Here is a 57,671-nt window from a genome sequence, read left to right as displayed (position 1 = left end):
ACCGTCTTCCCGGGCGCCCCGAGCCAGCGCTGGCAGTCGGCCAGCTCCTGCTCGCGGCCGACGAAGTCCGCGATGTCGGCCGGCGTCTGCCAGGGTCGACGTGGCTCCTCCGGCCAGGTCCCGGTCCGGTCCGGGTCAGCGACCCGCCGCGGACAGAACGATCCGGCAACTCGCCGTTGGGCGTCGTCGGCGGCCCCCGCGGACGCCGGGTGATCCGGCGGTTCGGGATCGCCCGGGTCATCGGCGAGGATGCTCTGGTGAACACGGCGCAGCTCCGGCCCCGGGTCGATGCCGAACTCGCCGACCAGTCGCTGCCGAGCGTGCAGGTACGCGTCGAGGGCCTCCGCCCGCCGGCCGTCGGCGTACAGCGCGCGCATCCACTGCGCCACTACGCGTTCCCGACCCGGATGCTCGGCCACCAGTTGCCGCAGTTCGCCAAGGATCTCGCGGTGCCGGCACAGGTGCAGGTCCGTCTCGATCCGGGCCTCCAGCGCGACTAGCCGGAGTTCCTCGAGACGCGCGGCGTAGGCCGACAGCGACGGGCTGCGGGGCGTGTCCGGCAGCGCTGGGCCGGCCCAGAGCCCGAGCGCCTCGGCCAGGACCTGCCGGGCCTGCCACAGCTCTCCGGCGCCCAGCGCCGCCCGCCCTTCGGCGCAGAGCCGTTCGAAGCGGTAGCTGTCGACCGCGTCCTGAGGCAGCGCGAAGCGGTAGCCGGTGCGGCGGCCGACCACGATCGCCGCGCCGTCGGGCCCGAAGGCCCGGCGCAGGGACATCACGTACCCCCGGACCAGGGACCGGGCCGAGGTCGGCACCGATCCGGTCGCCCACACCTCCGCCACCAACTGGTCAGGCGAGACGTCCGCGCCGGAGTGCAGTACCAGGGCGGCGAGCAGGGATCTCAGTCTCGGGCCGCGGACCGCGCGCCAACTGTCCCCGCCCCACACCTCCATGACGCCGAGACAGCGGCAGCGCAGGACCACCTCGGCTACATCATCGTTGACGATCAACGCGCACAGCGTAGCGGTGGGTCATACACGCCGACCACCGCCGCAACGTCGCTCGGTGCCACCTCCCACGGTTCGAGCTGGGTCGAACCGATTTACGGCAGAGATCTCTTCGCCTGACGCGGCCTTATCTTCGTGTCAGCCTCCTTCCTGCACCCGAACTTATGGGCTGCGTGCGAGTATCCGGCCGCCGCCGATGAGGACCCGGGGATTGCGAGGAGCCGGCGGCTCTCACGGCGGCGCAGGTCGCACGCGAGGTCGCGTTGAACCTGCCGATGAAGGAGACACTCGGCAAGCTGGTCGAATGGGCGGGCGTTGAAATTGTGTACCTGGGCGTTGCTGTTCGTGTTCCCGGTCGGGACGATCGTGGCCACGAACACCTTCGCGTTCCGGACCGGGTCGCGTGCAGTCTCCGGCGGACGCTGTCGCGGGGAGGCTTCCGGCCCGACCTACAACGCTGGGGCGTTCTGCCGGAATCCTCGGGTGATCCACCCGAGTTCCCGTCCGGAATAGCGAACGCACGGCGTCGCGTCGGGCATCGCGTGATTGGCGGGGTCTCCGGTGGTCGGATCCGTGCGTTGACGAACTCGCCGCCGGAGACGTCGCCGTTGTCGGTCGTGGTAGTCCCGCTTGGCTGTGTGACTGGGGTCTGGGTGGTCCGGTCAGGTGGTGGTGCAGGATCTGATCTGTGGTCGGGCGCCGGAGTTGCCGTTCATCATGGTGGTGAAGCCGAAGGTGTTGCCGCTGCCGTTGGCGCGCATCGTCAACACCGTGTTGTTGCTGCTGAGGGTGGCGCTGCCGCTCCAGGTGGTGCTGATCGACTGCGGTGAGGTGACGGCCAGCGTCACGGTCCAGTTGCTGGCGCCGCTGACCGTGACCGAGGTGTTGTAGCGGTCGCCCCACACCGTGCCGGAGGTCATCGTCGCGGTGCAGCTACCACCGGCGGGCGGGGTGGTCGGCGGCGGAGTGGTCGGGTTCGTCGTGGGCTGGCCGGTCGGCGGTGTGGTCGGGGCGGTGCCCTCAGTGACGGTGATGGTGGAGATGCTCCGCGCCGGAATGTTGACGGTCGCCTGTCCGGCGCTGAGGGTCACTGGCTGTGACGCGGCGCCCAGGCTCTGCGAGGTGACCGTGTACTCGGCGTTCGAGATGCTCTGCGGCGTCTGGATGACGGCATTGTTGACCGCGCTGTTCGAGCGGTTGAGGATCACCAGCGTAACCTTGCCCCTACCCTGGTAGGCCGTGACCTCCAGAGAAGAGGTCCTCGAGCTCTTCGAAAGGGCGACACGCCTGTCACCGGGGCGGACGTACTTGGAGTACTGCGAGAACGCCTGGCCGCGCCGCAGCACCGCGCCCTTCGTGGTCCCGTACTGCGAGTCGCCGTCACCGATGAAGGAGTAGAAGCGGCGGCCGTACCACCAGACGTATGCGTTCCAGTTGGCCTCCATCGACCGGTGCACGGTCCGCATGATGTCGTCCAGGGTCTCGTTCCAGACAGCCGCGTTGCTCGGGTTTCCCCAGATGTTCGCACCGTTCCCATCGGCCGCGTGCAGGTTCCACTCGGTCATCCACTGGTTCTTGCCGTACTGGCTCGCGAGCGGGTAGGGGGACAGGTTGCCACTGTTCTCGGCGTCGTACAGGTGCCCGCCGACGTAGCCGATATTGTTACGCGCGGTGGCGTCCTGCAACGTGGGGTCGGTGTACGCGCGGTTGAACCGCAGGGACTCGCCGACCATCAGCCGGGTGTCCCTGACCTTGGTGCCCTGGTCGCGGACCCAGTTCCGCATCTCGGCGCCGGTCCAGTCCATCGAATCGTAATCCGGATGCCAGTCCGGCTCGTTCTGCACCGAGGTCACGTCGATCGTGACGCCCTGGTTCTTCATGTACTGCACATAACTGTTCAGGTGTTCCGCATAGTCGTCGTAGTAGTCGCTCCTGAGCTTGCCACCGTTGATCCTGCTGTTGTTCGTCTTGAAGTTCGCGGGGGCGGTCCAGGGCGAAGCAAGGATCTTGACACCGGAGCCGTAGGACTTCGCCGTCCTCAGGCTGTTCGCGTAGAGGCCCCACTCGCCCGACACCGGCGACACCACGGTCCGAACGATCGACATACCGAGTTGCCCCTGGCCCATGCCGACGAGCGTCTGGGTCTCACTGTCCGTCCACGGGTCACCGGACCCGCCGAAAATCGGGGTCGCGGCCCCGAAACCGTCGATCGTCTGGTACGACGAAGCGGTGTTGACGGTGATGTCAGGCGTCGCGGCCAACAGCGGCGGCGCGGTCAGTACTCCCGCCACGGTGACCACCGCAGTCGCCGCAGCCACCAAGATAATCTGAGATCTTCTCATAATTCACTCCATCAACATGTGCGGCAACGGCCGTCCGACTGCACCAGCGACGGACAGGGTCTGCTCTCGACCGACCGGCGCTCCGCTCATCCGGTATCAGCCGGCGGTGCAGGATCGGACCTGCGGTCGGGCGCCGGAGTTGCCGTTCATCATCGTGGTGAAGCCGAACGTGTTGCCGCTGCCGTTGGAGCGCATCGTCAACACGGTGTCGTTACTGCTCAAACTGGCGCTGCCGCTCCACGTGGTGCTGATCGACTGCGGCGAGGTGACCGCCACCACCACGGTCCAACCACTGGCGCCGCTGACCGTCACCGACGTGTTGTACCGGTCGCCCCAGACGGTGCCGGCGGTCACCGAGGTGGTGCAGCCGCTGCCGCCCGGTGGGGTGGTCGGGGTGCCGCCGGGCGGGGTGGTCGGGTTGCCGCCGGGGGTGCCGTTGTTCAGTGCGGTGAGCACGGCGTCGTAGGCCGGCTTCTTCTGGCCGCTGCCGTTGAACAGCAGCGGGCTCTCGCCGGACCGCCACGAGTCCGAGTCGCGGATGCCCCACACCGTGATGCCCTTGCAGCGGGCCACCGCGAGACAGTCGTTGGTCACGTTGCGGTACGCGTCGGCCGGCGCGTTGCGGATGTCCAGCTCGGTGATGTGCACGTCGACGCCGAGGGCGCCGAAGCTGGACAGCGTGGTGCGGTAGTTGCTCGGGTAGTTCGAGCCGCCGGTGAAGTGCGACTGGAGGCCGACGCAGTCGATCGGCACACCGCGGGACTTGAAGTCCTGGACCATCCGGTAGACGGCCTGGGTCTTGGCGTCGTTCCAGTTGTCGATGTTGTAGTCGTTGTAGCAGAGCTGTGCGTTCGGGTCGGCCGCGTCCGCGGCGCGGAACGCGGCCTCGATCCAGTCGTTGCCGGTGCGCTGGAGGTTGGAGTCGCGCCGGGCGCCGCTGCTGCCGTCCGCGTACGCCTCGTTGACCACGTCCCACCAGGCGACCTGGCCCCGGAAGTGGGTGGCCACCTGGGTGACGTGGTTGAGCATGGCCTGCCGCAGCGCGCTGCCGGACATGTTCTGCATCCAGCCGGGCTGCTGCGAGTGCCAGGCCAGGGTGTGGCCGCGTACCTGCATGCCCCGGCTGCGGGCGTGCTGCACGATCCGGTCCGCGTTGCCGTACGAGAACTGGCCCTGCTGCGGCTCGGTCGCGTCGATCTTCATCTCGTTCTCGGGCGTGACCTGGTTGAACTCCCGGTTCAGGATCGTCGTGTACGCACTGTCGCTGAGCCTGCTCGCCGCCACGGCGGTACCGAAGTAGCGGCCTCGCTCCGCCGCAGACGCCCCGAGGGTAGTGGCGGCGGCGGCGGAGCCGTCCGTCACCATGAGCATTGCGGCTAGGACTGCAACGCTTCCCAACACGGCGGACCAGGTCGTGGCGATCCTCGTTCTATACCGCGGTCGGGTAATCGGCTTGTTCGTCATTGTTGCCTCCTCCAGGTACGTGGATCAGATGCTGCGGGGTGGCCGGCGCCCGAGGACACCGGTAACGGGCTGAAGCCCGTGCGTGGCGAGTGCCCGCTGTCGTACTGGTCGCCCGAATGGTGCTGGGATTCATCGCCGTCAGCGCGACGAGCGTGAAGCGAAGCCTGGAACGACAGGAGGGGATGGCCATTTACCCTCCTGGTTTCAGGCGTGGTGGAAAGGTGTGCGACCGCATCCCACGGAGCAGGGCGACCTACTCGGTATCCATATCGGCGCTTATCAATGTTGGCGCAAACATAGCTCCCGGGCCACACGCCCGCAACCCTCGTGATCCCGGACCCCGTGCCGTCGAAACACGCGAGCCGGCGCCCCTCGAGCCGAAGGCGGGCAAACCCGCCCAACAACGGCAGGGTCGTGCGTAGGTCGAACCCTGAGGACAAACAAGCGTTCCCGCTTTCCGACCAAGCCCGCTTTTCAGATCTTGGATCAAATGCGTTCCAGAGCAGGTAGACAGGATGACGCTACCGACAGTACGACGCCGATCGAGCGGAGCGTGGAGCGGCCCGAACTGATAATCACTTGGGCTCCTTGCTACTGATGGTGGTTACGACAACAGCGCGGGAGCGGCCCGCGCCACAAGCTCCTTTCATCGCGGGCACAGTCGCTGGGCACCGGCCGCCGCTCGGCGGTGGGGACGCACCAGCCGACGGCCCGCTGGGTAGGCGACCCAGCGCAGCTCAAGATTCTTGGCCCGGATTAGGGGCCAGCCGACTCGGTCCGGCCACAGCTGGGCCGGGCAGCAGGCTTTCGGATCGACGGTGACGGCGTCCGGCGCGACAGGAGAACGACCGTACGGATCGCGCACGTGAGGCTCCGGATGGCACAGCCGTAGGTCGAGTCGACGAGCATCGCCGCGGGCCCACAGCACCTGCAGCCGTCACCGTCTGATGCCCCACCGGGACCGGCCGGCGAGCGAGCTCTGTGCGCTATGCGAACGGACGTACCTATTGCGGTCACGGGCCGATTGTGGCAATACTCATCCGTCGACGTCAATCGATCCACGGCGGCAGATGTGCTCCTCGGCCAGAACCAGTCGTTGGACGCTCGCGTTGACCGCCGTCACGAGACCGTCCTACAGTACCCACGCAACGACGACTTTCGATCGGTGCGCGAGGAAGGCACCCGGATCCCCCGCCCAGGACCTCAACGCGCACTGCTTCGACCCACCACACACCCACCGACCATCACCGATGCAAGCAGTTGAGGGAGGGGCCATGCGCCTATCTCGGTTCCGTCTGTTCGTCGCGGCCACAGTGCCGCTGGCGGTCGCCGCCACCGTCGGCGTGGTCTCGATGACCGCGGCGTCGGCGGCCGCCGGCTGTCAGATCACCTACAGCGTCGGCTCACAATGGCCAGGGGGCTTCACCGGCAACGTCACCGTCACCAACCTGGGTGACCCACTGTCCAGTTGGACCCTGACCTGGTCCTTCGCCTCCGGCCAGCAGGTCACCCAGGCCTGGAGCTCCACGGTCAGCCAGAGCGGGGCGCAGGTCACCGCCCGCAACGTCAGCTGGAACGGCAACCTCGCCACCAACGGCAGCACGAGCTTCGGGTTCAACGGCTCCTGGAACAACAGCAGCAACCCGGCGCCGACAAACTTCACCCTCAACGGCACGGCCTGCAACGGCACCACCCAACCGACGACCGGGCCCACGACCGGACCGAACCCGACACCGACCACACCGCGCCCGACCACGCCACCTCCGACGACACCACCCGCCACCGGCGGCCCGAACACGATGGGCTTCATCGGCTGCTCGATGGCCGAGAACGTCTCCCAGGGCTACCGCGCCGTCGGCGGCCAGCGCATGTGGGGCCCCTACGGCACCGGCGGCGCCGTCGTGCAGTCCTGGACCAACACCAACTCCGCCTCCTGGCAGAGCTTCGACCGGCAGGCCGCCCAGTACGGCCGACCCGCGACCGTCTGGATCCAGATCTGCATCTTCGCCCAGAACGGAGTGACCTACAACGAGGTCAGGCAACTCATCACCAACGCCCGCCAGCACGCGGCGCCCGGTGCGAACATCATCATTTCCGGCCAGCCGCTCTACGACGCCGGCCAAACCTGCTTCCTCGCCGGCAGCGGCGGCCCGGAGCTGACCGACAGCATGGCCCGGCAGGCCGCCGCCGACGCTAGCCAGAACGTGACCTACCCCGGCGTCTTCCGCCTGCGCAGCGGCGAGGTCTCCGACGGCTGCCACGCCAACACCGCCGGCCAGCAGTCGCTCGGCCACCAGGCCATGGGCTACTGGGGCTAGACCGCCCGCCGATGGCGCCGCCCGCCCCGCTGGCCTCCGGTCGGGCGGCCCCATCGACACCCGAGGGTGCCCTCCCCGCCGCACCAGTCAATGAGCGGCGCGGAGGTCGCCCCTGTCGCATGCCCAGCGGCGCCGCTTCTCTCGACCCAGAAGCTCGTCGCGCCATCGGCCGATATGCATCGTTCGACAGATACGTTGACTTCCGAAATAGCACCCTCGCACAGTTAAATTGACGTCCTTCTATGTCGATCTTGGTGCTGTCGGTTCCGAGGCCGGCCGGGGACAGCGGCTCAGCTCCAGGGCAGCCCCACGTAGTTCTCCGCGAGGGTGGTCGCTGCGGCCGGCGACCCGACGACATACTCCAGTTGTGAGCGCTGCAGCCGCTGCTCGAACGCGTCGTGCCCGGGGAAGCGGTGCAGCATCGACGTCATCCACCAGGAGAAGTGCTGCACCCGCCAGACCCGACGCAGACACCTCGCCGAGTACGTGTCGAACGGCGTATCGCTTCCGGTCCGGTACCAGTCAGCCACTGCCTCGGCCAGCACGTATACGTCATGGACGGCGAGGTTGAGGCCCTTGGCGCCGGTCGGTGGCACGATGTGGGCGGCGTCCCCGGCGAGGAACAGCCGGCCGTGTCGCATGGGTTCGCAGACGAAGCTGCGCATCGGCGTGATGCTCTTCTCCAGAATCGGCCCCTCGGCGAGCGTCCAGCGGTCGTGCGCCAGCCGCGTGGCGAGTTCGTCCCAGATCCGCCGGTCCGACCAGTTGGCCAGGTCCTCGTGCGGGTCGACCTGGAGGTAGAGACGGCTGATCGTCGGCGAGCGGAGGCTCGCCAGCGCGAAACCCCGCTCGTGGTGGCCGTAGATCAGCTCGTCGGCCGAGGGTGGGACGGCGGCGAGGATCCCGAGCCAGCCGAACGGGTACTCGCGTTCCAGAAGATGGCGTCCTGACCCGGGCAGGACGTCTCGGCACACCCCGTGGAATCCGTCACATCCGGCGACGATGTCGCAGAGCAGTTCCTCTCGGCGGCCGTCAACGGTGAAGGTGACCCGTGGTGCCGCGGTGTCGACGCCCGACACGGCTACGTCGTCGGCCTCGAAGTAGATTTGGCCGCCTGCGGCGAGCCGAGCCTCGGTAAGGTCCCGCACGACGTGCTGCTGTCCATAGATGGTGATGGCCCGTCCGCCGGTCAGATCGCTCATCGGGATCCGGTGCGCCGTGCCGTCGAAGAGCAGCTCGATGCCCCGGTGCACCAGGCCCTCGCGGTCGAGGCCCTCGGAGACGCCGAGCTCGCGCAACAGGTCCACCGTGCCCTGCTCCAGTACCCCGGCACGGACTCGCTGCTCGACGTACTCGCGGCTGCGGCGTTCGACGACGACGGAGTCGATGCCGCTGCGGTGCAGGAGGTGGGAGAGCATCAGTCCGGCCGGTCCTGCCCCCACGATCGCGACCTGGGTACGCACGTGCTTCCTCGTTTCTGTTTCGTTCGGTTGTCGCCTCGTCTGGTGGTCGTTCCTGCCGGCCGGACAAACCGCTGGTGGCTCCGGCGGGCAGGTGCCCGCCGGAGCCGCCGTCCGTCGGCTATTTGTGGTAGCCGCTGGCGCAGGTGAAGTTCTTCGCCTCGGTTGTCGTACCGTGCCCCTTGTATCTGGCCACCAGGGGGTACTGGCAGACCGGCCGGGTGAGCAGCACGTCGCCCCCACCGTCGATCCGTCGCCCGACGAGGCTGCTGGGGGCCTTGCCCTGCTCGACCCACCGCACGACGCTGTTCAGCAGGTCGGTCGGCGCGGCGCCCTGGCCGCCGCCGCAGTGCCCGACGCCGGGGGCGACGAAGAAGCGGGCGAACTTCTGGGTCTGCTTGGCGCCGCCCATCGCCGCCTCGAGCCGCTGGTAGTAGTCGACCGTACCGCGGAAGAAGATCAGCGGATCGGCGGTGCCGTGCCAGAAGACGACCTTCCCGCCGGCGTCCCGGAACGCGGACAGGTCCGGATCGTCGGTCGCGATCACCGCCTGGTATTGCAGCACGGACTGCTGGAAGAGCAGCAGGTAACGGTCGTAGGTCATGGTCCGCCAGTCCCAGCCGGGGTTCTGCAGCAGGAAGTAGCGGAACCAGTCCAGGCCGACGCCGAAGGGCAACTGGTTCCCACCCGAGGTGTTGTTGAGCGCGCCCAGGCTGGCGTCGCGTTCCAGGCCGTACCAGAGGAATCCGCCGTCGGCGTCGCGCGGTCCCTCCCAGATCTTGTTGATCAGGTCCGCGTCGGCGGCCGTGACGGTGCCGCAGTCGGTCTCCGTACCGATCAGCCTGCGTGCGTCGAACCGGCACCCCTGCCAGTCGCCGACGATTCCGTCGGTGACCCCGTCTCTTCCGTCGCAGGCGGTGATGGCGGCCTGGGTGGCGGCGGCAAGCTTGCACTGCGGGATGACGTTGCCGGAGAGCATCATCTGCAGCTGGCCCCAGAACTGGGCCGGGTGGAACTTCGTCCAGTTCACCGCCGGTGACGCGGCGGCTATTCCGTCGTAGTCGCTCGGGTAGCGCTGCGCCTCCATCAGCCCCTGACGGCCGCCCGTGGAACAGCCGTTGAAGTAGCTGTGGAACGACGCAGGGCGGTAGAACCTCTCGACCAGCGCCTTGCCCGCCACCGTCATCTCATGGATGCCCAGGTAGCCGAAGTCCGCGATGAGTTGCCAGTTGAGGGTGCCGTCCGAGTTCAGCGCGAAGCTGCCGCTGCCGCCGGTGTGCCCTGCGTCCGTCGCCGCGGCGGCGTAGCCGTCCCGCAGCGCCGCGGCGGGGGTCGAAGTCGGCGAGCCGCCGGAGAACCCGCCGCCGCCGGTGCCCTGGAAGCGGCCGTTCCAGTTCTCGGTCGGCAACCACACGCCGACCCTGATCTGGTCGCCTGCCGGAGGATTGGTGACCACCAGTTGGACCGCGCAGTGCGCGGGCACCGATGCGGTGGCCGTCACGGCGGTGGCGCTCAGCATCGTGGTGTGGGGAAGGTTGGTCGAAGCCAGGCTCGCACACGAGCGGACCGGCCGGTTCGAGCCGGCGGCGCTCACGCTGGACCCGATCCACAGGACGAGGACGGCGCCGGTCAGCGCCGCCAAGCCGGTGAGCAAGCTACGTCTGTTTCTCATCATCGTCCTTCCGGTGGCGGTGGAGATCACCGTCGTCCGGCTGGGGCGGCGCCGCAACGACGTGCTTCCGGCAGATGGAAGGGTCACGGCGACGGACCCTTCCGCCCGGTGGAAGTCATCCGTGCGTCTTGCGTACAGTCGTCCGCTGGCCGTACCGGTAGCCGCGGGTTTCCGGTATGTTGCGGGACGACCGCGACCGGAGGGACGCCGCCGGAGAGGAGACGGCTCATGGCCGGCAGATCCGTCACGCTGCGTGCACTCTCGATCCTTGACGCGTTCGACTCGGTGCATCTGCGGTTGCGGCTGAGCGAGATCGCCCGACGGTCGAACCTGCCGCTGGCCACGGCCCACCGGCACGTGCAGGAACTGGTCGACTGGCACGCGCTGGAGCGCCGGGAGGACGGGACGTACCAGATCGGTGCCCGGCTCTGGCATCTCGGACTGCTCTCGGCCATGCACGTCGAGCTGCGCGAGGCGGCCCTGCCCCACCTGCAGGACCTCTGTGCCGCCACCGGGGACACGGTGCATCTCGCGGTCCGGGACGGCGGCAGCGCACTGTACGTCGAACGCCTCGGCGGAGCCCGGTCGGTCCGGGTCGTGTCCCGCCCCGGCGGTACCCTGCCGTTGCACGCCACCGCCGTGGGGAAGGTGCTTCTCGCGTGGGCGCCCGACGACGTGCGGCAGTCGGTGCTGAGCCGGCCGGAGCGGCTCACCCCGTACACCGTGGTGGAACCCGCCCGGCTGGCCGCGCAGCTCGCCGAGATCCGCCGCAGCGGAGTGGCCTGGACCCGGGAGGAGATGACGCTCGGCGCGTCGTCGGTGGCGGTCGGGGTCACCGGAGCGGCCGGTGAGGTCGTCGCTGCGGTTGGCCTGGTCGTACCCAGTCCCCGCCCGAACATCGGTACCGGACTACGTGCGCTGCGGGCGGCGGTGAACGCGATCAGCGCACGCCTGCGTGCCGGGGAGGTCAGGGAGGTCGCCTGATCGGTGTCGACCGCCGCTGGTCCCAGGGCACGGGCCGGGGCACTGCCCGCTACCCCGCCGCTGCCTCCTCGCGCAGCACTCGGGCGGCGACGCCGTACGCCGCGTTCGCGGCCGGCACCCCGCAGTAGATGGCGCACTGCAGCAACACCTCCTTGATCTCGCCGGGCGTGAGACCGTTGCGCAGCGCCGCTCGGACGTGCATCGCCAGCTCGTTGAGGTGGCCGTGGGCGACCAACGCGGTCAGTGTCACGCAGCTGCGGGTACGCCGGTCGAGGCCAGGACGGGTCCAGATCTCGCCCCAGGCGTACCGGGTGATCAGGTCCTGGAAGTCGGCGGTGAACCCATCGGTCTCGACCACCGCCCGGTCCACGTGCGCGTCGCCGAGCACCTCCCGCCGTACCGCCATCCCCCGCGTGTACCGCTCGTTCATCGCTCCTCCAGGAAGTGTTCGGCCAGCAGCGCGGTCACCCGCGCCGGTTGCTCGACGCTGGCCAGGTGCGCGGCCCGGTCCAGGACCGCCAGCCGTGCTTCGGGCACGGCCTCCGTGATGAGCTGGGCCTCCCGGGGCGGGGTGGCCGGGTCATCGGCGCCGGCGACCACCAGTGTGGGAGAAGCGATCTCCGGTAGCAGCGGCCGCAGGTCCATGGCGGCGATCGCCTCGCAGCAGGCCGCGTACCCCTCGGCTGGGCTGGCGGCCAGGTCGGTGACGAGGCGCGCCACCGTATCGGGGTGGCGGTCGGCATAGCCGGCGGTGAACCACCGGCCGAGCAGGGTGTCTGTCAGGCTCGCCGTCCCGTGCGCCCGGACCTGGGCGGCCCGGGAAAGCCAGGCGCCGGCCGGCGGCAGGTACGCGGCCGTGCAGAGCAACGCGAGCCGGTCGACCCGCTCGGCATGGCGGGCGGCCAGCCACATGCCCACCATGCCGCCGAGCGACAGGCCGGCGTAGTGCACCCGGTCCAGGTTCAGGTGGTCGAGAAGGTCGACGACATCGTTCCCGAGGTCGGCGATGTCGTACGGTCCGGGCGGCGCAGGTGACCGGCCGTGCCCACGGTGGTCGAACACCACCACCCGCATCCGCTGGGACAGGGCGGTCACCTGGGGTCGCCACATGGTCCGGGTGGTGCCGAGAGATCCGCCGAGGAGCAACGCGGGAGTGCCGGCCGGTCCGGTCACCTCATGGGCGAGTGGCACGGTACGCCTCCAGTGCCCGGTCGATGAGCGGTCCGGCCGCTTCCGGCACGCCCGGTGGTCCGGCGGTCGTCGATCCTGGCCCGAGCCCGGCGGCGGCCCGCATCCGTTCGGAGTCCACCTGTAGTGATTCGGCCGCCGACCTGGCATGCCAGGCCGCCGCGGCGGTCAGCCGCAGCAGTGTGGTGACCGTCGGCCACTCGGCCTGCCACCGGCCCGCCGAGCGTTGCAGTTCGACCGGCTGGCTGGCCAGGATGGTGGCGACCAGGGCCGGCGCCTGGTGCACGCAGGCGACGACCAGGGTGGAGCGGGCCGGGTTCCGCTTGTGCGGCATCGCCGAGGAGCCGCCGGGGGAACCCTCGGTCACCTCTGCGACCTCGTTCTGTGCGAGTAGCAGGACCCCGGTGGCGATCGTGCCGAGCGCGCCGCAGACCGCGCCGAGCGCGGCGGCGAGGCCGGCGACAGGCCCGCGTCGCGTGTGCCAGGGCAGGGCTGGCACCGTCAGTCCCAGGATCTCGCCGAGCGCCGCGGCCATCCGGGGACCGTCTATGCCGAGCGTGTCGTGGGCGCCGACCGCGCCGCCGTACTGGAGAGGCAGTCGGTCGGTTGCCCGGGCGAGTTCGTCCGCTGCTTCCGCCAGAGCGGCCAGCCAATTGGCGCAGACCAGGCCGAAGCTGGTCGGCACCGCCTGCTGGAGCAGCGTCCGGCCGATCTGGACGGTGTCGCGATGCCGGTCGGCCAGGTCGGCGAGCCGGTCGCCGACCGCCCACAGGTCGTCGAGGGTCGAACCGACGCACCGGCGGGCGACCAGCACCAGCGCGGTGTCCATGACGTCCTGACTGGTCGCGCCGAGATGCACGTACCGGCGGGCGTCGTCCGACACCCGGGCTCGCAGTTCCGCCACCATCGGTACGACCGGCGAGGCCGAGGGGACCGCCTGCCGGCTCAGCCCGGCGGCGTCGAACCGGTCCGGAACGCAGGCGGCCTCGATCTCGGCCGCGCACCCGGATGGAATCAGGCCGATGGCTGCGCCGGCCCGGGCCAGCGCGGCCTCGACCCGGAGCAGTTCCCGGAGCCACGCGGCGGTGTCGGTGGCCGCGACGCTCGCCGGGGTCGCGAACATCGATTCAAACATCGAAGAACACGGTCTCGGATTCGCCCCGCAGCACGATGTCGAACACATAACCGTCGGGTGCGGCGACGGCGATCAGAGTGTCCCGGCGGGCCGGATCGGGCAGGCCGGCGAGCACCGGGTCGGTGTCGTTGGCGGCCTCGTCGGGGAAGTACAGCCGGGTCACCAGGCGGTCGAGCAGGCCCCGGCCGAAAATGGAGAGATTGATGTGCGGGGCCTCGGTCCCGCCGTCCCGGGCGGGCAGCGGTCCGGGCTTGACGGTGCGGATTCGGTAGACGCCGTTCTCGTCGGTGGGGCAGCGTCCGAAGCCGCGGAAGCCGTACACCGGACCGCGCGGGTCGTCCGGGTGCGGAAAGCGTCCGTTCCGGTCCGCCTGCCAGGTCTCGACCAGGGCGTCTGGCACCGGCTCGCCGGCACCGTCGGTGATCCGGCCGCTGATCATGATGGCGCCGGGCGTGCCCGCCGGCACGACGTCCGGCCCGTCGGGCCAGGGCAGGCCGATGTGCAGGAACGGTCCGACGGTCTGGGACGGGGTCAGCTCAGTCCTCATGCGGTTCCTCCGTCGGCGTCGCCGCGCCGCCGCGCAGCACGATGTCGAACTCGTAGCCGAGGGCCCAGTGCGGCGTCGTGGCGTTCAGGTCGAACCGGGAGACCAGCCGCTGCCGCGCCTTCTCGTCCGGGATCGAGCCCGCGACCGGATCGTGTGGCAGGAGCGGGTCGTCCGGAAAGTACATCTGGGTGACGAGTCGCTGGGTGAAGGCCCGGCCGAAGAGAGAAAAGTGGATGTGTGCCGGTCGCCAGGCGTTGTGGTGGTTGCCCCATGGATAGGCGCCGGGCCGGATCGTCACGAAGCGGTAGCGGCCCAGGTCGTCGGTGAGTACCCGGCCGACGCCGGTGAAGTTCGGATCCAGCGGTGCCGGCCAGGTGTCCCGGGCGTGCCGGTAGCGCCCGGCGGCGTTCGCCTGCCAGATCTCGACCAGGGTGTGCGGCACCGGCCGGCCGTCACCGTCCAGAACCCGGCCGTGCACCATGATCCGCTGGCCCTGCGGCTCACCGCCGGGCGCGACGGTCAGGTCGGCGTCGGTCTCCGTCACCCGGCCCTCACCGAGCAGCGGGCCGGTCACCTCGGTCAGGTTCTGCGGCAGCAGCACCAGTGGCTGGGTGGGTGCGCGTAGCAGGGTGGAGCGGTAGCCCGGACTTTCCAGCGGCGGGTGCAGGCCGCGGGGGCGCTCGTACGTCGGCAGGTGCAGGGTGGTCATCAGGCGATTCCTTCCAACACGACGGCCAGTCCCTGGCCGACGCCGATGCAGATGGCGGCCAGGCCGTACCCGCCACCGCGGCGGTGCAGCCGCCAGGCCAGCGCACCGAGGATCCGGGCACCCGAGGCACCCAGTGGGTGGCCGACGGCGATCGCTCCGCCGTCCGGGTTGACCAGTTCCGGATCGAGTTCCGGCCATTGGGCGAGGCAGGCCAGCGACTGGGCGGCGAACGCCTCGTTCAGTTCCACGTCGACCAGGTCGGACCAGTCGATCCCGGCACGGCCCAGGGCCGTCTGCGCCGCCGGGACCGGCGCGATGCCGAACAGGTGCGGCTCCACCCCGGCGACCGCCCGGGACACGATCCGGGCCAGTGGCCGGGCGCCGGCACGCCGGGCGCCCTCCTCATCGCCGAGCAGGACCGCCCCGGCGCCGTCGTTGAGTGGCGACGAGTTGCCGGCGGTGACGGTGCCGTCCGGACGGAACGACGGACGCAACCGGGCCAGCGCGGCCGGCGAGGTGTCCGCCCGGATCGACTCGTCGGTGTCGAGCGCCACTCCGTCGACCGGTACGACATGGTCGGCGAACCGGCCGGCTGCCCAGGCCGCGGCGGCACGCTGGTGGCTGCGCAGCGCGAAGCTGTCCTGCGCCTCGCGGGAGATGTCGTACTTCTCGGCCAGGATCTCCGCGCTCTCCCCGAGGGCGACCGTCCACTGCTCAGGCATGCGAGGGTTGATCATGCGCCAGCCGAGCGTGGTGGACCACGCGGTGGTATGCCCGCGCGGATAGGCCGTCTCCGGCTTCGGCAGTACCCACGGGGCCCGGCTCATCGACTCGACGCCGCCGGCAACGACCAGGTGGGCGTCGCCGGCCATGATCGTCCGGGCGCCGTCCACCACGGCCTGCAGGCCGGAGCCGCAGAGTCGGTTGACCGTCGCGCCGGGCACCTGCGGCGGCAGCCCGGCCAGCAGGACCGCCATCCGGGCGACGTTCCGGTTGTCCTCGCCCGCGCCGTTGGCGCAGCCGAGCAGCACGTCCGCCACGTCGGCGGGGTCGAGATCCGGATGCCGGGCCAGCAGGTCGCGTAGCACGCCGGCGGCCAGGTCGTCCGGCCGGGAGTCGGCGAGCGCTCCGCCGTACCGTCCGATCGGGGTGCGGATGGCGTCGAGGACGTAGACGTCGGGGGCGGCCATGCCAGCCCTGCGCTCGCTCATGCCGGCGTCCGATCGAGCCCGGGCCGGGCGTCGCCGGGCACCTCGGTGTCCCGTGATCCTCCGGCTGGTGCTCCGGCGTTGCGTTTCGCGGCCTGGATCTGCTCGTAGACGTGGGTACGCAAGCTGGTGAAGCGTGGGTCGGCCCGGGTGTGCAGCTGGTCCCGCTCGTCCGGCAGGTCGATGGTGAGTTGCTCCTGCACGACCGTCGGCGAGGAGGACAGGATCAGCACCCGCTGGCCCAGGTAGACGGCCTCGTCGATGTCGTGGGTGACGAACAGGATCGTCACCCGCAGCTTGTGCCACAGGTCGCGGATCAGGTCCTCGAGGTCCGCGCGGGTCTGCGCGTCAACGGCGGCGAACGGCTCGTCCATCAGCAGCACGTTGGGTTCGTACGCGACGGCCCGGGCGATCGCGACCCGCTGCTGCATCCCACCGGACAACTGCCACGGATACGCCCGGTGTGCGTCGGCGAGCCCGACCGAGGCCAGGGCCTCGTGCACCAGTTCCCTGCGGCGTGCCCTGGGCAGCTTCTTCTGCCGCAGCGGCAGTTCCACATTGTCGTGAACGCTCATCCAGGGAAACAGGCTGCGGCCGTACTCCTGAAAGACGACGGCCATGCCCGGCGGCGGCCCGGTCACCGCGCGGCCGTCGAGCAGGACCTCCCCGGAGGTGGGGGCGAGCAGGCCGGCAACGCATTTGAGCAGGGTCGTCTTGCCGCAGCCGGAAGGGCCGACCAGGCACGCCAGTTCACCGGCGTCGAGCGAGAAGGTGAGATCGCGCACCGCCTCCACCCGGCGTTCGCGGCCCTCGTAGATCTTCTGTAATCCTCGAACGTCAAGCATGGGTTCCCTTTCCTGGCTGCGCGGCCCGGCCGGCGGCACAGCCGTTCACGACGACCGTTGCGTGCGTCGCAGCCCGTGGTACCAGGCCAACGCCCGGGCCTCCACCGCCCGGAACACGAGCGAGAGGACGAAGCCGAGCAGACCCAGCAGCAGGATGCCGCTCCACATCTCAGGAATGGCGAAGGTGCGCTGAAACTGCACGATGGCGAAGCCCAGGCCGTTGCTGGCGGCGAACATCTCGCTGATCACCATCAGGATGATGCCGATGGAGAGCGCCTGCCGGGCACCGGCGAAGATCTGCGGGCTCGCCGAACGCAGCACCAGGTGGCGCAGCCGCGCAGCGCCACGAATGCCGTACGACCGGGTCGCCTCCGCCAGCACCCCGTCGACCGCCCGTACCCCCTCTACGGTGTTCAACAGGATCGGCCAGACGCAGCCGGAGACGATGACCAGCACCTTCATCCCGTCGCCGATGCCGGCGAAGAGCATGATGACCGGCACCAGAACCGGTGGCGGGATGGCCCGGAGGAACTCCAGCACCGGCTCGGCCGCCGCGCGGACCCGGCGGTAGGAGCCGATCACCACGCCGGCGGCCACCCCGAACACCAGCGCGGCCAGGTAGCCGGCGGCGAGCCGGGCCAGGCTGGGCAGCACGTCGTCGGTAAGCCGCTGCCCGGTCCAGACCTCGCCGAAAGTGCCCAGAATGCTGCGCAGCGGCGGGAAGTAGAAACTCTCACTGCCGGCGGAGGCCGCCCACCAGGCGGCGAAGAGCACCGCCGGCAGCCCGACGGCCAGGCCGATCTGGCGAAGTGCGCGGATCACAGCACGACCTCCCCACGGACGGACTGGTGCCAGGACAGCAGGCGCCGCTCCACCAGCCGCGCACCGATGTTGATCAGAACGCCGAGTAGGCCGGTCACCACGACCAGGGCGTACATCGCCGGCACCGCGTTGGAGATCTGGGCGACGGCGATCCGGGACCCCAGCCCCGGCGAGCCGATGATCAGCTCGGCGGTGATGGCGAGTACGAGTGCCACGGCTGCGGCCAGCCGCACGCCGGTCATCACGTACGGCAGTGCGGTCGGCCACAGCACGAACCGGATCCGGGCCCACCGGCCCAGGCCATACGACCGGGCGGTCTCGTCCGCGACCGGGTCGACGTCCTGCACGCCGTAGAGCACCTGGATGAGCACCTGCCAGAACGCGGCGTAGACCACCAGCAGTAGCGTCGAACGCAGATCGGTGCCGTACAGCAGCACGGCCAACGGGATCAGCGCTACCGAGGGAATCGGGCGGAGGAACTCGATCGAGGAGGCGGTGATGGCGCGCAGGTGCGGAACCACCGAGATGAGCACTCCGACCGCGATTCCCGCCGCGGTGGCGATCGCCAGGCCGAGCATCCAGCTGGTGAGCGTGTCGACGACAGCGTCCCAGAACGCCGGTTCGGTGGCCTCGGCGGCGAGCGCCCCGGCGATCCGGCTGGTGGGTGGTAGGTAGTTCGCGGACACCAGTCCGATCCGGGGCAGCACCTCGAGCACGCCGAAGAAGACGACGAGACCGGCGAGGCCGTACCCGAGGGTGGCGCCGGACCGGCTGCGCCGTGGGCTGCCGCCGACGGTGGTGGGGACGGCGGCGGTCATGGCGCCGGGGACGGCGGCGGCCGGAGCCGTCCCGTCCCCGGCGGGGTCGGACATTGTCATGAGAACAGCTTGTCCAGGTCGGGCGCGGTGTCAAAGAGGCCGTCCTGCTGGCCGAGCCGGGCCAGCGCCTCCAGCGAGGCCCGGTTGTAGTCGGCCGGCCACTTCGGCAGCGTCAGGGCCGCCACGGTGGCCGCGTCGATCTGGGTGTAGGTACCGATGATCCGTCGTACCTCGTCCGGGTTGCTGTCGGCGTACGCCAGTGACTCCTGCATCGCCTCGACGAACCGCTTGACCAGGTCCGGGTTCTCCTGTGTCAGCTTCGTGGAGGTGAAGTACAGCGCGACGGTGAGATCGGGTGCCACGTCGACGAAGTTCGACGCGACGACCCGACCACCCTTGGCCTTGACTGCGGACAGTGACGGTTCCACCACCCAGGCCGCGTCCACCTGGCCGCCGTCGAGCGCGGCCGGCATCTGCGGGAAGCCGATCTCGACGAACTGCACCCCACTGGGGTCTCCGCCTGCCTTGCGGACCGACTCGCGTACCGAGGTGTCTCCGATGTTCTTGAGCGTGTTGACGGCGACCTTCTTGCCAGCGAGGTCCTTCGCCGACTGGATCGGGCTGTCGCCGCGGACCACGATCGCGCCGAAGTCGGCGCCCGCCTGCCCGGTGGAGGCCACTCCGTTGACCACGGCCTTGACCGGCACGTTCTCGGTCTGCGCCACCATCAGCGACGTCACGTTGCTGAAGCCGAACTGGAACTGACCGCTGAGCACGCCAGGCACGATCGCCGCTCCGCCCTGCCCGGTCTCCAGGGTGAGCTCGATGTTTCGGTTGCTGAAGAAGCCCTTGTCCTTGCCGAGGTAGATGGGGGCCACGTCGACGATGGGAATGACCCCGACCTTGACGCTGACCGGACCGTCGTTGCCTGCCGTACCGTCCGACGGGTCCGAGGACCCGCAGGCTGCGGTCGTGACCACGAGGGCCGTGGCGACCGCGAGCCCGGTGATGAGACGACGCATGAACCCTCCTAGATGAGCCCAGGGCCACCGTGCTTGATGCGCACGATCGTTCTCAGAGGGAACGTACGGGCCGCCTCGTGTTTGGTCAACGGCTCATGTCGAAGTCGTTACAGCGGCCCACGCAGCACTTCGACGCACCGAGGACGAGGGTTTGACGGTCGCCGACGCTTGCCCGTACTGTCGCTACCCAGCGAACTAATGTTCATATGGCGCACAAAGGAGCCCTGGATGGGGGAGATCGCGAGCCTGCGTGATGCCGTCGCGGCCCTGGTGCACGACGGCGACATGGTGGCGCTGGAAGGATTCACCCATCTCATCCCGGTGGCAGCTGGCCACGAGATCATCCGCCAGCGCCGCCGGGACCTCACCCTCGTGCGGATGACGCCGGACATCGTCTACGACCAGATGATCGGCGCCGGCTGCGCCCGAAAGTTGATCTTCTCCTGGGCCGGGAACCCCGGCGTGGGATCGCTGCACCGGTTCCGCGATGCCGTCCAGAACGGCTGGCCGGCGCCCCTGGAGATCGAGGAACACAGCCACGCCGGGATGGCCAACAGGTATGTGGCCGGGGCGTCCGGACTGCCGTTCGCCGTGCTACGGGGATACTCCGGCACCGACCTGGTCGAGCTCACCGACACGATCAAGCCGATCACCTGCCCGTTCACCGGAGAGACGCTGACCGCCGTACCCGCGCTGAACCCGGATGTCGGCATCGTGCACGCCCAACGGGCGGACCGGTCCGGGAACGTCCAGTTCTGGGGCATCACCGGAGTCCACAAGGAGGTACTCCTCGCCTCCGCCCGCTCACTGGTGACCGTCGAGAAGATCGTCGACCGGTTGGAGGACCGCCCAGGCGCCGTCGTCCTCCCGCACTGGGCGATCACCATGGTGGCCGAGGTGCCGGGCGGTGCCCACCCCTCGTACGCCCACGACCACAGCGACCGGGACAACAACTTCTACGTCGCCTGGGACACCGTCAGCCGCGACCGCGAAACGTTCCGCCGATGGCTCGACGAAACCGTGTTCGGGACGACCAACGCTGATGGAGGCATGCCACGATGACCCTGCACGTCTCCACCCAGTCCTCGTCACCAACCCCCGCCTGGACCAGCGAGGAGATGATGGTCGTCGCGGCGGCCCGGGCGCTACGCGACGGCGCCCGCTGCTTCGTCGGCATCGGCCGACCCAGCGTCGCGGCGAACCTGGCCCGCCGGATGCACGCACCCAACCTGGTGCTGGTCTACGAGTCCGGCACCATCGGCGCCAAGCCCACCCACCTGCCACTGTCGATCGGCGACGGCGTGCTGGCCGCGACCGCCGACACGGTGGTCTCGGTACCGGAGATGTTCAACTACTGGCTCCAGCCTGGCCGGATCGACGTCGGCTTCCTCGGTGCGGCGCAGATCGACCGCTACGGCAACATCAATACGACGGTCATCGGCTCCGACTACCACCGCCCCAAGGTCCGGCTGCCCGGTGCCGGGGGCGCACCCGAAATCGCCGCGTCGTGCCGGGAGGTGTTCGTCGTCGCCCGGCACAACCGGCGCACGTTCGTCGAGCGCGTCGACTTCGTCACCTCGGTCGGCTACGGCCAGGGTCCGGGCGACCGGGAACGGCTCAATCTCCGCGGCCGCGGGCCGGTCAGGATAATCACCGACCTCGGCGTGCTGGAGCCCGACCCGGTCAGCCGCGAACTGACCCTTACCCAAATCCATCAGGGCGCGAGCGTCGAGCAGGTGCGCGCGGAGACCGGCTGGTCACTGCGCGTGGCCGACACGTGCGACACCGTACCTCCCCCCACCCCCGCCGAACTCGCGACTCTGCGCGAGCTGCACGCGGCGGCCGGCCCCGGCGGCGACCAGGGCTGACGGCCGAGATACCCCGAGCCGTCGTCCAGCGGAGCGGCGAGGCATGCCGGCTACGCTGACCCGATTAGCAGGACCGCATGGAGGACCGATGACCGAACCAGCACGCGAGCCTCACTTCGTGCAGTCCCTGGAACGTGGGCTGGCGGTCATCCGCGCCTTCGACGCCGCACATCCCGAGTTGACGTTGAGTGAGGTAGCCCGGGCCTGTGCCATCACTCGCGCCGCCGCCCGGCGTTTCCTGCTCACCCTCGCCGATCTCGGCTACGTGCACAGCGACGGCCGCATGTTCCGGCTCAGCCCCCGGATCCTGGATCTGGGTTACGCATACCTGTCCAGCATCGGCCTGCCGGAGATCGCCCAGCCACACCTTCAGCACCTGGTCCAGGAGGTGCACGAGTCGTCCTCGGTCTGCGTACTCGACGGCGACGACATCCGCTACGTGGCCAGGGTCCCGACCAGCCGGATCATGACCGTGTCGATCACCGTCGGCACCCGGTTCCCGGCCTACCTCACATCGGTCGGCCGGGTCCTACTGGCCTACCTGCCGGAACAGGATGTCGAACTTCACCTCAAGCGCGTCCGGTTCGAGCGGCCCACCGCCCGCGCCATCGCCTCGGCAACACTGCTCCGCAACGAACTGGGGCGGGTACGCGACCAGGGTTATGCCATCGTCGACCAGGAACTTGAGGAGGGGCTGCGTTCAGTCGCCGCACCGATCCGGGACCGCAACGGCACCATTGTCGCGGCGGTCAACATCCCGGTGCACGCCAGCCGCAACTCCATCGAGTCGATCCGACGCGACCTGATACCGCCACTGCTGGCGACAGCCTCTCGCATCGAGGCTGACCTGAGCCTGCTGCCCCAGTACGTTAGCAACGCGCGCGCCTGACCCGTACCGACCAGCCAGCATGACATCGCCCCACCGGCCCGGCCCGTCACCGCTCCCCCGATGGCACCGACCCCTGCTTGTCGCCGGAATTGTCCTCGCCGCGCTCAACCTGCGTCCAGCCCTGGCCGGCGTCTCCCCACTGCTCGACCAGATCATGGCCGAGTTCCGGCTGAGCCCGGCCGCCGGCGGTCTCGTCACCACAGTCATGGTCGTCTGTCTCGGGGTCGCCGCGCCGTTCACCGCCCCGGTGGCACACCGGCTGGGGCACGAGCGCACCCTGCTGGCCTGCCTGGCGCTGCTCGCTGCGGGAACCCTGCTCCGCAGCGTCGGCGGCCAGGTCACGCTGTACTTGGGTGCGGCGGTCGCCGGATCCGCCATCGGAGTACTCAACGTGCTGATGCCAGCACTGGTACGACGACACTTCCCCAGCCGGGTCGGACTGCTCACCGGGGCCTACGTGAGTGCCCTCGTGCTCGGCGCGGCGCTCGCGGCCGGTCTCACCATACCGCTGCAACATGCCATCGGCGCCGGCTGGCGACCGGTCGCCGCAGCGGGCGCTCTGCTGGTGGTACCGGCCCTGCTGGTCTGGCTACCGTGGGCACACGGCCAAGTCAGCGAGCCGTCGATCCGCCGTCCGTTCCGAACCCTGCTCCGGACGCCGATCACCTGGTACGTCACCGGCTTCATGGGACTACAGTCGCTCACGTTCTACACCGCACTGGCCTGGCTACCGACTATCTACACCGACGCCGGACTCGCCCCCACCGAGGCGGGTTTCCTTCTCGGTCTGGCCAACCTGACACAGATCGCCACCACCCTCACCGTTCCGGTCTTCGCGGCGCGGGCCCGCACCCAGCGCGGATACGTGACAGCGGCGGCCGTACTCACCATCGCCGGATATCTGGGAACGCTCCTTGCCCCGGGCTCGGCGAGCTGGCTGTGGGCGATACTGCTCGGCCTCGGTCAAGGGGCGTCGATCGCGCTGGCCCTGCTACTCATCGCACTGCGCGCGCCCGACGCCGGCACGGTCACCGCGCTCTCCTCGATCGCCCAATCGATGGGGTACGTCCTAGCGGCAACCGGACCGGTGCTTGTCGGCGCACTGCATCAGGCGTCCGGAGAATGGGCAGTGCCGCTCGGCAGCGTACTCGTGCTCCTGGTCGCGCAGCTCGCCGTCGGGCTGAAGGCCGGGCGGCCAGGCACGGGGAGCACCGGTTAGCCGGTCGTTCGCATGTCGACCAACAATCGACAGGCGGTTGGCCGCCGGGCCCCACGGCGCCGGACCCTAGGCCACAGCACCGAGCCGCCGGCGGGTAGTCGCGAGGGGTCCTGTCGCATCGGGTGGAGGTGTAACCACTGCTGAGCGGACCCAGGTCGCAAAAGGCCGAGATTCGTCACAACCAAGGTCATCAGCGGCGCTGACGATGCCGACCAGGCACCCACCTCCGCCAATCAGCCCGCTGATTTGCCTCATCGCAACGCGCCAGCGGGATCCGATCACGCCGGTGCTACTCGAAGCCGTGGGGAGCATCACCCGACAGAGAACGAGGTACCTCCAGGCATAACGGTAAGAACCGCCGTCGGCGGTGGCAGCGATCACTGCGGTAACCACACTCACGTTCGTCGGCGCCGCGGTAGCTGGCGCGCGGCTGGTACCGGCGGCGGCGACGTTGCCGTCGCCGCGGCGCCTGCTGGCTGCGGCAAGGCGCCGACATTGACGAGCGGAACCCACTCTTTGCAGAGCGGCGGTACGCAACGCAGCTACATCCTGCGGCTGCCCGCCAACTACGACAGCAGCCATCCCCACCGTCTAATTTTTGGCATCCACTGGTTTGGCGGCAGCGCCAGCTACGTCGCCAACGGCAATATGATCCAGCCGTTCTACGGGCTCCAGGCTCTGGCCAACAACAGCACGCTCTTCGTCGCACCCCAGGGCCTGACCAGCGGTGGGCTCAGCGGCTGGCCCAACACCGGTGGCCAGGACGTGACCTTCATCGACAACATCATCCGGACGATCGAGGCGGATCTCTGCATCGACACGTCGCAACGGCGCGGCCTGCAGCGTCACCTGACCGGGGTCGAACTCCTGCGGCGGGCCCCACGTGGGGCCCGCCCTGCAGGGCGTCCCGGCCCAACGGGCGGTGCGGCCGTCACGGTCGGAGACCCTAACCCCGCAGGCCAAAAGGGCTTCGTCCTGATTCCAGAGGGGTCGCGTCGACCATCTGCAACACCCACCGGTACCGGTCCCACAGCGGCGACGACTCGACAAGCCGTCTGGCCGCATACCGGAGGTCGTCCAGTCCGCTGACTGTCGCTCCGCTGCCGAACCCGCCATGGCCGAGGACCGCCTCAATCGAGTGCGATATGTCCGCGCCCGACCCTACGAGACATCGTGGGCTGGCAATATAATCTCCGGATGCGCGCCGCTCCCGATCATCCGTTCATGGCCGACCGCCGGCCTGGGCATGGCTGAACCCGATACCGGCACCGCCTCTCCCAGCCCGACCGGCAATGCGTCGCGCGAAAGGTTCGTCCTTTCCCGCCGCTACGCAGCGGGCACCGGCGGGACACGCGGTCTGTTGATCACTGTGCTCGGCGACTACGTACGACCGGCCAGGCGGCCCGCCCCTACGTCGGCCTTCATCGACGTACTGGGTCGCCTCGGCGTTGCCGAGCCGGCCTGCCGACAGGCACTGTTCCGCGCGTCGGCCGACGGCTGGCTTGTCCCTATCAGGGACGGCCGTTACAGCTGGTGGCGGCTGAGCCCGGGATTCGAACACTTCCTGGACCTGGGCGCGAGTCGGATCCTCGGCTTCACCGCCACCCAGCCGGACTGGGACCGTCGCTGGTTGACCGTGCTGGCCCGGGTGCCGGAGAGCAACAGGGCGGCCCGGCACCTGCTGAACACCCGGCTCGGCTGGGCCGGCTTCGGCCGACCGGCCCCCGGGGTTTGGATCAGCACCCACACCGACCGGGTCAAGGAAGCCGAACTCATTCTTCAGGAGGCCGGGGCGCACGAGCAGGCGCAAATCTTCCTGGCCGAACACCTGGGCGGTGCCGACCTGTCCAGCCTGGTACGCCAGGCGTGGGACCTCGAGACCATCGAGCGGGCGTACGACTCGTTCATCGCCGATTTCAATCGCCAACCCTCCGCTGATCCCCTCGTTCGCTTCACCCGGCTGGTGCACGCGTGGCGACGCCTGCCGCTGATCGACCCTGCGCTCCCCAGTGAGTTGCTGCCCGACCGCTGGATCGGCGCCCGGGCGGCACGCCTCTTCCACCGTCAACACAGTCGCTGGCAACCGGCCGCGACCCGGGAGTGGGGACGCATCAGCCGACAGGCCGGCTGAGCCGAGGACATGCCCGCACTCTGGAACTCCTGATCCGGAGCGGCCCCGGCCGGGCTCGCACCGTCGCAGACCTGCCGGATGCGGCAAGCGTCCCAACTAACAGTGGTGGCGCCCGTCGCCACAGGCGAACAAACCCTACGTGCGACGTACGAGCAGGCGTGCAGCGCTGAGCGCCGTACCGGGCTGACCAGCCATCAGTCTCTCGCTGCCCTTACGGAACCTCGGCAACGACCAACGCCTTGTGCGCTATGCGAACGGACGTACCTACTGCAGCCATGGGTCGATTGTGGCAATACTCATCCGTGGACGTCGATTGCACCAGGACGGGGGATGTGCCGGTTGACGGACTGTCCGTCGGTGATCTGATCATGGCTCGACGGCAGTTACTCAACTTCAAGCAACTCGCCGAGCGTCAACAACGCCAGGGTACGGCCACGGATTGAAGACCAGACGCGCTTCTGACAGTTCCGCAAGCGGGCAATCCCGCTCACTCGGGAAGTGGCGGGCGCGAGAGGCTGGCGGGCATAAGGTCGGCTCGACGCGGTGACCTTCGCGAGACCAGGACGGGCAGGACATGGATCAAGGCATCCGCGACGAGGTGCTCGGCCGGCTGGCTGAGTGAGTGTTTGAGAAGGGGCACGTCGGACTCGGCGTGTGGCTGATGGTCGTGGATGCCTCGTTGCCCTCGGCATGCCCCGCAAGCGTCGGTACCCGTCCGATCTGACCACCGCCCGGTGGCGCCACATCACCGGCCTGCTCCCACCACCGCGCCCAGGCGGACGGCCGGAGAAGCACTCCCGCCAGGCGATCGTGGACGCCATCCTCTACGTCGTACGTACCGGCTGCTCCTGGCGGCAGCTCCCGGCCGACTTCCCGCCGTGGCAGACCGTCTACTGGTACTTCGTCCGCTGGGAACAGGACGAGGTAACCCAACGGATCCTGGACCACCTCCGCGAACAGGTCCGCCTCCAGCAGGGCCGCAACCGACAGCCGTCCGCCGGGATCATCGACTCCCAGAGCGTCAAGGCCGCCGACACCGTGGGTCGGGACAGCCGCGGCTACGACGCCGGCAAGAACATCAACGGCCGCAAACGGTTCATCGTCACCGACACCCTCGGCCTCATCCTCGTCGTCATGGTCTGCGCCGCCAGCGTCCAGGACCGCGACGGCGCCAAGACCACCCTGCTCAGCCTCTACCTGACCACACCGGTCGGGTTCGTCCTCGCCGACGCCGGCTTCGCCGGCCGCCTCGTCGACTGGGCCACCCGAATCCTGACCACCACCCTGCACATCATCCGCAAACCCGCAGGCCAGAAAGGGCTTTGTCCTGATCCCCAGACGGTGGCCGGTCGAGCGGACCTTCGCCTGGCTCACCGCACACCGCAGGCTGGCCCGCGACTACGAACGCGGCCCCGCCACCTCGGAGGCGATGATCCGCTGGGCCGCGATCAACACCATGGTCCGTCGCATCGCGCGTGGTGAGCCTGCTGCCCGCCAACAGCGTTGGCACTGGCCCGACAGCCCACGATCTCGCCGGGCAGGTGAACATGTGGTCCCGCGCACGAGCCACTGATCCCAATGGTGCAGTAAGGTCACGCCGCCATACCCTCACCCGGTGCGCCACCTCGAAATCATCACCGCGATTGCCGCGCCAGCCGAGCTCGTGTTCGACACCTCGCTTGCCGTCGATGTCCACACCGCCTCCATGGCAGCCAGCGGTGAACGGGCCATCGGCGGTGTGACCACCGGAGAGCTGAAGCTCGGCGACGAGGTGACCTGGCAAGCACGACACCTGGGCCGGTCTTGGAGGATGACCTCACGGATCACCGCCTACACCCGGCCAAGGTACTTCGTCGATGAACAGATCTCCGGACCGTTCGCCGTGTGGCAACATGCCCACTACTTCGAACCGCAGGCCAACGACGCAACGCTCATGCGCGACGTCATCGACTTCGCCGCACCGTACGGCCTACTCGGCCGGCTCACCGAAGCCCTGCTACTCGACCAATACATGACCAGGCTCATCACAGTCCGAAACCAGCACCTCGCAACGATCTGCCAAGCCAACCCATCGACATAGGCCTCCCTGCCGACACCCGAGATGACTTCTCAAACACGCTCTGGGGCAGTCGGGTCCGTCACAGTCGCACACCCGACGCGGGTTGCCATCGACGGACCGCCCGCCGCCGGCAAGACCACCCTCGCCGACGAGCTGGCCGTCGTGCGCACACAGGGCCGCGACGTCATCCGCGCGACGATCGACAACTTCCTCTTCCCCCGGGCACAGCGCTATCCGCGCGGCGAGAAGACCGTGGATCGTGCCGTGATCCGAGAGCGCCAGGTGTCAACTCGGGCCGAAGTCGAACGGCGCTGGCGCGAGCGTTACACCCCGCCAACAGTTCTACTTCGCTACGGTCCGCCCGACCCATCACGCCGACATCATCGTGCACAACGACGAGCCCAGCAGCCGGCCTGGGAGACCCGAACACACTGACCGTCAGCTCGGCAAGCAGAGCGTCCATGCTGTCGGAGGTGAACTACGGACGCTGACGGATGCCACCGCCCCTGCGACCGGGAGCGGTTGTTCGAGCTGTTCCGCTCGCGAGGCTGGCGGTGCGGGTAGAAGCCTCCGCGACGAGGTGCTTGGCCGGCCGGCGTCAGCAGCGAAGCTCACTGGCTTGCCCGTCCACGACAGGACTCCCGGCGCCGCGATCGTCGTCCAATGGCCAGGCGTGCCGGCCTGAGCGAGCACGCCGTGCACCGCTCTGCGGCCACTTCCGGGCAAGCGCCGATGAACAGGTACGCCTTGATCACGGTCGGGCGACGGTGGCTGTCTCGTCGTGGCCCGTGTCAACAGGCCCGGAGGCCCGATGCGTTCCTCCAATGACGCGAACGATAAGGAGGCGCCGTGTGACATTCGACGAGTTTGTGACGACGAGAGGCCCGAGCCTTGTCCGTCTTGCCCGGCTGCTGTCCGGTGACCGGCACCGGGCTGAGGATCTGGTCCAGGATGTTCTGGCCCGAGCGTACGTCCACTGGCGGCGGATATCCGCGACCGGTCGGCCAGATGTGTATGTACGGCAGATGCTGGTCAACGCGAACCGATCGTGGTGGCGGCTGCGCAGGAACCACGAGATGCCGTACGGGGACTCGACCCGTGAAGAGGCGGTCGCCAGTGGGGATTCCGTGGTGATCGAGCGAGACCGGCTATGGCGGATGGTCCTGACCCTGCCCTACCGGCAACGGGCCGTGTTGGTGCTGCGGTACTACGAGGATCTCGACGACGCCGCGATCGGAGAGATCCTCGACTGCTCCCTCCCCACGGTCCGTACCCACGCGATGCGGGCACTGGCCAAACTCCGTGACCTTGGCGCCCAAGAACTAGCCACCGAAGTCGGAGGAATACGATGAGCATCGATGAAGACCTGCGCCAGAGCATGGCCGTCCAGGCCGACGGTCTGGTCGACGTCGGGCACCTCCTGGGCCAGTCGACGAGCCGGGGCCGAACGCTGCGTCGACGTCGCCGTGCGGCGGTGACACTCGCCGTGGTGGCGGTACTCGGCGTCGGAATCGGTGGACCGGTGGTGCTCTGGTCCACATCTGGCCGGCCGGGCCAGGGCGTCGGCCCGGCCGGAATCGACGGGCAGGACGCTGCGGGAATGCCGATGCCACCGCCCGTCCCTGGCAGACCGACGGTTCTGGATGACCCGGGCGTGCTCGGCAGCGATCCGACGCTCCTGCATCTCTCGGTCGAGGCCATGCCGCCCGGCTTGGCCCTCCAGACGGCATCACCGGCGAACGACCCTGCTTCGACGGCTGCCTGGGCCAGCTTGGCCGGATCGGAGTACCTGAGCCTCGGCAGCCCGATCGCGGTGGACTTCTGGGCTGGTCCCAGGGCGCTCGAACAGAAGCGCGGCTTCACCAAGCAGGGTGAGGTTACCGTCAACGGCAAGCCGGCCGAGTCCTACGTCGCCACATGGCAGCGGTTGATCGTCTGGCAACCCGTGGCCGGCGTCTGGGTCGCGGCACGGGGCATCAACGGGACCACCGAGGAGGCGCTCATCGCCGCGGCCTCGATGCTCCGGTTCGATCGGGTCAGCTCATGCGCGGTGCGGTTCGCGGCCGCGGCCGCGCCACCCACAGCAGCGTTGTCGCGCTGCGACACGAACGTGACCGACGAGGGCATCGCGAGTGGTGGTCGGCTGGTCTACAGCCGGGCCGACGGCTCGGTCCTGGACATCCGTGACCGCGGCGGGGAGCCGTCCGGCGAGACTCCGAACGCCAGCGTGGCGGGACACCCGGCGCATTGGCAGACCGGAGATGTCCAGGGGGTCGAGGGCGACATCCTCACCGTCGACATTCCGGGCGGTCGGAACGTCCTGATTCTCGTCACGGGAAGTTTCACCCGCGCCGAGGCCGAGGCGTTCGTGGCTGGGCTGACTTGGCCCTAGCCAGCCACGACTCCGGGGGCCGGCCGCTGGCTGGTCCCCGGTGGCCAGACGCCGTGTCCACCGGAGTGGCGCATATGTCGGGTGGGCTTGACCTGGTTTGACGGACATCCCAGATCAGAGGGGCTGCATGTTCCTCGGGAGGATGTTCATCATGGAAGGCATAAGCCATACCGGCCGGTCCTTCACGTCCAGCGGGCCGCAGTATTTACATCAGCCACGGAGGCATCTAACGGCGGGGCGAACCCGCTGGACTGATCAAGAATGACACTGGAACGAACGGCTCTGGTGCACTTCCAGTGGTAGCAGATGATAGGGGCCGCCTCTGATCTCGGCCAGGCCCTTCATCCGGCCGATGAGCGAGTATCCCGGATGTGCTGTGCCCTCAGCTTTCCAGCGACGTCGGGGGCCGCAGCGGTCTCGTAGGCGACCCCGGCACCACGTCGGGGTTTGTCCCTGACGAACTGGTCGATGATCGGCTGGTTGCCGATCAGGTCCCCAATCCCGTCGAGGACGTTCAGCTCGATCGGCTGGGTCGGCCGACCGACCAGGGCCGGCGCCCCGTCTTTCCTTGCCGACGGCCACGAGTGGCAGTCGGACGGCAGCGAGACAAGGGAGAGGCACTGATCCGGCGTGGTCCGGGTTCCGCGCCAGGACATCGCGCCACCGCAGGCACCGGGCCGCCGGCGGTCCGACGCGGCGAGCGCGGGCCGGAGCCCGGCCGGTCAAGTGTGGCTGACCGACCGGGCTCCGGTGTGAGGTCGCCCTGTCGCGTCAGCGGCGCTCGAGCCCTGCGAGCGCCTCCTGCAGGTTCTGCACCGCGGCGTCGACCCGGGCCTGGTCGGCCGCGTCGTCGTCTGCGACGGGGACCGCCGCCGTGCGTGCGGCCACGAGTGCCGTCCACGACTCGGCCGTCCAGTCGTCCTGGTCGAGGTCGGCTGTCTCGTCCAGGTACAGGTCGAGCGCGGTCTTGTCGACGGTGCTGGTGACGAGCTGCACCTCGGCGATGTTGGTGTTGCCGGTCGTGGAAACCAGCCGCAGTGCGGTCGTGTCCGACGCCGACGTCAGGGCCAGCTGGTTCCACCCTTCCTTGGCGCCGGTGAACGTGGCCAGATCGTGCCAGCTTCCGCCGCCGTCCGCGGAGCCCTGCAGCCGCATGCCCTCGGCCCGGCCGGCGTAGCCGGAGCGCGGCAGGTAGCGGACGGCCTTCACGTGCAGGGTGGTGCCGTCCGGCGGCACGACGCTGACCCATCCTGCGGCCTGCTGGGTGTCGGTGAAGGTCGCTGGGTCGCCGTCGAACATCGCCCAGCCGTTGGCTGCGGCGTCCTTCGTGCCGTCCCACGACGGGGTGCTGGCGGTGACCCAGGACCGGTCGACGTCGGCCGTCTGGTACGGCGGCGGCGTCAACAGATCCCAGGCCGCCAGAACCCGGACGGCGAGCGCCCGGGTGTCGGCACCAGGTTCGGCTGCCGCGGCACGGACGGCGTCGATCTCGCGGATGAACAGGACGGCGGACGCCCGGGAGTAGTCGGACAGGTCCTGCGCCGTCGCCTCGTCGAGCAGGCCGTCCAGGTCGGCCTCGCGTCGGTCGCCGTCGATCCGCAGGTCAGCCATGGAGAAGATCACGCCGGTCGGCTCGTCGGCCTGCAGCTTGAGGTACCGGAACCACTGGTCGCGGGCCTGCGCCCGGACCGGGATCATCTCGATCTCCACGTCGCTCCCCTCCGTGGGGCGCTCGGTGAGCAGGGTCCACGTGGCACCGTCGTTCGAGCCGTAGGCGTTGGCGCCGTGGGAGCGGTCGGGGAAGGTGTCGCGAGCCAGCCAGCCGATCGCGTCGGCCCGGTAGCGGTAGCCGGCACCGAAGTCGAGCAGCACGCTCGGGCGGCGGATGTCGCCCCAGAACGTCTGGTTGTCGCCGTCGACGATCGCGGCGAGCGCGGCCGCCGAAAGGTCCGGCGACGTCACGATCCGCGAGTAGTCGAGCGTCCCGTCGGCCAGGCGCGGCTCGAGCAACTGGAGGCCGGCGACGGCGACCCGCAGGTCCTCCAGCAACGCGCCGAACTGCGCCGAGTCCGTGCCGGCGACGGCGGCCTCGGCCGCGGCGCGGGCCTCCGCGACCGGTTGCCAGGTCGTCGTGGTGTACACCTCGCGGTCCCGCAGGTCCTCCGTCAGGGCGTCGATCGCCGCCGGACGGTTGCGGGCGACGGTGACGCTCACCGGCAGGGTGCTGTCGGCCCTGTCATCGGACGCGACGACGAGGAACTCCGACGTCCCCCGCTCCTTGCCCTTGCCGCGCGGAAGCCACGTCAGCATCCCGTCCGGGGCGAGCCGGACGCCGTTCGGCGCTCCCTGCAGGCTGAGCTCGTACGTGCCGTCGGGGTCGCTGACGGCGATCTGTCGGCGGTAGGGCTCCCCGGCGACGGCGACGACGTCGAGTGCCGCGCCGTCGCCGAGCACCGGCGGGCTCAGGGTGCCGTTGGCGTCGGCGAGCAGGGCAGCGACGTCGATGTGGGCGTGGGACCCCTGGGCCGTGAGGTAGACGATGTTGTCGCCGATGCGCGGCACCTTCGCGGTGGAGACGTCCATCCAGACGTAGCGCCACCGCCCGTGGGTGTCCGGGACCTCGATCGTGGCAAACGGCTCGTCGCCCGAGGTGCGGGCTGCCTGGAGCGTGGCGACGCCGTTGGTCCGGACCTTCAGGCCGACCAGCGCGGTACGGGAGCGGTCCGGCCAGACGGCGCGGCGCACGGCGACCGTCGCGTCAGACTTCTGCGCCTTGAGCCGGACGAACCCCGTCCCGTCGCGGTCGGTGAGGTGCTTGGCGCCCTTGCCGAGCGTGTGACCGAACTGCTGCAGGCCCAGCTCGGGCCCGACCGCCGCCGGGACGGTGACGTCCTGCTCGGCGAGCTCGGGCGGGAACGCGACCCAGTACTCGGCACCGGTGAAGTCGGAGCCGGACTCGTTCCAGAAGTTGGCCAGGCCCGACCCGGAGTAGTACAGCGGGCCGTCGCGGTGGGCGTACGTCTCGGCGACGAACGGCGCCTCGCGCTCGACGTCGACGCCCGCCACGTACTCGTACTGGAGGTACAGCTCGGACATCGGCTCGCGCACGCGCCCGCGATAGCCCTGGGCGAGCTTGCCCTGCCCGCCGGACGTGTCGACCCAGGGCAGATCCTCGCCCATCATGAACGCGTAGAACACGTCGCCGCCGGCCAGGATCCGGTTCCCGAGGAACTCGTACGGGCTGACGGCGTCCGCTGCGGTCGACACGGTGCCGTGGACCGGGTGCAGCCGCGTGCCCTGGTTGTTCACCACGCGGGCGATCGCGGTCAGCAGGTCGATGTCGCCCTCGGCGTGCGCCTGGTCGCGCCCCATCTCCATCACCTGGACGAAGTCCCTGCCCGTGGTGTTGCCCGGGTCGTCGGCGTCGATGATTCGCACGAGGTCGGCCAGGGAGCCGCTGACGTCGCCGCCGTTGATCGGGATCTCCGGAGTGTACGTGGAGTTCACCGTGAACCACTCGACGCGCTCGGCGTACAGGTCGGCGTCGTCGGTGAAGATCGCGGCGGCGATCATGCCGATCACGCCGTACAGGTGCTGGTTCCACAGCCGGTTCTGCGAGAACAGGAACGTGTCCAGCACAGGGTGGATCAGGTTGTCCTCGATCCGCTGGGTGTCACGGTCGGTCCAGCGCAGGTCGTAGCCGTCCAGGGAGTCGTGGGCGGGTTCGGTCGACCGGAGGATCTCGGCGGCGACGAGCGTCTGGTACAGCGGCACGCCGGTGTGGATGTGCGCGTCGGTGAAGTACCGGTACCGAGTCGGGTCCAGGCTGCTCCAGGTGCGGACCACGTGCAGGGCGTTGGCCCGGTGGACCTCGTCCCCGGTCACCAGGTACAGCAGCGCCTGCGTCATCGCGCCGATGCCGTCGGTGTGCTGCCGCGAGCGCATGCTCGCGTTGTCGTACGCGGTGGCGGTCGGTGTCTCGTCGGTCGGGCCCTGGATGGAGGCGCGGAAGTCGACGGCGGCGTACCGCGTCTGCCGCATCGCGTCGTAGTAGCTCGCCCACGGCTGCACGCCCGCGAGCACCTGGGTCCGCATGTTCTCCAGGTTGTCGGCCGTCAGTCCGACCCCGGGGTGGGAGAACCCGGCCTCGCCGGTGGTCCGGTGAATCTCGACCAGATCTGCGGCAGCCGGGGCGACGGCGGCCGGCGGCGGTCCGGCGGCGGCCGGCGACGGCACCACCAGCCCTCCGAGGGTCACGACCGCCGCGGCGACCGCCGCGGCGACCGCCGCGGCGATCCGGGCCTTACTGGCTTGCTTCATCGCGCAGTCCTCTCTCGGCCGACGGCGAGTCCACGTCGTCGCGACGGCGGAACCGGTCCCTGCCATTCACCTCGCGGTGCTGTCCCGCCTCCGCACCGGTCGGTGACCCGCAGCCGCAGCAGCCGGGCCGACAGTGGGGCGGGGGTTTGACGAACGAACCGGCCGCCACTGCCAGCCCGGCCGAGGCCAGGAGCGTCCGACGGTTCAGCGTCGTGCTTGATTCCCTCTGAACTGGATGACCGGTTATTTGGCGTACATGAGAGTGCCGAAACCGAGCTCGTCGTAGCCGCCACTGTTTGGGCCGTAGTCACCGCCGCCGCCCTCGGGGGCGGCAAGGTCGTAATACATGGCGGAGATGTACCTGTCGTCGAGGTACAGCCGACGGTTGTAGTGGAAGTGCAGTCGCGCCCACACCGGCCGGACCTGTCCGCGCGATGCCGAGGAGATAACCCTCTGCGTCACCCCTTCACAGTTTGCGTACGTTGTGTAGGGCACGGTCATCCCCAGGTTGTACCTCGCGACGTACTGTGCGGCTTTCATGAAGCGGCGGCCGTCGTACGAGTAGAGATCGTCGCCCTGGTTCCAGGCCATCTCGCAGATGGCGCCCATCAGACCCATGCCCATGATGGAGTGAGCCTGATCGCGGCCAGACTCCTGCCACTGGCCGAGGTCGAGGCCGTCCACATTGGCATACAGGAACGGGACCGCGTGCCTGATCGCGCCGCTGCCCAGGCCCTGCTTGAAATAGGTCACGGCTTCGTCGTACCTGGCGCCGTCGTCGGTGAGGATTCCGATGGCCATGAGCGAGGCCATGTTGCACAGATCCCAGTTCGCCCAGTAGTGGGAGTCGCAGGTGTCGTTGTGGCGCACGAGGAAATCGTGGTTCCACACGGCGAAGACGTCCACCATCATGTCCTGGAAGCGCCCGAGGTCGAAGCCGTCGTAGCCACGCATCAGTTCGGCGACGTTCGCGAACTGCCAGCCGTAGATGCCGAGGGCCAGGTACCGGTTCGAGTCACCATCGATGTAGGTGAGCGTTTCTGACCAGGCGTTCAGGATGTCCCGCGCTGTGTCGCCGTTCGCTCGCGTCCCGGCGACCTTCCAGCGCAGGGCGTTCTGGTAGGCGGCGGCGATGTCGTTGTAGAGGATCCCGTAATTCCCGCCGGTCGCGCTGCGGACGATCGTCCCCTGCGGGTTCGGCCGCCAGCCGCTGGACGAATGGGAATTGGCGGTCAGCCGGTTCCAGCCGGACCGCCACGGATCGTCGCCCGCAGCCACCCGCGCCTTGGCCCGGTTGATGTCACCCCAGTTGTGCAGCATACCGGGATGGGTGAACGTGGGCGGTGCGGCGCTCGCTGTCTTCTCTCCGAGCACTCCGGCGGCGACTCCGGCTGCGGCGACACCAACCGCACCGTGCAGGACACTCCGGCGACTGATTCGGTTTCGGTCATGACTCATTGCATGCCTCCATTCGCGTATCGGCCGAACATGAGGTTGTACCCGTGCTCGTTCGCGTACAGGGAAGGAAATCCGACGTGAGATACCATTACGGTTTCTGCATGATTGAGCTCGCCGTTGATGACCAGGTTGTCGAAGGTGACGTCGGTGATCGTGCGGTCCTCGTCGTATCCGGCCAGGATCGACGGGTTGGCGTGCGTGCCGTCATAGCTCGGATTCTTGCCGTACCCATATACGTGGTTGAATGTTGCGACCGGATCGCCGTCGAACATCGCCCGGCCGTTGGCGCGGTGTCCTTCGTGCCGTCCCACGACGGGGCGCTGCCGGTGACCCAGGACCGGTCGACGTCGGCCGTCCGGTACGGCGGCGGCGCGAGCAGGTCCCAGCCCGCCAGGACGCGGACGGCGAGCGCCTGGGTGTCGGCACCGGGTTCGGCTGTCGCGGCACGGACGGCGTCGATCGCGCGGGTGAACAGGACGGCGGACGCCTGAGAGTAGTCGGACATGTCCTGTGCGGCGGCCTCGTCGAGCAGGCCGTCCAGGTCGGCCGCGATCCGGGCCTTACTGACTTCGCTTCATCTCACGCTCCTCTCTCGGCGCGGCGTCGAGACCACCTCGGCCCGACGGTGGAACCGGTCCATGCCATTCACCTCGCTGTGCTGTCCCACCTCCTCACCGGTCGGTGACCTGCAGCCGCAGCAGCCGGGCCGACAGCGGAGCGGGTAGCTTGACCTCCACCGCCGTCCCGCCGTCGACGACGGCTGCCGCCTGACTGCCCCAGGTCGGGAACAGGACCTCGACCCCGCCGGCCGCGCTCAGGCCGGGCAGCGGCACGCGTAGTGCCTCCTCCGTTTGCCCGCCGCCGACGGCCGGGCGCCGCCACACCGCGAGGTACAGGTCGGCATCGTCGCGGGCGCCCTGGACGATCCACGGGTCGCGCCATCCCGGCAGGCCGAGCGGCCACACCGGGACGGAGCGCGCCGTGGCCCGTCGCACGTCGCGGTGCGCCGCGAGGGCCTGGCGGACGATCTCGCGCTGCCCGGCGTCCAGGGTGTCGATCCGGCCTGCGAGGTGGACCCGCGAGAGCAGCGCGGTGACGAGCGAGAACGCGATCTCCTCAGCGGTCATCGCCCCGTCGACCGACGCCCACACCCCCGCCTGCTCGGGCGCGATCGCCAGCGGCGCGGCCGCCGCGACCGGCGGCATGAGGCGGAAGTCCTGCTGGTCGGTCAAGGACTGGATGGGGAACACCGCCCCGCCGGCAGCGTCGGTGCGGGACCCACCGGCCGCGCACCCCTCCACGACCAGGCCCGGGTGCCGGTCCATGACGGCAGCAACCCAGGAGAGCATCGCGCGGCCGTGCTCCAGCAGCCCGTTGCCGACCGGCTGCCCGGTTCCGGCGTCGGTGCCTGGCCCGATGTCGACGTTGTAGTCGAGCTTGAGGTAGGCGAGGCCGAAGTCTTCAACGAGGCGGTCGACGACCCCGTCGAGGTGGGCACGGGCTGCGGGGTGGCGCAGGTCGAGCTGATGGCGTCCCCACTCGGTGACCCGGTGCCCGTCGCGCTGGAAGAACGCCTCGGGCGGCAGGGTCCGGGCCACCGGGCTGCGCTCGCCGACGACCTCGGGCTCGAGCCACAGGCCCGGCTGCATGCCGAGGTCCCGGATGCGGTCGATCACCGTGCCGAGGCCACCGCCGGGGAACCGGTTGGTCGACGGCTGCCACGCGCCGACCGAGTCCCACCAGCCGCCGAACTCGTCGTCGTACCAGCCGGCGTCGATCACGTAGCACTCGGCGCCCAGGTCGGCCGCCGCCTCGACGAGAGGCAGGACACGGTCCGTCGTCGGGTCGGACATGAGTCCGTTGAGGAAGTCGTTGTAGACCACCGGCAGGCGGTCGTGGTCCGGGTGCGCCCGGCGCTGGCGACGCCGGTCCGCGGTCAGGGCAGCGCCGAGCGCGCCCAGCGTCGCCGTACGGCCGTGGGGGTGGCCGGGGACAACGGCGAGGCCGACCGGAACGGTGTCGAACGAGGTTCCGGGCCCCACCCGTCCGGCCCACTGGTGCTCGGCCGCCGTCGGGCCGGTCACGAGCAGGTAGACGTCCCCGTACCGGTCGCCGAGCTCGGCGTGCCAGGCGCCGTTGGTCTCCGCCTGCCAGGCCACCATCCGCCCGGTCCGGGTGTCCTCGACGATGCCCTGCGCCAGGTGCTCGGAGGTCGACCAGGCACCGGTGGAGGTCAGCGCGACCCGGTTCTTGGAGCCGATCTGCCCGTAGCGGACCATTCCGACGTCGACCAGGCCGCGCTCGGCGAGCGTGGCCCGGTGCCAGCGGAACTCCCCGCTCCACGGGTTGGCCGCCTGCCAGACGCCCAGGTCGTTCTCCCAGCGCGCCCCGTGCCCCAGCCCGCCCAGGGCGCTGGTGGTCGCGTGGTCCAGGACCGCCTCGCGGACGGCGGTGACCCGCGCCCGGGACCGCACCACCGGGATGCCGTCGGCGGCCTCGTAGGCGACCGTTGCCCGCAGCCCGGTCCCGTCCTCGGCGACGTCCAGCTCCAGGCGCGAGACGTTCCCGTCCCGCAGCTCCCGGTGCCCCGTCAGCCGTAGCCGCTGCGCCGCTGCGCCGTCGACGTGCCGTTTGCCGGCGGTGCCCGTCCTGCCGTCACCGAGGACGGCGACCTCCAGGACCGGCAGGGCGGAGCGGCGCAGGCCCGCCAGGTCGGGCCGGGCCTCGGACGTGTGCCAGAGCGCCACGAGCCGGGGCGCCGCGTCCGGGCCGTGTGCGACGGCGAGCCGGACGACGTCGTTGCCCCACTCCAGGTATTGCTCGTCGGCATCGGGGAGGCCGGGCAGAGTGACGGTCACGCGATCACCCCGGTGACCGGGTCGATCGTCCACCGATCGCGCCACACCAGCTCGGCCCGGCCCTCCTCGATCCGCAGGGGTAGCCATACCGGCGCCGAGTGGTACAGGTCGTCGGGATCCCACCGGTCGCCGACGTACACGTGGCTCGTCGTCTCGCTGCCGTGCACGGGCACGACGACGGAGACCTGGGAGTCGTACGTCGTCGACCCGGGCGGGGCGAAGTCCCGCCACTCGCCCCACGGTCCGGCCGGGGACGGTGCGGTGGCGTACTGGTTGTCGTTGCTGGCCCAGCCGGTCAGCTCGGACCCGAACAGGTAGTACCGGCCGCCGGCCTTGACCATCGTGGGCGACTCGTAGCCGTGGGGCCCGGCCGGGTGGTTGCCGGGAGCGGTCAGGGTCGTGGCGACGGTCTCCTGCACCGACAGCAGGTCCGGGGCGAGGCGGTAGACGTGCAGGCCGTGCTCACGGTCCTCGCTGAGCAGGTAGCCGGTGCCGTCGTCGTCGGCGAAGACGCCGATGTCACGGCTGAGGTTGCCCAGCGGTCGCTCCGAGCGCAGGTAGGTGTACGGACCCTGGGGCCGGTCGGCCACCGCCCACCCGAGGCGGGCGTCGGAGTAGTCCGCTGAGTCGACGTGGAGCAGCATCACGTATGCGCCAGCGGGGTTGCGCAGCACCTTGGGCCGTTCGACCACCCGCCCGGGTGCGAGGTCGCCGATCGTTTCGTCGACGTCGAGCGCGTGCCCGTGGGACGTCCAGGTCGCCAGGTCCGGCGAGGAGTAGCAGGCGACGCCACCGAACGTCCCGCCGTGGGTCTTGTCCTCGCCCCAGGCCCAGAAGACGCCGTCGTACCGCTGGATGCCGACACCGTGCAGCTGGGCGACCTCGCCGTGCTGGTCGACGAAGAGCCTGCCGGGCGCGACAACCCCGCGCGGGGCGTACGAGGGCACGGTCAAGGGAAGCCTCCGGGAGAGGGTGGGAGCCGATGACGGGTGGGGCGTCACTTGAGGGAGCCGATGGTCACGCCCGAGCGCCAGTACCGCTGCATGGCGATCATCAGCAGGACCATCGGGATGGTGGAGACCAGAGAGCCTGTGATGACGAGGCCCGTGAGGTCGTACTGGCTGTCGATCCCGCGCCGCAGCCACGAGTACAGGCCCAGCATCACGGGCCACTTGTCGGCGCCCTTGAGGAACACCAGAGGCCACATGAACGTGTTCCAGGTGGCGACGAAGTGCAGCAGGAAGATCGTCGCGCCCGCGGTTGACATCATCCGGGCTCCCATAAGGAAGAAGATCCGGTACTCCCCCGCCCCGTCGATCCGCGCGGCCTCCATGAGCTCGCTTGGGACGGCGCCCTCGGCGTAGACCTTCGCGAGGTAGACCGAGAACGGCCCGAACATGCCCGGCAGGATCATCGCCCAGATGGTGTCGTAGAAGCCGATCCTGGTGAACAGGATGAAGGTGGGAACGATGAGCAGGCTGCCGGGAATCAGGAACGAGCCGATGATGAGACCCATCGTCAACCCGCGCCCGCGATAGCGGTACTTCGCGATGCCGTACCCGGCAGCGAGCGCGACAGCCGTCAGGCCGAGTGAACTGAGTCCCGAGTAGACCACCGTGTTCCACAGCCACCGCGTGAAGATGCCGTCCTGGTAGGTGAACAGCGCCTGCAAATTCTCGACGAGGTGGAACTCGGTGAACCACATGCCATTGCTGCGGTAGAGGTCGCCCCGGCTCTTGGTCGCCGAGACGAGGAGCCACCACAGCGGTGCCACGGCGTACAGGGCAAGTAGCACCAGGACTCCGAGCACGACCCACCGGGAGGAACCGCGGGCCACAGCGGCGGACGAGCCGTCGGTACGACGGCGACGGCGCCTCGTCGGCACCGCGACACCCCCGTCGTGCGCGGCGGGCACAGTCGCGTCGGTGAGGGTCGCGTCGCTCATGGTTGCTCCTTGTTCATCACGCGGTAGATCACGGCCGACGCCGCACCGACCACGAGGGCAAAAATGATCGACAGTGCTGTGGCGTAGTTGAGGTTGCCCACCTGGAACGCCTGGTTGTAGATCATCATCGCGGGGGTCAGGTCTTTGCTGATCGCCTCCGGCGCCACCGCGCGGAAGAGCAGGGGTTCGTTGAACATCTGGAGTGTTGCGATGATCGACAGCAGCGAGGTCAGGACGAGCGATCCACGCACGAAGGGCACCTTGATCGACAACGCCAGTCGAAGCTCGGACGCGCCGTCGAGGCGCGCGGCCTCGAAGATCTCGTGCGGCACGGACTGCAGCGCGCCGTAGAGGATCAGCATGTTGAACCCGAACGCACCCCACAGCGCAAGGTTGCCGATCGAGACCCAGAACAGGTCGGCGGAATAGAAGTTCAGGTGAAGACCGAACAGGTCGAAGAACTGGGTCAGCGGCCCTACCGCCGGACTGTACTGGTAGATCCAGATCAGCGTCGCGATGATCCCGGGGACCATGTACGGCAGCAGAAGCACGACGCGGAACCGTGCCGCTGTCCGCCTCCGCGCAGCGTCCAGCAGCAAGGCGGCGCCCAGACTGAGGAACTGGGTCACTGGTACAGCGATCAGCGCATAGAGGAACACGCGCAGCATCCCGTTCCAGAACACCGGGTCCTGGACGCCGGCCACGAAGTTGTCCAGCCCCACGAAGGAGATGGTCTGGCCCCCGAAGCCCAGTCCCGACGACTTCGTGGCGAACACGCTCTCGCGTAGCGCCATGACGACGGGCACCAGCACGAAGAGCGCAAACCCGGCGAGGAACGGGAACGTCAGCGATGCCCCCTTCAACGCCTCGGCAGTGCGCCAGCGCAGGCGTGGCCCGCGGAGGGAGACACCGGGACCGCCCTCGTTCCGGCTGATGGTCCCGGACGCGGTCCGGTCGGTGATGGCGGTCATCGGCGTCCTCGCCTCGCGATCGTGATCAGCTGGCCTTGTGGGCGATGCCCTTGGCGTCGAGGTCGGCGATCACGAAGTCCTGGACTGCCCGGAGCGCCTGCTCAACGGTGATCTCCCTGGCCACGGCCTTGCCCCACTGGTCCTGCATCTCCGGGAACCATGCGTCGTAGTTCGGGCCGAGCTCGAACTTGCCGATGACCCGCGCCTGCGCCTCGACGATGACGTTGCCGGCCTGCGCATTGTCGACGAAGAGGCCATCGGGGATGATGTCCTTGACGTAGGGCGAGGGGTCGGAGATCTGTGTCGGGAAGCTGACCGCGCCGGTCTCCTTGTTGCGGCCCGCCTTGATGCCCTCCGGGGACGCCGCCCAGGCGACATAGGCCAGCACGGCGTCGGGGTGCTCGCAGCCCACCGGAACGAACGACGGCTGCGTACGGCCGGGAGCGACCGGCTTGCTGGCACCGGCGAACTGCGGGATCGAGGTCGCTGCCCAGTCCCCGGCCGATGCGGTGAGGTTGGTCTTGAGCCCGGTCAGGGACCACCACTGCGTCGGTGTGGAGGCCATTTTGCCGGAGTCGAAGTACGCGTACAGCGCCGGGCGGTCCTGGTATGTCTGGTTCGACACCAGATCGTCGTTGATCAGCTGCTGGATGATGTTGGCCGCCTTGAGCGTGCCTTCGTCGCGGAAGTTCACGACCCACCGGTCGCCGTCGATCGCGAACCACTCGGCGCCCGCCATCTGGGAGAGATTGATGAGCGTGGTCGGGTCCTCGCCCGCGAGGTTGGTGACGTCGATGCCCTTGACCTTGAGCATGTGGCCCGTCTCGACGAACTCCTCCCACGTCGTCGGGACCGACACGCCGGCCGCGTCGAAGGTGGCCTTGTTGTAGATCAGGAACTGGCCGTCGGAGCCGGTCGGGGTGCCGTAGTAGCGGTCGTTGACCTTCGCCGATGCGAGCGCGCCGTCGCTGAAGACGTCCTTCAGGGGCGTGACCGCGTCGGTGATGTCCTGCGCCCAGCCGTTGACCACCGCCGTGGTGAGCGGTCCGAAGCCCTGGACCAGGCACGGCAACTGCTGGCGGGCCTCGAAGGCGTTGCGGAAGTTCGTCTGGGTCGCGACGTTGTCGGCCTGTAGCACGTAGGTGGCCTTGACCTCGTCCTGAGACGCGTTGAACGCATCGACCATCTGCTTACCGACCTCGGCGTCCCAGCCCCAGATCTCGACGGACACGAGGCCTTGCGGCTTGGATTCCGCGCCGGAACAGGCAGCCAGGCTCAAGGCCGCCGCCGCGGCGATCACCGCCGAGACCCAGCGGGTGCGGTTGATCCTCATCAGCTCTCTCCTTCGAGACCGCCTGTGCGCCTCCCCGTCACTCCGTCGAACGGGGAGTCGTTCTCACCGGCATACGACACCCCTGCCGACGCCGCCGGCAGGGGTAGTTCCGACCTCCCCGCCGTACCGTTCACCAATGAGCATCCGCTCGGGATATCGTTATCCTAGGCAATCGCGGGAGAGTGTAAAGAGCTTGTTACCAACTCGTTGCCAGCGGGCAAGCGACGCCTGACGCGACGTGGGAAAACGATGCTCCGCGCGAGCCCGCTATCCTCGATCCATGAGGACGCAGAAGGGCTATCGCGCACCGGTGCTGGCCGACGTCGCCCGCGAGGCTGAGGTGTCCGTGCCGACCGTCTCGCGCGTCCTCAACGGGACCAAGTACGTCGCCCCCGAGCTCGCTCAACGGGTCCACCGTGCGATCGCGACGCTCGGCTACCGGCCGAACGAGGCCGCCCGCTCCATGCGGTCGGGCCGGCGCACCCTAGTCTCGGTGCTGTCGGGAGCCACGGCCAACTACGGGTACGCGCGCACCCTGCAAGGCATCGAGACGGCCGCCCGACGCGCCGGGATGTCGGTGACGATCACCGTGGTGGCGTCTGGCGGCGACGACGACCTCAAGCGGTCGGTCGACCTCGCGCTCGCACAACCCACCGCCGGTGCGATCGTCCTGGAGTTCGACAGGGCCGGGATCAATGCTCGTCACCTGCTCCCGGACGACCTGCCCGTCGTGGTGGCCGGAGGCGGGTCCCGCCGCCCGGGCGGGGTCCCGGCGGCGCTCATCGACGAGCGCACCGCGGCCCGGGAGGCGACCGCGTACCTGCTGCGGCTCGGGCACCGCACGGTCCACCACGTCGCCGGGCCGACCGCGGGGAAGCACTCGGGCCGCACCGACGGCTGGCGTGCCGCGCTGACGGCGGCGGGCGCGAGCGTGCCGACGGTGATGAACGCCGAGTGGGACGCCGCATCCGGCTACCGCTGGGGCGAACGGATCGCCGGACGCGACGACGTGACCGCCGTGCTCTGCGGCAACGACGAGATCGCCATCGGGCTCATACGTGCCCTGTCTGACCGCGGGGTCCGCGTCCCCCAGGACGTCTCCGTCGTCGGGTTCGACGACCAGCCCCTGGTCGCCATGTGGCGACCGTCCCTGACCACTGTCGACCAGGACTTCGAGGATCTCGGAGAACGGGCGTTCGGCCTGTTGGAACGACTCATCGACGGTGATGGCGACACGACCTCCAGCGTCGTCGTGCCCCAGCTCGTCGTGCGTGAGTCGACCGCGGCCCCCCGCGGGTGAACCGCGTCCGTACCGGTGGCCCCGACCCTCTTGCGCAACCGTCACTCTCCCGGGATAACGTTATCCCAACCGATTGCCCGAACCCTCGGAGCTTCCGATGACGGACCGGCTGCGCGTGTCGATGACGATGCGCCCCGCCTCGCTCGCCGACCATCTCTTCGACGTCACGCTGCGGCACCGTGTGCGGGCCGTCGCGGACCTCCACCACGTGGTCCTCGACGAGCTCGACTCCGCGGCCGCGCGGGACGCGCTCGCGACCACCGACGTGCTCGTCGCCGGGTGGGGCGCGCCACGGCTGACCGACGAGATCCTTCAGGCCGCGCCCCGGCTGCGGGCCGTGCTCGCTGCGACCGGCAGCGCCGGACACATGCTGGGCCGCGCAGCCCGGGACCGCGGGCTGCTGCTGACGAACGCCAGGAGGGCCAACTCGCGGCCAGTCGCAGAGTTCGCCACCGCGGCGATCCTGCTCGCGGGCAAGCGCGCCCTGCCCGCGGCACGCCTGTACGACCGCCGTCGCGACCTCATCGACCGCGAGGCCGAGCTGGCGACGGCCGGCAACAACGGCGCCCGGGTCGGGATCGTGGGCGCCTCGGCCACCGGCCGCCTGACGATCGACCTGCTGCGGCCCTTCGACCTGAAGGTCGTCGTCCACGACCCGTACCTGAGCGACGCCGAAGCTCGGTCGCTCGGGGTCGAGGTCGCGGGGCTGGACGAGCTGATGCGGACCTGTCCGGTGGTATCCGTCCAGGCGCCCGAGCTTCCCGAGACGCGCGGGATGATCGGCGCCGCCCAGCTCGCCGCGATGCCGGACGGCGCGACCCTGATCAACACCGCCCGCGGTTCCCTGGTCGACAGCGACGCCCTCGTCGCCGAGCTGCGCACGGGCCGCATCGACGCCGTCCTCGACGTCACCGACCCCGAGCCGCTCCCGCCGAACCACCCGCTCTGGGACCTGCCGAACGTGCTGCTCACTCCGCACGTGGCCGGCTCGATCGGCAACGAGCTGCTGAGACTTGGCGAACGTGTGGTCGTCGAGCTCGAACGGCTGGCCGCCGGCCTGCCGCCCCTCGACCCCGAACCTCTGCCCGCCGCACCGGAAGCCTGAGAATGCGCGCGAGGATCGCCTCCGGTCGCGGGCGCTACTCGGACCCGTGGCACCCCTATGAGCTCACCTCCACACGGCTCGCCGACATCCTGGCCGAGACCGGGTTCGAGATCGCCGTCGACGGTGTGGACGAGACCATGACGCGTCTGGACGGTGTGGACCTGCTGCTGGTCGATGCCGGGGACCCGTGGCGCGGTGCCCAGGCCGAGGCGCTGCCCGCCGAGGCCTCGGTGGACGGCCTGGACAGAGCGCTGGAGCGAGGCATCGGCGTGCTCGCGCTGCACGCAGCCGTCTCCTCCCTGCGGGACTACCCCGCCTGGGCACCGGCGACAGGTGCGATGTGGATACCTGGCCTGTCGTGGCATCCGCCCGCCGGGACGACGACGGTCCACGTCCTCGCGTCGCCGGCCGGACCGGACCCGCTGGCCGGCCTCAGCGACTTCGACGTCGTGGACGAGCGGTACCTGCGCCTGCAACGACTCGGCCGCTCGACTGTCGTGGCCGAGTTCGCCCACGACGGTGTGCGATACCCGGCCGCCTGGGTGCGCACGCACGGGCGCTCACGGATCGCGGTCGACGTCCTCGGGCACGGCTTGCCCTCCTATGCCGCCCCGGGCCACCGGACGCTGGTCCAGCGCCTGGCGCGTTGGGCCGCCGGCGCGCACTGACACCCCGCCCTAACCCCTGAACACAGAGAAAGGCCTCGTCGTGCCCACGACTGCTCCCACCGCCGTGATCGACCTCGACCTGCCCGGTCCCGTCGTCTCCCGCCATGTCTACGGCCACTTCGCCGAACACCTGGGCCGGTGCATCTACGGCGGATTCTGGGTCGGCGAGGACTCGCCAGTCCCGAACGTGCGCGGCATCCGGACCGACGTCGTGCAGGCGCTGCGGGCAATGCACATCCCGAACCTGCGCTGGCCCGGCGGCTGCTTCGCCGACGGCTACCACTGGCGCGACGGCATCGGCCCGCGCGACCAGCGGCCGCGGATGGTCAACTCCCACTGGGGCGACGTGGTCGAGGACAACTCCTTCGGCACCCACGAGTTCATGGACCTGTGCGAGCTGCTCGGGGCCGACCCGTACGTCTCTGGCAACATCGGGTCCGGGTCGGTCCGCGAGATGTCCGAGTGGATTGAGTACCTCACCCGAGGCGACGACTCCCCGATGGCGGCGCTGCGCCGCAGCAACGGCCGCGACGAGCCCTGGCGCGTCCCGTTCTGGGGCCTGGGCAACGAGGCATGGGGGTGCGGCGGGCACCTGCGCGCCGAGCAGTTCGCCTCACTGGCCCGCCAGTACGGTACCTACGTGCGCAACCACGGTGATAATACCGTCTATCGCATCGCCGCGGGCGCCGCCGAGGATGACTACCACTGGACCGAGACGCTGATGCGCTCGTTCGACGACCTGACCGGACCCGACTCACGACCCGGGCCGTTCCAGGCTGTCTCGTTCCACTACTACACGATGACCGGGTCCTGGGGGGACAAGGGCTCGGCCACCCGGTTCACGACCGACGAGTGGTACCTCGCCCTGTCCCGGGCGGCACACGTCGAGGAGCTGCTCACCCGCCACTCGACGGTGATGGACCGCTACGACCCTCACCAGAAGGTGGGGCTCGTGCTCGACGAGTGGGGCACCTGGTGGAACGTCGAGCCGGGCAGCAACCCTGGGTTCCTGTACCAGCAGAACGGCCTACGCGACGCCCTGGTCGCTGCGGTCCACTTCGACGCCTTCCATCGCCATGCCGACCGCCTGGTGATGGCCAACATCGCCCAGACCGTCAACGTGTTGCAAGCCATGATCCTCACCGACCCCGACACCGGTGCCCTGGTGCTGACCCCGACCTACCACGTATTCGAGATGAACACCGCCCACCACGACGCGCACGCGCTGACCGTGCACCTGCGTGACGTCCCGACCACCCCCGCCGGGGACCGTCCGTTCCCCACGATCTCTGCGTCGGCGACAGTCAAGGACGACGCGGCCCTGGTATCCCTGTCCAATCTCCACGCCCAGGACGCGACCACGCTCGTGCTGGACCTGCGCGGCCGCGACGTCACCGGCCACACCGCCCGCATCCTCACCGCCCCGAGCCTCGAGTCCCACAACACCCCTACTGCGCCCACCGCCGTGGCGCCCACCACCCACGACGGAGTCCGCCCGCACCCACGCGGCCTCCAGGTCAACCTGCCCGCCCACGCCTACGTCACCGTCTCGCTCGATCTGGCCTGATGAATCGGACAGTCCCCAGCGGGAGGCGTGAAGCCGCTCGAGCCGGACCAGATCAGGGCACTGGCGACCACGGCCCCACCTACCCGGTCCTGGTCAACATGCACAGTCCGGTCCGGCGGCCTACCTGCACCGCCACCCCCTCTCTGTCAAGGTCAACTTGGAACACCGGGACACGCCGAGGAACCAACAGCAGCGGCACGCAGAGCCGGGCTCCCTCGGCGGCGCGCGCATCCGCCTCCGCACGGGCCTCGCCCTCACCCGGAGCGCGCACCCCTGGCTTCCGGAGCGACGTCACGTGACGAGCACGGCGGTGAGCATCGAGACATACGACTCGTGGGCGAGATGCAGGCTGTTAGCTGACCTGCCGGAACCGCACCTCGACGGGTCCTCCGTCCCAGCGCGCCGCCCGCGCCTCGGCTGGTTCGGTCACCGGCGGGGGTGCGTCGAGCAGTGCGAAGATGCCCCCGAGAACCCTTCGTACCAGTAGTTCTGCAGCTCCAGTTGGAATGGCCCCCACACCCTCACCGACCAACGCGCCCACCAACAGTTGTGGCCGGAACGCCTCGGCCGCCAGCAGCAGCACCAGCAGCACGGCCGCCGCGTCCACCGCTCCGTCGGCGTGCCGCAGTCCGGCGACGGCGACCGCCAACGCCGTCCCCGCCGTGGTGATCAGCGCGGTGGCGACGTACACCGTCACCGGAAGACCGCGACACCGACGACCACCGCACTGACCGGATCAACGACGGCCAGGACCGCCACGACCAGCGCCGGTCCGACGACGCTCACCACCGCCTGCGGCAGGTAGAAGCCGACGTACGCGTCGAGAGCCTCCACACCGTCGGCGACGGCGGTGTGGATGGTGCCGACCGGGCGGCCCGCCGTCCCACCGGGACCGAGTTCCAGCAGCCGGCGGGTCAGCCTGTCACGCAGGCGCAGTTTCACCACAGCGGCCGTCCTGGTCGCCGCGAGGTCCCGTACCCACAGCAGCGTGCTGCGGGCGGCGACCGCGACCACCGCGGCCGCCAACGGTGCGGCGAGTTGCCCGACCGCCTGGCCGTCCGCCGCCCGGCGCAACGCCTCGGCGAGAGCGACGGCCATCGCGATGCCCGCACCGGTGGCGCCCAATGCACATGCGACGGTGACGGCGACCGGTCCAGGCGCCTCGGCCACCAGTCAACGGCCTCCTGCTGCAGGCGGTGGGCGGCCTGGCCGGCGCGGCGGCGGTGACCCTGATCGGCTGGCGGTTGGCCTTCGTCATCAACGCCGCGTCGTTCGCCGTCTCCACCCTGTGCACCCTGCGCGCCCGAGGCGGCCAGCGTCACGGCGGCACCGGGAGCGCCCGGAAGGATGGCATGCGTCGAAGAGGCGTCGACGCATCGTGTCGAACTCCCCGGACATGTCCTGGGCCATTCGATCGAGATCATCGGCGACGCGGGCGGCATCGGCCGCAGCAGACGGCGCACCGGTAGGGTCGCCCGCATCGGCGGCCCGGGCAAGCTCCTGTCCCACCTGAACGCGCAGATCCTCATGTGCGTGGCGCAGCGCCTCCAGGATCGATGCGCTCAGTGCCGCAGGTGCCTGCCGCATCGCCTCACCGTCGATGCTGAGTTCGCGCGGGATGCCGCCACCGTCGATGGCGGCCCGTTCCAGCCCGTCCTCGGACCGCCCATGTCCGCTGACCCGGTCCAGAGTGGCCAGCACCGAATCGGCGACGGGGTCCCGCTCGGGCTCGCCGCTCATTACCATGGGTCCACCTCTCGACCACCCAGCGATGCCTCACCATACCGTCGATGCGAGTTCGATCGGAGGCCGCGAATGGATGTATCGCCCGAGGCTCGATCAACGGTCCGGACTCGCTCTGCCGGTGGAGCGTCCCGCTCGGCGCTCGGCCAGGGTATGGAATTCGCGGGCGGTGCGCTGCTGGCCGTCTCGACCGTCGTGGCGATCGTCGCCGTCGTGCTGCTCGGCATCCGGTGGGCGTCCGGGGACGATCTACGGTTCGCCACCGGTCTGTTCCTCTGGGCCGGCCGGGGGATCTGCGTCGCCGCGCCGCTGATGTTCGTCGGCCGGTACCTCCGCCGCCAGGCGGCGCTGCTCAGGGACTTCACATTGGTGCTCGACGACGCCGGGGCGCACTGGTCCGGCGCCGTCACCGGATCCGTCGCCTGGACGGAACTGGACCACGTCGTCGTCACGGCCCGACCACGCCGGTCGCGTCGACTGATCTTCGCAAGGCGGGCACCCGGACAGGCCGGCCCGACCGACGCGACCGTCCGGGCCTCCCCCGTGACACACCTAGCCCAACGTCTGGTCAACCCGTCCCGCTGGATCCTCGACGTACCCCTCGACCGCTTCGAGCAACCACCCGAGGCGCTTGTGCGGGTCATACGTTCGGCATCCGGCGGCCGATTCCCCGATCTCTACCCGACCGAACAGTTTCCCCCGGCCGAGGAGACTTCATGAGCGACATATCGGCCGACCCGGATTATCTGCGCAGCATCGCGTCCAGGCTGGCAGAGCTGGCGGGACGGGTCGACGTCCTGTCCCGCAGCGTCAGCGACGTACGGGGAGCCGGTCACCGCCACCGGGACCTACCCGGCCAACCCGCTGCGGTTCCACGGCCAGTACCTTGACCAGCTCACCGGCCTCTACGACATGCGAGCCCGCGACTACGAGCCGACCAGTGGCCGGTTCACCAGCCCGGACCCGCTGCCGGCCGCGATGGGCACTCCGTTCACCCAGACCTATCACTACGGCTACAACCGGCCGACCGTCCTCACCGACCCCACAGGGCTGTGCCCGATCGTCTGCACCGCCATCATCGGCGGCGTCGCTGGTGGAGTCGTCGGCGGCATCGACTGCTGGCTCAGCGGCGACGACCGCAACACCTGCATCAAGAAGGTGGCCATCGGAGCGGCGGCGGGCGCGCTCACCGGCGCCACCATGGGCGCGGCCGGCAGCGCCGGCGCGGGAGCCTACGCCGGCATCACCGGAGCCGGGGCCGGAGCCACCCAGCTCGCCGGTACGGTCGTCGGCGGCGGCGCAGGCAGCGCCCTCTACGGATCCGGGGTCGCCGCCGCCACCGGCCAGGACTACACCTGGGGCGACGCCGCCAACGACTTCGCCTGGGGGGCGCCACCGCAGGTGGTGGCGGGCTGGCCGGGCCCCTGGCACAGCGTGCCGCCGCCCGGGGCGCCGGGATCGTCTGCCCCTCGCCAGCAGGGGGTCTGCTCTGGACGAGTTGGAACAACTACCCGAAGGTCGTTGCCAACGGCCAGACGTACGCGAAGATCGGCAACCGGCTCTACAGCCGGCATGCCGTCGACCGGATGCAGCCGAGCGGGCTCCGCTACTCGCCGAGGCCCGGCCCGGACGAGGGTGGGACGACGGGAGGCATGCCACAGATCCGGCAGGCCGGAGGAGGCTACGACCACGGTCGGGGAGTCTCGCCGGCCTGGGTCGAGTACGTGATCCGCAATGTTCGCGGCGTTCGGCAGGACAACGGGAACTACTCGCATATGCTGGGAATGCTTCAGGTAATCGTGAGCCGGGAGGGCCGGGTCGTGACGGTGATAACCCATTGAGCGGCGAGCAGGCGCGGAACGGCTGACGGAGCTGCGCGAGGCGCTCAGCCGGGGTGACATCGACCTCGACGAGTTCAGCATCTCCTTCGAGAGCACGCTGTACGAGGTCGTGCCGTACGAGGGCAGGGAGCCGCCGCGGCGGTTCACCGACCTGGTCAACCATCTGGAACTCATCCGCTTCACCAAGCGACCGGAGAACCAGCGTGGAGATGCCGCGCGGCTGGTGGACGAGGCGATCCGCCTGCTCGAAACGTGAGTGCGGGATCGCTTCGGAATGGATCGTGACGGGTGCCGTCGGCAGCTTCGAGGTGAGCGCACCTGTTCCTGTTGCGGCGGCGGCCTGAGACATCGGTAAAGATGATCACCGGCATGACGTGACCGGGGCGCGCTCGTCGTGTTTGCGTCCCCGCACGGTTTGGGGGACCGCTGAGGATCAGGCCACTGATCGTCGCGCTACTGCTCACCGCGGCCGGAGGTCTGGTCGGTACGCCGACCGCGACCGCGGCGCCACCGGCCGTCCCGCAGCCGTCCGCCCGTGCTGCGGGCACGCTCGACCTGGTTGCCGGACAGTTCAACATGGCCGTCAATCATCCGCAGCACGGCGTCAAGGGCGAATCTACAACGAGGGCGTCCTGCCCGACCCGCAGCCGCGGCGCATGACCTGCACGCGCAGAAGGGGCGCTGAGAAGCGCGAGATGCTGTGCCTGCGATCCGTCGCCAGGATGCTGGTGGTCTGCACCGCGCACCTCGCCTCGGGTGAGGGCAGCAAGCACGCGCCCGGGACTACACCACCGACGAGATGTCGGTCCTCCTAACTGCGAGTCCACTCGCAAAGTGCGACCTCGTGTCGCAACGGCAGAAGCGGATGCCGGATCTTGACCGAGTGCTCGGGCGGCGGCTCACGGCGCTGTGTGCTCCTAGGGGTTTGACGGAGGTGGTGTTGAATCATTCGGTGATCGGTTGGCGCTCGACGTGGGATGTGCGGGGCGACTCTGGTATCAGCGTCGGCGTGCTGCTCGATCGGCTCGCGCGCCAGTCCGATACCAGCGCGTGGGACGAACTCGAAGACCGGCTCGTTGTAGAGGGGAAGACCGGCTCGTTGTAGAGGGAGAGTGTTGCTGCTCGGCGGGGTTCGCCGCGCTGCCTGAACTCGCCCGGCTCGCGCAGTCCGGCACCAACGAGCATCGCGACCGGGCGCTGGACCTCGCCGCGGCGCCTGGTCGTACGAACTCTGCACCGGTACGACGAGCACGACGACCTGGTGCGGGCCAACCCGCAGGCCCTCACGGTGCTGCACCGTCTCGCCCAGGCGCGCCTGCGGGGATGTGCCGGTCCTGAGTTGGTCGGGCGGCTACAGGACACGCTCGCCTTTGCCGGGTACACGTTCTGGGCCTCGATCAGCTTGGATTTCACCGATGAGCACTACCACCTGCACTGCCCACACTGCGCTACCCGTCTCGCGATCGTGATCGGCGACTACGGCCGGTACTCGGCGGTCCGCGACCACAACGACGGCGACATCCACCGGGTTTCGCTTGCCCCTGCCGCGCCGGAGGATTTGACGGGCATCGGTAGGTGGGTGCACGGTGTCGCCGCCGAGGGCGGCGACACGACTCTGGCGGACGGTCTCACGTACCTGTTCGGCCGGGCCGCCTGCGGCATGTGTGGCAGCGGGTTCGATCTCGCCGACTGGCTCGAGGTCGAGCATAGTCCCGGCCAGCCCATCGACCCGATCGTGCCCCGAACCGACCGCTCAACCTGACACGGCAACGTCCCGGAGGATCGGCTGCCGGCCTGGACGCCCTGCTGTCTGCGACACCGGCCGCGCACGAACGGTGGCAGATGAGGAAGGCGCGTTAGAGGGCGTTTTAGATGTGGGTCAGTCGGGTGTGTTGAAGGTTCGGCGGGCTTGTCGGGTGGCGGGGCGTCCTCGGGTGAGGCGGTTGAGCATGCCGATCATCGCGGTCCAGCGGATCATGTATTCGGCGGTGGTGGGGTCGGTCTCGTAGTCGCGGGCCAGGCGGCGGTGCGCGGTCAACCAGGCCAGGGTCCTTTCCACCACCCACCGTCTGGGTTGGACGGAGAAACCTCGCTGCTCTGGGGGTTTACGCACGATCTCCAGAGTGGTGTTCAGGCGGGTCCGGGCCCATTCCACGAGCCGGCCGGCGAAGCCCTGGTCGGCGAGGATGTGCCGGATCGGGGTCGTCGCGTACGTGGCGAGGAGGGCGCCTTTGCCGCCGTCGCGGTCCTGCCAGCAGGCGGCCAGGACCCAGACGGTGACCAGGAGCCCGAGGGTGTCGGTGACGATGAACCGCACCCGGCCGTTGATCTTCTTGCCCGCGTCGTAGCCACGACTGTCCCCGTGAACGGTGTCGGCGGCCTTGACCGACTGCGAGTCGATGATCCCGCCGTCGGTTCCGGCTCACGGTCGTGGGCGAGGCGGACCTGCTCGCGCAGCTCGGTGAGGATCCGTTCGACCACACCCCGCTTGTTCAGGCGCTTGAAGTGCCCGTACACCGTCCGCCAGGGCGGGAAGTCCACCGGCAGGTACCGCCACGGGCAGCCGGTACGCAGCACGTACAGGATCGCGTCGATGATCGCCCGACGGGGATGTTTCTCCGGTCTACCCATCCACTTCTGGCCGGGCAGTATCACCTCGATGATCTCCCACTGGGCGTCGGTCAGGTCAGACGGGTACCGCCGCACTCGCTCCATACCTGGCTACCGAGCCATGGCCCCTCATCGATCGGACCCGCAGTACGACACACCCGACTGACCCACATCTGAAACGCGCTCTTATACCTGCCGCTTCATGATTGGACCGTATGATTAGCATTGCAAATGCCGGACCCGCCGTCCCTCCACCCCAACGCCGGTTCTACATTGGCCCAGTTCCTGAGAAGTTCGACGTCGACCGTGACCGTAGCCATGGTGAGACGTTCACGGTCAATACGATCCATCCGTCTCCCAGACGCGCTACACGCTCTCACCCGATCCCACAGGGCGTCGATCGTACCGGCGTCCGCACGCCCGCACCGCGGTCCACCGCGGTGCGAGCGCGGCTGGCGGCGCTATCCGGCCGAAATCCGTCAGGACACGACGTCGACCGGCAGCATGTCCACCTTTGGCCCGCACATGCCCGCGCTGTCACCCGTGAACCAAGAGATCCGCTTGGCGGGACCGTTCTCCGGGTGCGGGTTCTGCACCGTCGGTGGCAGCCGGACCTCGAGCGTCTTGGGGACCGGCGTGCATAGCACCGGCGGCGGTTCGCTCTTGTAACGCTGCCAGCCGAGCCCGACGATGCCCCGGCCTCCGGCCGCGATGGCCACGGTGTGCGGGGTTTGCGGGTCGGGTCGCTTGTTCACGCTCACCGCAATCACTGCGCCGTTGGCGTCACGCCAGGTCAGAAGCAGGTAGCCCGACAACGCGCAGCGGCGCACGGACGTGTTGGTCATAAGCAGCGAACCGGGAATACCCACGCCGCCGCCACTGCCCAGACTCAACGAGAAGCGCAGGTCCGCCAGCATGCACCAGGGCGGCGCCGACCCCGTCGCGGCGGACGTCGTTCGCCTGGGCGCAGGCGACCGGCCCGGCGACTTCGCGGGCTTGCGCGGCGTCGGCGAAGACGCGGCCGTCGCCGTCGGCGCGACGGTCGCCGACGGCTCCTGCGCCGGTGCGCCACTCGTCGCCGACGCCGCGACCGACACCGACCGGCCACCCTCCGACGATCCGCACCCGGCCGTCACGAACGAAGCGCCACCGGCCAGCACGGCCACCGCCAATGCCATCTTCCGCATGCGTACGCCACCCTCCCCGTTGATAACCGCGGCAGTCTAACGAACCGCCACCGGCGATGGGGACCCGGCGAGAGTCTCTCCGGCACGCCGGCGTCCTCCCATCGGTGGAAGTACCAGTACAACGTCTGCCTATTAGTAGCGCTTACGTGTCGGTTAGTCGACGCTGACAGTGCGGCCGGCGCCTAATGGGACTTTGTTAGGTCGGTACGGGTTGGTGGCAGCGTGGGCAGAAGCCGAGCCAGGTGGCGAGTTGGTATTGCAGGTGCCGGAGGACGGCATAGAGGCTCAGGACTGCCCTGCTGCTTTTGGGTGGGTGAGCCGGAGCTGGGTGAGGAACAGTTGGGCGGCTGTGGCGAGGGTGACGTGGCGGTGCCAGCCGATCCAGGAGCGGCCTTCGAAGTGGTCGAGTCCGAGGCCGGTTTCGAGTTCGCGGTAGTCGTGTTCGATGCGCCAGCGGCTCTTCGCGAGGTGGACCAGATCGGTCAGGCTGGTGTCGGCGGGCAGGTCGGACAGCCAGTAGTCGGTGGGTTCGTCGTGGCCGGGTGGCCATTGCACGAGCAGCCAGCAGTCGGGCAGGACGCCGTCTTCCTGCTGTGGTGTGCCGCGTCGGACGGTTCTCCCGGCAGGGCGAATTCGCAGGGCGAAGAAGTACCCGGACAGTGTGCCGGTGGGTCGGTCGCTGGTGCTGTCAGCTGTGGCCAGCCGTTCACGCCAGTGCACGAGCGTGGCGTGGTGAGCGCCGTGGTCGAGGGCGAGGTCTTTGACGCTGCGGGCTGGGTGCGGATATCGCGGGACGGGATGTTTTCCGACTCCGGCGTAGGCAACGTCGACGGGTTCGGCGTGACCACGCTGGGCGGTGGTGCTTGAGGTGGTCGCCACGATATAGGTGATGCCGCGGTCGGTCAGGCCTTGCCGGAACTCGGCGACCTGGCCGTAACCGGCATCCGCGGTCAGCAGCGGCGGCCGCAGGTTCCAATCGGCCAGTTCGTCGATCATCTCCAACGCCATCAGCCATTTCGGCCGGTAACGCTGGTCGTCCGGGATCTTCGACGCTGTCCGCCGCCGGACGATCTGTGTGACCTGCTCCTCGCGCGGCACCTCCTTGCGCGCGTGAGGTTTCTTCCTCCCAGCCTCGTCCAGGGTGACTGGCTGGCGACGCAGGCGGCGGGCGTGACCGTTCACGACTTTCCCGGCCTCGTCGGGCACGCAGGTCTCGTCCCAGGACTCCGGGACGAACAACCGCCAGTCGAGCACCGCAGAAGCGACGTCGGTCGCGGCGTGAACGCTGACGGCGATCTGGCAGTTGCCGACCTTGCCGAGTGTCCCGGAATACTGCCGGGCCACACACGCCGACGCGGGACCGTCCTTGACGAAACCAGTGTCGTCAACCACCCACACCCGCGGCGTCACCACCTCGACCGCGGTCGTCGCGAGTCGCCGCCGCACCCCGGTCACGTCCCACGTCGACGAGGTCAGGAACTGCTGCAACTGCTGATGATCCACCCCGAGACGAGCAGCCATCGGCTGCATCGACTTACGACGCCCATCAAGCATCAACCCACGCAGGTACCGCACACCCGTCTCACGCTGATCCACCCGAGGTAGCCCCGCGAACACCTCCGCCGCGAACCCCTCGAGCTGCCGCCGAAGCTGCGCCAGCCGGGCCTCATCCACACGCAGCAGCCAAGCACCGCCATCAAACGCCTACAAGCAACACGCCGTAACAACTTAACAAAGTCCTACTAGAGCTCGAACGGATGCAATTGGACATCCTTGTGAGGGACATAGATCTGCACCCAGCTGGCGTCGGCCTCCGCCGGCGGACGCTCAACGAAATCCAGCAAGATCATCGACCCGTTCAGATCAAGCACGCCAACACCGTCCGGGCTCAACCGCAGACGCCCACGCAGGATGACGCAATGTCCACCCGCCAGGATCGCCGGTCCAGGCTCAGCCGCGAGTTCCGCGTTCAGACCCCAACTGATCTCGGTGTTGATCGTCCACTCGACATGGTGGCGCCCAAGGGCAGCATCCGGCGCGCCGCACCACGGCACCGCGGTCCGACCCACAGGCGTTTCGACCTGAACCACCGGGAAAGGGCTCCACGCGAACCTGCGGACCTTCTCAACCTCGACCAGCACCCTGCAATCATGCCCCGCCAGTGGTCGCCCAGGGTCGGACCAATAACGTGAGCCGACCCCAGGTCAATTACGTGAGCGCCCACAGGATCGCTCTCTTTGCGGCTGTCCACCCGGATCCAGGGTGTGACTATCATCTGGCATGCGCCCGCCGGCTACCGACCGGGGAGTGGCTCAAGAGGGACTTGTCCAGCTCGAAGTAGCTTTGCCCTCCCCGTTCGGCATCAAGCAATAGCCAAAATGGGAGGAAGTAGCGCATGAGTCGAGTCGTGATCGGGATGGACCCACACAAGCGGTCGGCCACGATCGAGGCCATCAACGAACAAGAGAAAGTCCTGGCCCGGGCCCGTTTCGCCACCGACGCCGAGGGGGACCAGCAGATGCTGACAGCCGGCCGAGCCTTCAGCGATCGGGTGTGGGCGGTCGAAGGCTGCTCCGGCATCGGCCGGCACATCGCTCAGCGTCTGGTCGCCGACGGTGAACCCGTACTCGACGTACCGCCGAAGCTGTCGGCCCGGGTGCGAGTCTTCG

The 57,671-nt window shown here is 69.3% G+C and carries 52 protein-coding genes and 3 pseudogenes (1 of these 55 running past the window's edge); 24 read left to right on the top strand and 31 right to left on the bottom strand.

All coding sequences use genetic code 11. From position 1 onward, the window contains the following. From R6Y94_RS41745 to R6Y94_RS41735, 3 genes are all read right to left on the bottom strand, one after another. A protein-coding gene (locus R6Y94_RS41745) for an AfsR/SARP family transcriptional regulator (protein WP_318402600.1) crosses the window boundary here: on the bottom strand, positions 1-1,007 show its 5' portion. It extends 2,170 nt beyond the left edge of the window; 1,007 of the gene's 3,177 nt are visible here — the first part of the coding sequence; its start codon is at positions 1,005-1,007; its stop codon lies off the left edge, out of view. Between the two features lie 659 nt (positions 1,008-1,666). Next, positions 1,667-3,322 (bottom strand): glycoside hydrolase, encoded by a 1,656-nt coding sequence (locus R6Y94_RS41740; protein WP_318402599.1) that lies wholly within the window; start codon positions 3,320-3,322, stop codon positions 1,667-1,669. 120 nt (positions 3,323-3,442) lie between these two features. Continuing rightward, positions 3,443-4,810 (bottom strand): endo-1,4-beta-xylanase, encoded by a 1,368-nt coding sequence (locus R6Y94_RS41735; protein WP_318402597.1) that lies wholly within the window; start codon positions 4,808-4,810, stop codon positions 3,443-3,445. Between the two features lie 1,274 nt (positions 4,811-6,084). Between R6Y94_RS41735 and R6Y94_RS41730 the strand changes: the two genes are divergently transcribed. Beyond that, positions 6,085-7,128, top strand: a complete 1,044-nt coding sequence (locus R6Y94_RS41730) for a cellulose-binding domain-containing protein (RefSeq protein WP_318402595.1) — start codon at positions 6,085-6,087, stop codon at positions 7,126-7,128. 290 nt (positions 7,129-7,418) lie between these two features. Here the strand turns inward: R6Y94_RS41730 and pobA are convergent, their stop codons facing one another. After that, positions 7,419-8,591 carry a 4-hydroxybenzoate 3-monooxygenase gene (gene pobA, locus R6Y94_RS41725; RefSeq protein WP_318402594.1) on the bottom strand — a complete coding sequence of 391 codons (1,173 nt, stop codon included), beginning with the start codon at positions 8,589-8,591 and terminating at the stop codon, positions 7,419-7,421. 118 nt (positions 8,592-8,709) lie between these two features. Beyond that, complete coding sequence (locus R6Y94_RS41720; protein ID WP_318402592.1) at positions 8,710-10,260, bottom strand: tannase/feruloyl esterase family alpha/beta hydrolase; 1,551 nt, start codon at positions 10,258-10,260, stop codon at positions 8,710-8,712. Between the two features lie 228 nt (positions 10,261-10,488). Between R6Y94_RS41720 and R6Y94_RS41715 the strand changes: the two genes are divergently transcribed. Further along, positions 10,489-11,244 carry an IclR family transcriptional regulator gene (locus tag R6Y94_RS41715; protein ID WP_318402590.1) on the top strand — a complete coding sequence of 252 codons (756 nt, stop codon included), beginning with the start codon at positions 10,489-10,491 and terminating at the stop codon, positions 11,242-11,244. 49 nt (positions 11,245-11,293) lie between these two features. On the opposite strand, the gene pcaC is transcribed toward R6Y94_RS41715, so the two are convergent. The 10 genes from pcaC to R6Y94_RS41665 are packed head-to-tail and all read right to left on the bottom strand — an operon-like array spanning position 11,294 to position 19,538. Continuing rightward, positions 11,294-11,674, bottom strand: a complete 381-nt coding sequence (gene pcaC / locus R6Y94_RS41710; protein WP_318402588.1) for a 4-carboxymuconolactone decarboxylase — start codon at positions 11,672-11,674, stop codon at positions 11,294-11,296. After that, the gene (gene pcaD / locus R6Y94_RS41705) at positions 11,671-12,435 is read right to left on the bottom strand and encodes a 3-oxoadipate enol-lactonase (protein ID WP_318402586.1); all 765 of its coding nucleotides are present in this window, start codon (positions 12,433-12,435) and stop codon (positions 11,671-11,673) included. The genes pcaC and pcaD overlap by 4 nt, the downstream gene beginning before the upstream one ends. Then, positions 12,419-13,567 (bottom strand): lyase family protein, encoded by a 1,149-nt coding sequence (locus R6Y94_RS41700; protein WP_318402584.1) that lies wholly within the window; start codon positions 13,565-13,567, stop codon positions 12,419-12,421. Before R6Y94_RS41700 ends, pcaD begins: the two co-directional genes overlap by 17 nt. Next, positions 13,560-14,114, bottom strand: coding sequence for a protocatechuate 3,4-dioxygenase subunit alpha (gene pcaG / locus R6Y94_RS41695; protein WP_318402582.1), 555 nt, complete (start codon positions 14,112-14,114; stop codon positions 13,560-13,562). The genes R6Y94_RS41700 and pcaG overlap by 8 nt, the downstream gene beginning before the upstream one ends. Beyond that, entirely contained in the window at positions 14,104-14,823 is a 720-nt protein-coding gene (gene pcaH / locus R6Y94_RS41690) for a protocatechuate 3,4-dioxygenase subunit beta (protein WP_318402580.1), read from the bottom strand. Before pcaH ends, pcaG begins: the two co-directional genes overlap by 11 nt. Next, entirely contained in the window at positions 14,823-16,034 is a 1,212-nt protein-coding gene (locus tag R6Y94_RS41685; RefSeq protein ID WP_318402579.1) for an acetyl-CoA C-acyltransferase, read from the bottom strand. Before R6Y94_RS41685 ends, pcaH begins: the two co-directional genes overlap by 1 nt. After that, complete coding sequence (locus tag R6Y94_RS41680) at positions 16,031-16,876, bottom strand: ABC transporter ATP-binding protein (RefSeq protein ID WP_318402577.1); 846 nt, start codon at positions 16,874-16,876, stop codon at positions 16,031-16,033. Before R6Y94_RS41680 ends, R6Y94_RS41685 begins: the two co-directional genes overlap by 4 nt. 45 nt (positions 16,877-16,921) lie before the next feature. Next, a complete protein-coding gene (locus R6Y94_RS41675; RefSeq protein ID WP_318402575.1) occupies positions 16,922-17,698 on the bottom strand; it encodes an ABC transporter permease in 777 nt (258 codons plus the stop codon). After that, entirely contained in the window at positions 17,695-18,576 is an 882-nt protein-coding gene (locus tag R6Y94_RS41670) for an ABC transporter permease (RefSeq protein WP_318402573.1), read from the bottom strand. Before R6Y94_RS41670 ends, R6Y94_RS41675 begins: the two co-directional genes overlap by 4 nt. Then, on the bottom strand, positions 18,573-19,538 hold the full coding sequence (locus R6Y94_RS41665; protein ID WP_318402571.1) for an ABC transporter substrate-binding protein: 966 nt from the start codon (positions 19,536-19,538) through the stop codon (positions 18,573-18,575). The genes R6Y94_RS41670 and R6Y94_RS41665 overlap by 4 nt, the downstream gene beginning before the upstream one ends. Before the next feature lie 228 nt (positions 19,539-19,766). Here R6Y94_RS41665 and R6Y94_RS41660 point away from each other — a divergent pair, with 228 nt between their 5' ends. From R6Y94_RS41660 to R6Y94_RS41610, 12 genes and pseudogenes are all read left to right on the top strand, one after another. Next, entirely contained in the window at positions 19,767-20,600 is an 834-nt protein-coding gene (locus R6Y94_RS41660) for a CoA transferase subunit A (RefSeq protein WP_318402569.1), read from the top strand. Beyond that, entirely contained in the window at positions 20,597-21,406 is an 810-nt protein-coding gene (locus R6Y94_RS41655) for a CoA-transferase subunit beta (RefSeq protein ID WP_318402567.1), read from the top strand. Before R6Y94_RS41660 ends, R6Y94_RS41655 begins: the two co-directional genes overlap by 4 nt. An 88-nt stretch (positions 21,407-21,494) precedes the next feature. Beyond that, the gene (locus tag R6Y94_RS41650; protein ID WP_318402565.1) at positions 21,495-22,295 is read left to right on the top strand and encodes an IclR family transcriptional regulator C-terminal domain-containing protein; all 801 of its coding nucleotides are present in this window, start codon (positions 21,495-21,497) and stop codon (positions 22,293-22,295) included. 19 nt (positions 22,296-22,314) lie between these two features. After that, entirely contained in the window at positions 22,315-23,514 is a 1,200-nt protein-coding gene (locus tag R6Y94_RS41645; protein WP_318402563.1) for an MFS transporter, read from the top strand. 495 nt (positions 23,515-24,009) lie between these two features. After that, a complete protein-coding gene (locus R6Y94_RS41640; RefSeq protein ID WP_318402561.1) occupies positions 24,010-24,603 on the top strand; it encodes a hypothetical protein in 594 nt (197 codons plus the stop codon). Between the two features lie 25 nt (positions 24,604-24,628). Continuing rightward, positions 24,629-25,645: a PaaX family transcriptional regulator C-terminal domain-containing protein gene (locus tag R6Y94_RS41635; RefSeq protein WP_318402559.1), complete on the top strand. Its 1,017-nt coding sequence runs from the start codon at positions 24,629-24,631 to the stop codon at positions 25,643-25,645. 690 nt (positions 25,646-26,335) lie between these two features. Further along, a pseudogene (locus R6Y94_RS41630) lies at positions 26,336-26,950 on the top strand (IS5 family transposase); the annotation flags it as partial. A 22-nt stretch (positions 26,951-26,972) separates the two neighbouring features. Continuing rightward, the gene (locus R6Y94_RS45500) at positions 26,973-27,218 is read left to right on the top strand and encodes a hypothetical protein (protein WP_412102999.1); all 246 of its coding nucleotides are present in this window, start codon (positions 26,973-26,975) and stop codon (positions 27,216-27,218) included. Positions 27,219-27,260: 42 nt separating this feature from the next. Further along, a complete protein-coding gene (locus R6Y94_RS41625) occupies positions 27,261-27,725 on the top strand; it encodes an SRPBCC family protein (RefSeq protein ID WP_318402555.1) in 465 nt (154 codons plus the stop codon). Between the two features lie 21 nt (positions 27,726-27,746). Then, positions 27,747-28,139: pseudogene (locus R6Y94_RS41620) on the top strand (hypothetical protein). Positions 28,140-28,555: 416 nt separating this feature from the next. Further along, entirely contained in the window at positions 28,556-29,056 is a 501-nt protein-coding gene (locus tag R6Y94_RS41615) for a SigE family RNA polymerase sigma factor (protein WP_318402553.1), read from the top strand. Between the two features lie 170 nt (positions 29,057-29,226). Then, a complete protein-coding gene (locus tag R6Y94_RS41610) occupies positions 29,227-30,096 on the top strand; it encodes a hypothetical protein (RefSeq protein ID WP_318402551.1) in 870 nt (289 codons plus the stop codon). Positions 30,097-30,867: 771 nt separating this feature from the next. On the opposite strand, the gene R6Y94_RS41605 is transcribed toward R6Y94_RS41610, so the two are convergent. The 8 genes from R6Y94_RS41605 to R6Y94_RS41570 form a co-directional block, all read right to left on the bottom strand. Next, complete coding sequence (locus tag R6Y94_RS41605; RefSeq protein ID WP_318402549.1) at positions 30,868-34,416, bottom strand: hypothetical protein; 3,549 nt, start codon at positions 34,414-34,416, stop codon at positions 30,868-30,870. A gap of 243 nt (positions 34,417-34,659) precedes the next feature. Next, positions 34,660-35,736 carry an alginate lyase family protein gene (locus R6Y94_RS41600; RefSeq protein WP_318402548.1) on the bottom strand — a complete coding sequence of 359 codons (1,077 nt, stop codon included), beginning with the start codon at positions 35,734-35,736 and terminating at the stop codon, positions 34,660-34,662. Between the two features lie 134 nt (positions 35,737-35,870). After that, positions 35,871-36,185 (bottom strand): hypothetical protein, encoded by a 315-nt coding sequence (locus R6Y94_RS41595; RefSeq protein ID WP_318402546.1) that lies wholly within the window; start codon positions 36,183-36,185, stop codon positions 35,871-35,873. A 360-nt stretch (positions 36,186-36,545) separates the two neighbouring features. Then, entirely contained in the window at positions 36,546-38,732 is a 2,187-nt protein-coding gene (locus R6Y94_RS41590; RefSeq protein ID WP_318402545.1) for a glycoside hydrolase family 36 protein, read from the bottom strand. Continuing rightward, entirely contained in the window at positions 38,729-39,679 is a 951-nt protein-coding gene (locus R6Y94_RS41585; RefSeq protein ID WP_318402659.1) for a family 43 glycosylhydrolase, read from the bottom strand. The genes R6Y94_RS41590 and R6Y94_RS41585 overlap by 4 nt, the downstream gene beginning before the upstream one ends. 50 nt (positions 39,680-39,729) lie before the next feature. Then, positions 39,730-40,677, bottom strand: a complete 948-nt coding sequence (locus R6Y94_RS41580; RefSeq protein WP_318402543.1) for a carbohydrate ABC transporter permease — start codon at positions 40,675-40,677, stop codon at positions 39,730-39,732. Next, positions 40,674-41,648: a sugar ABC transporter permease gene (locus tag R6Y94_RS41575; protein WP_318402541.1), complete on the bottom strand. Its 975-nt coding sequence runs from the start codon at positions 41,646-41,648 to the stop codon at positions 40,674-40,676. Before R6Y94_RS41575 ends, R6Y94_RS41580 begins: the two co-directional genes overlap by 4 nt. A gap of 25 nt (positions 41,649-41,673) precedes the next feature. After that, positions 41,674-42,981 carry an extracellular solute-binding protein gene (locus tag R6Y94_RS41570; RefSeq protein WP_318402539.1) on the bottom strand — a complete coding sequence of 436 codons (1,308 nt, stop codon included), beginning with the start codon at positions 42,979-42,981 and terminating at the stop codon, positions 41,674-41,676. Positions 42,982-43,261: 280 nt separating this feature from the next. Between R6Y94_RS41570 and R6Y94_RS41565 the strand changes: the two genes are divergently transcribed. The 4 genes from R6Y94_RS41565 to R6Y94_RS41550 all read left to right on the top strand — a co-directional run bounded on the left by R6Y94_RS41565 (position 43,262) and on the right by R6Y94_RS41550 (position 47,621). Then, positions 43,262-44,281: a LacI family DNA-binding transcriptional regulator gene (locus tag R6Y94_RS41565; RefSeq protein ID WP_318402537.1), complete on the top strand. Its 1,020-nt coding sequence runs from the start codon at positions 43,262-43,264 to the stop codon at positions 44,279-44,281. A gap of 97 nt (positions 44,282-44,378) precedes the next feature. Further along, a complete protein-coding gene (locus R6Y94_RS41560) occupies positions 44,379-45,386 on the top strand; it encodes a hydroxyacid dehydrogenase (protein ID WP_318402535.1) in 1,008 nt (335 codons plus the stop codon). A 2-nt stretch (positions 45,387-45,388) separates the two neighbouring features. Continuing rightward, positions 45,389-46,054 (top strand): ThuA domain-containing protein, encoded by a 666-nt coding sequence (locus R6Y94_RS41555; RefSeq protein ID WP_318402533.1) that lies wholly within the window; start codon positions 45,389-45,391, stop codon positions 46,052-46,054. Positions 46,055-46,094: 40 nt separating this feature from the next. Continuing rightward, positions 46,095-47,621 carry an alpha-N-arabinofuranosidase gene (locus tag R6Y94_RS41550; protein WP_318402531.1) on the top strand — a complete coding sequence of 509 codons (1,527 nt, stop codon included), beginning with the start codon at positions 46,095-46,097 and terminating at the stop codon, positions 47,619-47,621. A gap of 352 nt (positions 47,622-47,973) precedes the next feature. On the opposite strand, the gene R6Y94_RS41545 is transcribed toward R6Y94_RS41550, so the two are convergent. From R6Y94_RS41545 to R6Y94_RS41535, 3 genes are all read right to left on the bottom strand, one after another. Then, entirely contained in the window at positions 47,974-48,318 is a 345-nt protein-coding gene (locus R6Y94_RS41545) for a hypothetical protein (protein ID WP_318402529.1), read from the bottom strand. Further along, entirely contained in the window at positions 48,315-48,791 is a 477-nt protein-coding gene (locus tag R6Y94_RS41540) for an ABC transporter transmembrane domain-containing protein (RefSeq protein WP_318402527.1), read from the bottom strand. Before R6Y94_RS41540 ends, R6Y94_RS41545 begins: the two co-directional genes overlap by 4 nt. Before the next feature lie 87 nt (positions 48,792-48,878). Then, positions 48,879-49,361: a YbaB/EbfC family nucleoid-associated protein gene (locus tag R6Y94_RS41535; protein ID WP_318402525.1), complete on the bottom strand. Its 483-nt coding sequence runs from the start codon at positions 49,359-49,361 to the stop codon at positions 48,879-48,881. A 156-nt stretch (positions 49,362-49,517) separates the two neighbouring features. On the opposite strand from R6Y94_RS41535, the gene R6Y94_RS41530 reads away from it, so the two are divergent. The 5 genes from R6Y94_RS41530 (at position 49,518) to R6Y94_RS41510 (ending at position 52,967) form a co-directional block, all read left to right on the top strand. Then, positions 49,518-50,084 carry a hypothetical protein gene (locus R6Y94_RS41530; protein WP_318402523.1) on the top strand — a complete coding sequence of 189 codons (567 nt, stop codon included), beginning with the start codon at positions 49,518-49,520 and terminating at the stop codon, positions 50,082-50,084. 21 nt (positions 50,085-50,105) lie between these two features. Next, positions 50,106-51,092, top strand: a complete 987-nt coding sequence (locus tag R6Y94_RS41525; RefSeq protein WP_318402657.1) for an RHS repeat-associated core domain-containing protein — start codon at positions 50,106-50,108, stop codon at positions 51,090-51,092. Between the two features lie 222 nt (positions 51,093-51,314). Beyond that, positions 51,315-51,461 (top strand): hypothetical protein, encoded by a 147-nt coding sequence (locus R6Y94_RS41520; RefSeq protein WP_318402521.1) that lies wholly within the window; start codon positions 51,315-51,317, stop codon positions 51,459-51,461. A gap of 588 nt (positions 51,462-52,049) precedes the next feature. Further along, entirely contained in the window at positions 52,050-52,310 is a 261-nt protein-coding gene (locus R6Y94_RS41515) for a hypothetical protein (protein ID WP_318402519.1), read from the top strand. A 156-nt stretch (positions 52,311-52,466) separates the two neighbouring features. Then, complete coding sequence (locus R6Y94_RS41510; RefSeq protein ID WP_318402518.1) at positions 52,467-52,967, top strand: hypothetical protein; 501 nt, start codon at positions 52,467-52,469, stop codon at positions 52,965-52,967. Between the two features lie 117 nt (positions 52,968-53,084). On the opposite strand, the gene R6Y94_RS41505 is transcribed toward R6Y94_RS41510, so the two are convergent. The 5 genes and pseudogenes from R6Y94_RS41505 to R6Y94_RS41490 form a co-directional block, all read right to left on the bottom strand. Then, entirely contained in the window at positions 53,085-53,609 is a 525-nt protein-coding gene (locus R6Y94_RS41505; protein WP_318402656.1) for a transposase, read from the bottom strand. A gap of 74 nt (positions 53,610-53,683) precedes the next feature. Further along, a pseudogene (locus R6Y94_RS45495) lies at positions 53,684-53,920 on the bottom strand (transposase); the annotation flags it as partial. Positions 53,921-54,294: 374 nt separating this feature from the next. Beyond that, positions 54,295-55,002, bottom strand: coding sequence for a DUF4232 domain-containing protein (locus R6Y94_RS41500; RefSeq protein WP_318402516.1), 708 nt, complete (start codon positions 55,000-55,002; stop codon positions 54,295-54,297). A 285-nt stretch (positions 55,003-55,287) separates the two neighbouring features. Next, positions 55,288-56,676 carry a transposase gene (locus tag R6Y94_RS41495; RefSeq protein ID WP_318402514.1) on the bottom strand — a complete coding sequence of 463 codons (1,389 nt, stop codon included), beginning with the start codon at positions 56,674-56,676 and terminating at the stop codon, positions 55,288-55,290. Positions 56,677-56,744: 68 nt separating this feature from the next. After that, positions 56,745-57,143 (bottom strand): hypothetical protein, encoded by a 399-nt coding sequence (locus tag R6Y94_RS41490; protein ID WP_318402512.1) that lies wholly within the window; start codon positions 57,141-57,143, stop codon positions 56,745-56,747. A gap of 254 nt (positions 57,144-57,397) precedes the next feature. On the opposite strand from R6Y94_RS41490, the gene R6Y94_RS41485 reads away from it, so the two are divergent. Next, positions 57,398-57,671: IS110 family transposase (locus tag R6Y94_RS41485; protein WP_318402511.1), on the top strand; the 274-nt coding region annotated here is incomplete at its 3' end.

This window comes from Plantactinospora sp. KLBMP9567, assembly GCF_033446045.1.
Lineage (GTDB): Bacteria > Actinomycetota > Actinomycetes > Mycobacteriales > Micromonosporaceae > Plantactinospora.
This window is presented reverse-complemented; position numbering and strand designations above follow the sequence as displayed.

Excerpts from the sequence above, each read along its gene's own strand:
- R6Y94_RS41660 (WP_318402569.1), top strand. The coding sequence starts at position 19,767 with ATGGGGGAGATCGCGAGCCTGCGTGATGCCGTCGCGGCCCTGGTGCAC.
- R6Y94_RS41635 (WP_318402559.1), top strand. The coding sequence starts at position 24,629 with ATGGCCGAGGACCGCCTCAATCGAGTGCGATATGTCCGCGCCCGACCC.
- R6Y94_RS41685 (WP_318402579.1), bottom strand. The coding sequence starts at position 16,034 with ATGAGCGAGCGCAGGGCTGGCATGGCCGCCCCCGACGTCTACGTCCTC.
- R6Y94_RS41530 (WP_318402523.1), top strand. The coding sequence starts at position 49,518 with ATGGAATTCGCGGGCGGTGCGCTGCTGGCCGTCTCGACCGTCGTGGCG.
- pcaC (WP_318402588.1), bottom strand. The coding sequence starts at position 11,674 with ATGAACGAGCGGTACACGCGGGGGATGGCGGTACGGCGGGAGGTGCTC.
- R6Y94_RS41655 (WP_318402567.1), top strand. The coding sequence starts at position 20,597 with ATGACCCTGCACGTCTCCACCCAGTCCTCGTCACCAACCCCCGCCTGG.
- R6Y94_RS41560 (WP_318402535.1), top strand. The coding sequence starts at position 44,379 with ATGACGGACCGGCTGCGCGTGTCGATGACGATGCGCCCCGCCTCGCTC.
- pcaG (WP_318402582.1), bottom strand. The coding sequence starts at position 14,114 with ATGAGGACTGAGCTGACCCCGTCCCAGACCGTCGGACCGTTCCTGCAC.
- R6Y94_RS41645 (WP_318402563.1), top strand. The coding sequence starts at position 22,315 with ATGACATCGCCCCACCGGCCCGGCCCGTCACCGCTCCCCCGATGGCAC.
- pcaH (WP_318402580.1), bottom strand. The coding sequence starts at position 14,823 with ATGACCACCCTGCACCTGCCGACGTACGAGCGCCCCCGCGGCCTGCAC.
- R6Y94_RS41570 (WP_318402539.1), bottom strand. The coding sequence starts at position 42,981 with ATGAGGATCAACCGCACCCGCTGGGTCTCGGCGGTGATCGCCGCGGCG.
- R6Y94_RS41600 (WP_318402548.1), bottom strand. The coding sequence starts at position 35,736 with ATGCTGCACAACTGGGGTGACATCAACCGGGCCAAGGCGCGGGTGGCT.
- R6Y94_RS41715 (WP_318402590.1), top strand. The coding sequence starts at position 10,489 with ATGGCCGGCAGATCCGTCACGCTGCGTGCACTCTCGATCCTTGACGCG.
- R6Y94_RS41575 (WP_318402541.1), bottom strand. The coding sequence starts at position 41,648 with ATGACCGCCATCACCGACCGGACCGCGTCCGGGACCATCAGCCGGAAC.
- R6Y94_RS41735 (WP_318402597.1), bottom strand. The coding sequence starts at position 4,810 with ATGACGAACAAGCCGATTACCCGACCGCGGTATAGAACGAGGATCGCC.
- R6Y94_RS41665 (WP_318402571.1), bottom strand. The coding sequence starts at position 19,538 with ATGCGTCGTCTCATCACCGGGCTCGCGGTCGCCACGGCCCTCGTGGTC.
- R6Y94_RS41720 (WP_318402592.1), bottom strand. The coding sequence starts at position 10,260 with ATGAGAAACAGACGTAGCTTGCTCACCGGCTTGGCGGCGCTGACCGGC.
- R6Y94_RS41565 (WP_318402537.1), top strand. The coding sequence starts at position 43,262 with ATGAGGACGCAGAAGGGCTATCGCGCACCGGTGCTGGCCGACGTCGCC.
- R6Y94_RS41700 (WP_318402584.1), bottom strand. The coding sequence starts at position 13,567 with ATGTTTGAATCGATGTTCGCGACCCCGGCGAGCGTCGCGGCCACCGAC.
- R6Y94_RS41605 (WP_318402549.1), bottom strand. The coding sequence starts at position 34,416 with ATGAAGCAAGCCAGTAAGGCCCGGATCGCCGCGGCGGTCGCCGCGGCG.
- R6Y94_RS41680 (WP_318402577.1), bottom strand. The coding sequence starts at position 16,876 with ATGCTTGACGTTCGAGGATTACAGAAGATCTACGAGGGCCGCGAACGC.
- R6Y94_RS41730 (WP_318402595.1), top strand. The coding sequence starts at position 6,085 with ATGCGCCTATCTCGGTTCCGTCTGTTCGTCGCGGCCACAGTGCCGCTG.
- R6Y94_RS41670 (WP_318402573.1), bottom strand. The coding sequence starts at position 18,576 with ATGACAATGTCCGACCCCGCCGGGGACGGGACGGCTCCGGCCGCCGCC.
- R6Y94_RS41650 (WP_318402565.1), top strand. The coding sequence starts at position 21,495 with ATGACCGAACCAGCACGCGAGCCTCACTTCGTGCAGTCCCTGGAACGT.
- R6Y94_RS41555 (WP_318402533.1), top strand. The coding sequence starts at position 45,389 with ATGCGCGCGAGGATCGCCTCCGGTCGCGGGCGCTACTCGGACCCGTGG.
- R6Y94_RS41535 (WP_318402525.1), bottom strand. The coding sequence starts at position 49,361 with ATGAGCGGCGAGCCCGAGCGGGACCCCGTCGCCGATTCGGTGCTGGCC.
- R6Y94_RS41500 (WP_318402516.1), bottom strand. The coding sequence starts at position 55,002 with ATGCGGAAGATGGCATTGGCGGTGGCCGTGCTGGCCGGTGGCGCTTCG.
- R6Y94_RS41580 (WP_318402543.1), bottom strand. The coding sequence starts at position 40,677 with ATGAGCGACGCGACCCTCACCGACGCGACTGTGCCCGCCGCGCACGAC.